Origin of the sequence: Candidatus Methylospira mobilis, assembly GCF_009498235.1 — a bacterium.
GTDB classification, from domain to species: domain Bacteria; phylum Pseudomonadota; class Gammaproteobacteria; order Methylococcales; family Methylococcaceae; genus Methylospira; species Methylospira mobilis.
Window position 1 is genome coordinate 3,968,704 of sequence record NZ_CP044205.1, and the last position, 56,861, is coordinate 4,025,564.

The window sequence follows — 56,861 nt, forward strand, 5'->3', positions numbered from 1 at the left end:
TATATGATGCCGGGCATGAACGGTTCCGTCGGCACGGTCGCCCACTTGCACGGCGCCAAGGTGCTGCCTGGTGCGGACGGTTGGCCGCTGACGCCGCTAAGCTTCCCCTGCAACCCCTACGGCTTTCCAACCTCAGCCACGTACCATTACCCCAACGATCAGCGCGCCTGCATGTTGTGGTTCCATGACCACGGCATGGACAACACCGGGCCGCAGGTCTATGCAGGCTTGGCCGGGCTGTATTTTGTTCGCGACGAATCCGACGCCTCCCTCTTCGATCTGATCGGCGGCGCTGCCCAGGAAATACCGCTGGTGATACAGGATCGCATGGTGGATTGCGACTACTGCTGCGTGGACTATCTGACCGGCAGGCCGGTAAACCCTGCGGACAAGACGTTCGATCGTCCGGAATTTCTCGGCGAAACCATCTTCGTTAACGGCCGCGCCTGGCCGCATCACGAACTGAGCCGGAAAGTCTATCGCCTGAGAGTGCTGAACGGCTCCAATGCCCGCACCTATGCGCTGGCGCTGATCGATCCCAATCCCTGGGCTTCCACCCCGATACCGTCGCAACCCGAAGTCTGGCACAGCGATTTACTAACGGTCATCGGCAACGACGGCGGTCTGCTCCCCGTCAGCAAAACGCTGGCGGCCACCGACTATATCCTGCTTGCGCCCGGCGAAAGACTGGACCTGCTGCTGGATTTGACCGGCGTCGACCCTGCCGTGACCGGCAAACTGCGGCTGGTGAATCTGGCGGTAAACAGCCTGCACAACGGCGACTGGCCGGAAGCGATCTTTCAAACCGAAAACGATATCAATACCTCGGCCAGCCCTGCCTACGTTGCGGCTTCGATTTTAAAACCCGTTCCCTCCGACGCGTACGACCGCACCCCGCTCGCATCGATAACCGGCATCAAACAAGCCAATATCCTGCAATTCTGTCTGAAAGACGACCCGAAGGTTAAGGCCGCCGCGCTGGACCGGGCCAAACTCGATCAAATTCTTCATGCGCATGCCGACGAGGACGGTTTTTTCTGGGACGGCAAGCTCCTGACCTTGCCGGCAGGCAAAACAGTCGCCCGCAACCGTCTGGTGCTGCTGATGAACAACACTTCGCAGCTAAACGGCGCCAGTCCCTACAGCGGAGTGGACTGGCAGGATACGCAGATATGGGAAATGCAGGCGACCGGCGGCGGCGCGCCCTTCGCCATACCTTTCTATGTGGATCTGACCAGCGCCAACCCGGCGCCCGGCAATCCGGTAGCCGGCCAGAATTACAAAGTGGCGCGCGCGACGTTTTTCGACCCGAAAACTGAAAACCAGACCATATCGCCGCAAAATCCGCATTATCCTGCATTGCAGCCCTCCTCTATCAAACCCGCCGCGGGCAGTTACGAACGCTGGTATGTCGCCAATATCGGCAACCAGCAACCGCTGAGCGCGGCAATCATTACCCAAGGCGGCCCGGCCGTACCGGATATGCATCCGTTTCATATGCATCTGGTCAACTTCGTAGTGCAACGGCGTTTTGTACTCAATCCGACCAGCAACGGCTTTGTGCCGGTCAGCCATGCCAACACCTTCGACAACGAAGCGCGGCACGACACGGTACGCATCCAGTCCAACGAGCTGCTTGAGCTGCTGGTGTACTTCCCGCCCGGTTATAGCGGCCGTTACCCTTATCACTGCCATCTGGTGGAGCATGAGGATATGGGCATGATGCTGCATTTCGAAGTGTCTTGAACCTGAGTGCGGTATTTTCGAAGCATGACGCGTTCTGTCGATCATTACCGTTTCTACTGACGACCCACAAAGCAAAAACGTACGTTATTATTGACGTACGTTGTTTTTGTCGTACCGTTAAATTACTCAAAGGAAAGTAAGGGTTATTTCATTGAGTTACGTGCTCCATTCAAGCCATTTCAGCCCAAAAGCGGTCGCCATGACACGCCCTGCCATTTCTTCTATAATGTATGTATATATTGAATAGCAAGGGTGGGCAACCCTGCACCGCACCCCGATGTATCTGCGGGACGGCCTGTATGAAAAGCTCAAGACGCGGTCGCGCAATGTCGGCGTGAGCATTTCCGGGCTCATACGCCGCTCCCAGGAAAAAGACATCCAGCAAGATGCTGTCGCGCTGACGCCAGAGCGTTTTTCGAACGCATCAATCCGCTGGAAAGCTTTGCCGGCATCGAACCGGAAAATTTCATTCGAGAACTGCGTAAAAACAGCCGACTACTCAGATCCGACAGCGATGATGCCTGAGCGGCTGATACTGGATACCGATATCGTTATCCATCTGCTAAAAAACAGCAGGAAACCGTTGCCCGTTGTGGACAAACAACCGTAAACACTACCCGATGGTAGATATTGCCTTATTCGAACCCGCATAACCGCCCCGCTAGACTCCGCCCGTAAATTGAGCCTCATACTTTGGACAAATCCGCATTAAACGAACTGGAACAGCAGCTAACCCACTGCATGCGCCGCGAGCAGCTTCGGCTGCGCAAAACCCTGGAAAGATTCAGCGTCGACCTCCGCAAAGGCAACAGCCTGGACGAAGCGCAATGGACATCGTTGCAAACGCGCGTTTCTGCCTCCGTCGAGCAATACGAAGCCCGCAAGCTCAGCATCCCGGCGCTGAACTACGCCGAAGAACTGCCGGTCAGCGAGCGCAAGGATGAAATTCTGGCGGCGGTGCGCGCGCATCAGGTGGTGATCGTCTGCGGCGAAACCGGTTCCGGCAAGACCACACAGTTGCCGAAGATATGCCTGGAAGCGGGACGCGGCCTGAGCGGTTACATCGGTCATACCCAGCCGCGCCGTATCGCCGCGCGCGCGGTGGCGTCGCGCATCGCCGACGAACTGAAACAGCCGCTGGGCGCAGGCGTGGGTTACAAGGTCCGCTTCAACGATCACACCCGCCCCGACAGCCTGATCAAGCTGATGACCGACGGCATCCTGCTCGCCGAAACCCAGCAGGACCGCTTTCTCGATCAATACGACACGCTGATTGTCGACGAGGCGCACGAACGCAGCCTGAACATCGACTTTCTGCTCGGCTATCTGCGCTGGCTGCTGCCGCGCCGTCCCGACTTGAAGGTAGTCGTGACCTCGGCCACCATCGACCCGCAACGCTTTTCGCGTCATTTCTTCGATGCGCCGATTATCGAGGTTTCCGGGCGCACCTATCCGGTCGATATCCGCTACCGTCCGGTGCAGACCGACGAGGAAGACGAAACCGAAGCGGTCGAACAGCGCGAAATTCTGTTCGCTGTGGACGAGCTGTACCGCGAAGCGCCGGGCGATATCCTGATCTTCCTGAGCGGCGAGCGCGAAATCCGCGAGACCGCCGAAGCCTTGCGCAAGCACCACCCCGCCGACACCGAGATTCTGCCGCTGTACTCGCGCCTCTCCGGCTCCGAGCAGGAGCGCGTATTCAAGCCCGGCAAAAAACGCCGCATCGTGCTCGCCACCAACGTCGCGGAAACTTCGCTGACGGTGCCGGGCATCCGCGCGGTGATCGACACCGGCTACGCGCGCATCAGCCGTTACAGCCACCGCAGCAAACTGCAGCGCCTGCCGATAGAACGCATTTCGCAAGCCTCGGCCAATCAGCGCTCGGGCCGCTGCGGGCGTCTGGGGCCGGGCATCTGCATCAGGCTGTACAGCGAAGAAGATTATCTGGCCCGCCCGGAATTCACCGACCCGGAAATACTCCGCACCAATCTGGCGGCGGTGATGCTGCAAATGAAGGCGCTGGGCCTGGGCGAGCTGTCCGATTTTCCGTTTATCGAGCCGCCGGACGAGCGCATGGTGCGCGACGCCGTCAAGACCCTGCAGGAAATCAACGCGATAGACGCCGGGCGCAAACTGACCGAACTCGGACGCAAGCTGTCGCGCCTTCCGGTCGACCCGCGTCTGGCGCGCATGCTGCTTGCTGCGTCGGAAGAAAACAGCCTGACCGAAGTGTCGATCATCGTCTCTGCGCTCAGTCTGCAAGACCCGCGCGAACGCCCCGCCGACCGCCAGCAGGCCGCCGATCAGAAACATGCCCGCTTCAAGGACGAGCGCTCGGACTTTTTAGGGCTGCTCAAGCTGTGGCAGGATTTCGAGAAGCAGAAACACGATCTGTCCAACAACAAGCTGCGCAAATATTGCCAGGACAGTTTCATCTCTTATCTGCGCATGCGCGAATGGGAGGAAATCCACCAGCAAATCCTGCAAGTCGCACGCGGCGAGCTGAGTCTGCGCTTTAACCAGGCGCCTTCGGAATATTTCGAAATTCATCGTCCGCTGCTGTGCGGTCTGCTCGGCAATATCGGTTTCCGTCAGGAACAAAACGAATATCTCGGCGCGCGCGGGCTGAAGTTCCAGATATTCCCCGGTTCGGCGTTGTTCAAGGCGCGCCCGAAATGGATCATGGCGGCGGAACAGGTGGAAACCTCGAAAGTCTACGGGCGCATGGTCGCCAAAATCGAGCCGGAATGGGTGGAAGCCTGTGCGCAGCATTTGCTGAAGCGCCATTATCACGATCCGCACTGGGAGAAAAAAGCCGCGCGCGTCGCGGTGTTCGAACGCACCACGCTGTACGGCCTGACGCTGGTTAACGGACGCCGCGTGCCGTATGAAAACATCGATCCGGTCGCGGCGCGCCAGCTGTTCATCCGCTCGGCGCTGGTGACCATGGATTACGACAGCCGTGCGCCGTTTTTCGTGCATAACCGGCAACTGCTGGAGGAAGCGGATTACCTGCAGCAAAAAGGCCGCCGCGTCGATTTGATGGCGGACGAGGAGGCGATTTATCAGTTCTACGATGAACGCATCCCGGCAGACATCAACAGCGGCGTGACCTTCGAATCGTGGCGACGCAAGATCGAAAAGAGCAATCCGCGCTTTTTATTTATGGCGCAGCAGGACATCGCGCGCAACGCGGAGCAAACGGTCAGCGATCGGGATTTTCCCGATCAATGCCAGGTGGGCGATATTCCCATCCGTCTCGAATACCGCTTCGAGCCCGGCAACGAGGACGACGGCGTTACCGCGCTGATTCCGCTGCATCAACTGAATCCGCTGACCCGCACATCGTTCGACTGGCTGGTACCCGGCCTGTTGGCGGAAAAAGTTGCGGCGCTGATCAAGAATCTGCCGAAAACCCTGCGCAAGCATTTCGTGCCGGTGCCGGATTATGCCGCGCAGGCACTGCAGCGCATCGACCCGAAAGAGCCTATTCTGACGCGCGCATTGGGAAAAGCGCTGCACGCGATAACCGGCGTGAACATACCGAACGACGCCTGGAGCGAGGAAGGTTTGACGCTGCATTTGCGCATGAATTACGCCGTACTCGATGAAAACAGCGTGGTCATCGACCGTTCACGCGATCTGGAACAGCTCAAATGCAAGCACGCCCAACTCGGCGTGCAAAGCTTCACCGCCATCGCCGCAGACGTGCTGTCGCTGAGCGGCTGCCGCAGTTGGGAATTCGGCGACATCGCGCCGCAGGTGCAAACCCAGCAGGTGCAAGGCTACCCGGCGCTGATCGACGAAGGCGAAACCGTAGGCCTGCGCATCTTCGACACCGCAGCCGCCGCGCGCGCCAGTCATGAGCAGGGATTGGTCAGGCTGTTCCGTCTGGCGATGAACAAGGAGCTGAAATACCTGCGCAAAAACCTGCCGTTCACGCCCGCGAGCGAACTGGCTTACCGGCAGCTTCCGGCGCATCCGTACCGCAAGGATGAAAACATACGCGAAGCCGATCTGCGCGACGACACGCTGGATCGCATCATGGCGACGCTGTTCGTGGAAGGCGCGGAGGATATCCGTAGCGAGAGCGCTTTCAACGCACGACTGGCGGAAGTACGCTCGGAGCTGGTGCCAACCGGCAACGCGGTAGCCGCCAGCATCGGCGACAATCTGACGCAATATGCGGCGCTGTCGGCGAAAATGAGCAAACTCCCCGTCGCCGCCAGCTCCGACATCCGGCAGCAATTATCGCTGTTGCTCTATCGCGGCTTTTTAACGCATACGCCTTACCGCGCGTTGAAGGAAATTCCGCGTTATCTGAAAGCCTTGGCGTTCAGGATGGAAAAAGCGCCGCAAGATCCGCAACGCGATCAGAAACTGTTGCAGGAACTGCTGCCCTATTGGAAGGCTTTTTGGGACAGAATCGCGCAAGGCAAGAAAACCACGCCGCCGGAGCGCGATGACTTCCGCTGGATGCTGGAAGAGTTCCGCGTTTCGCTGTTCGCGCAGTCGCTGAAAACCGCGTATCCGATTTCGGCCAAGCGGATCAAGGAGGCTTGGGAGAAGAGGTTGAAGGCTTGATGGATAAACACCGCGCGCAGGGACGGAAAAGTGAAGCGCTCAGCGGATTGCATTCTTGTACTATTGGGGCGTATAAACGCATAAATCACAATTTTAACGAAGACAAACAACCATGAGCACCATCCGCTGGAATGTCTCCGTCTCCGCCGAGACCGATCAATCGCTACGCCTGTTTCTTGCCAATCAGGGCGGCGGCAAAGGCGATCTCTCCCGTTTCATAGAAGAAGCCGTACAGGCCCATATACTGGAGTTGACCGCCGAACAGGCCAAGACCGCCAACGCCAAATTCAGCGAAGCCGAGTTATCCGACATGGTGGATGAAGCCCTGCAATGGGCTAAACAGCACTGATGCGCGTGGTACTCGATACCAACATTCTGTTAAGCGCGCTGATTTCACCTCATGGAGAGCTCCCGACGTTATTGACCGCGCTTGGCGCGCCGCGCCGTTTCGAAGTTGTCTCGTCACAACTACAGCTGGATGAAATCCGCCGCGCCAGCCGCTACCCCAAGCTGCAGGCGGTACTTCAGCCCTCTAAAGTCGGCGTCATGGTCAATAACCTGTAGCGCGCCATCATACTGAAAAACCTGATCATCACCGATGAAGCAGATGCCCCTGACGACTCTTTTAAAAGACACGGCGAGTTTGCTGGTCGAAGCTAAACGGTGCAGTCTGCTGTACGATCTGCGGGGAGCTTTGCTGGACTAGCGATACGCGGGTTCATCTCTCCGACGCCGTTATCGAGGCGGCCTGTCAGGCTGTGGAGCATCATTGGATCGATCAGCTTACTCTGCCGCATTGATCGCAACGCGTTCAGCTTATAACCGCTTCGTCATTAAACGACGCTTGTGGTCGTGGTAGCCTGTCCGTGCATAAAGCGCTGTTGCCCCCTGCTGTTATCGGCTTCCGATTCGAGCCGCACAGCCGATAAAGAAGTAATCCGTCTCAACTTGGCTGTATCACTGTAATGGAACAATCGCAACGGACGATTGCAAACCGTTATACGCCCGTCCGGCTTCGCTCCTGTTGTTGCAATAACGCCGGAAGCAATGATCGAATGCGCTCAATACCTGCGTTGATTGCCAGGCTTGCGGCACCCTCTCCATATGCCATGCCTTGCAGATAAACAAATTGTATTGATTTGAGGCCAACCGTCTGCAATGCACAACGCAAATAGTCGCTGAGGAAATCCGCTTGACTGGCCCGTTCACCCTGATGAAAGCCGCCGGATGTGACCACAACAAAAACCGGACGATCGTTTAGCCTTCCAATTTTTCCGGTCGGCGTAGCATCAAAGGTACGGTTAATCCGCAATACATAGTCGATCCAGGCTTTCAGCGCGGCTGGAACCGTAAAGTTATGTATCGGCGTGGCAATGATCAGCAAGTCGCAGGACTCCAGTTCACCAATCAGGATTTCGGATAACTCAAATGCCGGACTATCGTCAGCGGCTCGATCCTGCACAGCTGTGGCGTATGCCGCCGAAGGCAAGATCATTTCCGGCGCAGACAACAGTCGGTGTACGGCTTCGGCAGTTGGCCACAGGACATGAATTTGCGCCAATAGAAATTCCACGACCGACCAACCGGAGCTTGCGTATACATGCGGACTGCCGTTCACAACTAAAATCCTAGGCATTGTTTACTCCATTGAGGCTTTCTACAAAGCGCATGCCTTTGGCTAATAAGCCTTGCCGATAATAAAACCGCTGGGCATAAGGCATGTACAAACCGGTATCGAGCACCAAATTTGCACAATCAACCGTCAGCGCATATTTTCTGACATATTCGATCAGGCTTTTTCCGATACCACCGTTTTGGCTGGATGGTTCAACCACAAGATCATCCACATACAAAAATTTGCCATACAGCAGGTTTTCGCCCAGACGAAACCCAATCAGGCCCTGCCATTGCCGGTCATGTCGGAATCCCGCCAAACGATAACCGGCTTGAGCTTGCCGCTGCACCCGGGCCGCAAATGCCGCCGCATCCGGCAAATGGGGGCGAAGTATGCTCATCAGTTGGTAAACCGCTACGATGTCATCGTTTTCAATAATCTCGTCAATAGATTGCATCATTGGATTCCTCCTGCCTGATTTCCGGCGGCGTTCTCGATGCAATCATCAACCGGTTCCAGGCATTCATTTCGGCCACTGCAAGCGTCAGGTCGGATAATTCGTTTTCACTGAATTGCACTTTAGCCAACCGATAGACGGACTCCGGCACTTCGGCATCCCTTAGCGCCGTGACCGCCTCTGCCCAAGCCAAAGCAGCAAGTTCCCGCTCGGAAAACACATTGGCTTCCTTCCAGGCCGCCACCAGATGGATCTTGACGATGGATATGCCGTTCTGTTGCGCCAATGGCGCATGCATATTGATGCAATAAGCGCAGCCGTTGATTTGTGAGATGCGCAACCGTATCAGTTCGAGCAAGCCGTGGTCGAGCCCGCAATCCTGAACGTATTGATGTAAACCGTACATGGCCTGATAGCCACTGGTTTGATAGCTGAAGCGTTTGGTCATTTGCAACTCCTGTGTTGTTTATATGGCGAGCTGGATGCTATTATCACCAATGAAATGGTTTAACAAAAATACCAATAAGTTAAAAAACAACCAGACCAATTTACTGTAAGCAGGTCATGAGACAAGCAGAACAGCTTGAACTTTCCATTGCAACGAAACCGGCACAATGCTCGATCAAAGATTGGGTTTACAGCGAGATACGCCTGGCCATTTTGAGTGGCCGTTTGAAACCCAGGGCCAGACTGCCCACTACCCGGGATTTTGCCAAACACTACGGTGTTTCTCGCAGCATGGTGGTTTTGGGTTATGAACAATTATTGGCGGAAGGCTATATTGAGTCCCATACCGGCAAAGGCACGTTTGTCTCAGCCAAATTGCCGGATAATCTGGATAGCGCACCTGCTCCACAAAACCGCGCCGCAGTTTCGCTAAAAGGCCGGTTATCCAGAATGGGCAAGGTATTGGCGGACAGCCCGTTTTTTTATGGTGCTGAAGAACCGGCTCCCGTTCCGTTCAAACCCAACCAGCCGGACTACGGGCACTTTCCATTGAGCATCTGGAACCGCATTGTCTCGAAACGTGCAAATGCCTTGCGTCCTCGCAGCATGGGTTATGCAGATCCGGCCGGTTATCTGCCGTTGCGTGCTTCGATTGCGGAACATCTGCGTTATACGCAGCGTATTCGTTGCACGGCGGAGCAAGTGGTCATTACCAACAGCGCCCAGCAAGCTTTGGATTTGTGTATACGTTTGCTGCTCGATCCGGGCGATACGGTGTGGATGGAAGACCCCGGTTATCCCGGCGCGAAAGCCTTGTTTTCAGCAGTTGGCGCCCAGGTGATTGCCGTACCTGTTGACGCAAACGGCATGGACATCCAGGCGCCAATCCAAATGGTTGCACATGCCAAGCTGGCCTATGTGACTTCCGCCCATCAATCGCCAATTGGTCCTGCACTGAGTCTGGAACGGAGAATAGCACTGCTGGAATGGGCCGAGCAGCATCAAGCGACCATTCTGGAAGACGATTATGACGGTGAATTCAGGTTTAACAGTACGCCGGTTGCGCCGATCAAAAGTCTCGATTCCACCGACCGGGTGATCTACATGGGTACCTTCAGCAAACTGCTGTTTCCCAGTATCCGTTTAGCGTATGTGCTGTTACCGGAATGGCTGCAAAAACCGTTTGCGTCGGCAATGAGCCTGACCTGCCGCCATGTCGGTCTGGAAGCCCAAACCGTGCTGTGCGAATTTATTGCCGAAGGCCACTACGCCAGACATTTGCGCCGCATGAAGCTGATCTATCAAGAACGCGCCGAAGCGTTTACATCTGCCTGCGATGAGCAGCTTGATGGGTTGCTCGACGTTTGCCCCATATCCACCGGACTCGATGCCTGCGCCTTTCTGCCGGAAAATTTCGATGATGTCGAGGTATCCTGGCGCTTGAAACAATGCGGCATCGAAGCGCGTCCATTATCGTTTTACGGCATCGAGCGCAAGCCACGCAATGGGTTAGTGTTGGGGTTTTCAGCATTCACGCCGGAACAGATTGTCAGCGGTGTTCAGCAGATGAGTAAAATCCTTGCGGAATATCAGGGCTCCAGTTCAGCGTTTCGAAACGAAGCTCCCACAAGAAACATTTCGACCGCCCGGCCGATCATATGCTGAATCTGTGTTGGCGTTAATACGGGCGGACTTTGCTGGTAGAGCCGCGCATCCGTTTCAGCCCTCAAAAGCGACAGGAACTGCAGAAGAGCAAATAAGTAGAGAATAGGATTCCACATTCCGTAGGCCGAGCCTAACTGTTTCCGTCTCTTTCGTTTGGCGGTGTCTCATTAGCCCTGCCTTAGTCAGTTGCTCCTGCCCTCCCTCATCAAACCGTGCATGCGCTATTAACGCACACGGCTTTCCGATGTTCTTCACACTGGGCATGCGCCGTTTTCCAGCCTGGAGCGGCGGCACCGGCGTTGACTAAGCGCGATGCAGTTCCTGGCGAATCGTATCCCTTATCACATCGGCCAAGGTCTGCCCTTCGGCAAACTGTCGTAGCGCCTCATTCATTAATGTTTGGTAATTGCCGCCGCTCTTTTCGGCGCGCGCCTTAAAGATGGCCAGCGTAACGTTATCAACCCGCATCGTGATGCGCGTCTTTCCGCCCTGTTCGGCTTGAAGTTGCGCCAGCGCCGGGACTTCAACGACCGGCTTGGCATCGCCGAAGTCCATGTCGGCATATTGGTTATAGAGCGGATCGGAATTGTTGTTCATAGCGTTTTCTTTGGGGTTGGTTGGCCTTCCATGCGGAAATCAAGCGGATGCTATCCTTGCGCAGCGTCCACACCACAATCAAAATGCGCCCTTTTGCGCCCATGCCCAGCGTTACAAAACGCTGCTCACCATCGGCACCCTATCCTCGCGCGTCAGCGCGTAAGGGTCGAGCAACACCGGCTTAGCCTCGTCAAAGGTAACGCCCTCATGATTGATCGGATTAGCGGCGGCTCTCTCGGGATCGAAGATTATATGCATGACGGCATAATATGCACGATTGTGCATATAGCCAAGCAATCAGGCATGTAATCCTCAGTGTCTAGCCGGCGTAATCTGACCGCTGGTGTAGGCTGATTGGAAGTATTTAAAACCATGGTCGTAAAAAATGAATCGGAAACGGGTGTTTGTCTAATGTTGTAAACTAGGGCTACGAGGTACACTTCCATAGCTATGATCACATTCGACACATTGACGTTTGTTAAAAAGCTGGAATCATCCGGCGTAGATGCCAAACAGGCAGAAAGCCATTGCCGAAGCGTTTCGCGATGTGCAATCTGAAGCTGATCCACTCACCAAAAAAGATTTGCAGATTGAACACGCACCCATCAGGTCCGATTTAACCATCGTGAAATGGATGATGGGATTCATATTCGCCGCAGAGGTTATGCCATGGATATTCAAGCTGTTTGCATGACAAACCGCGTTTACCGACTCCGCACGCCCAATGCGCGGTCACAAGAAGCATAGAGTCTAGTTAAACCGCTTCGTCATTAAACGACGCTTGTGGTCATGGTAGCCTGTCCGCGCATAAAGCGCTGTTGCCCTGCTGTTATCGGCTTCCGATTCGAGCCGCACAGCCTTCATACCCAGACTGCCGCATAGTTTTTCCACCTGCTCAAGTACTTGGGAACCGGCTCTTTTTTGCCTGCTCGAAGGTTCGATAAACAACTCATCGACAAATGCGATGACGCCATCGAACTCAAGGCTGAAGCAAAAAGCGATCAAGACATACCCGATCGCATTTCCGTTATTCTTAACGATCAACAAACGCCCCCGCGATTCGTCCTGGATAAAATGCATCAGGGCATCGGTTTTCTGCGCTTCGTGATAGGGATACCCGAAATGATGATAAAACTGCCGGACCAAGGGTAACAGGACCGGTATGTCTTGTTGTTTGGCCGATTCCAGCAGGATCTGAAAACCGGGATTGGGATGTGTCACGCGATACTCCTTCACTGCAAGCTAAAGCCTGGTTCGAATATGCAAAATGTGGCTTGGCATTTTTTGGGGGGCATGTCATTTTACAGAACGCGGCCTGTTGGTTTTTGTATTTCTGACACCCTTAAATAAGTATATACTTTTCGTATATCATACAAAGGAGGCATACCATGGCATACGCACGCGTGTTTCAATCGGGCAATAGTCAGGCAGTCCGCTTACCTAAGGAATTTCGTTTTAAAACAGGCAAGGTGGAGATTTTTCGGCGCGGCAACGAAATTGTACTGCGTGAACAGGCCGACAATGCGCTGGCGATTTTCGAAGCGTTGAGCAGTCTGCCGGACGACTTTCTTGAGCAGGGTCGCGGAGATATGCCGCCGCAGCATAGAGATAGCTTCTGATGGCGGTGCGTTATCTGCTGGACACCAATATTTGTATTTACATCGCCAAACACAACCCTCCGCAGGTGCGGGAACGTTTTGCCCTTCACGCGGCAGATGAGTTGGCTATGTCGGTGATTACCCTGGGCGAGCTGCGTTTCGGCGCAGAAAAGAGCCAGTATCGCGAACGCGCGCTGGGGGTGATCAGCCAGTTGGCTGCGATGATGCAAATTGCGGAGCTGACGGAAACCGTAGCGGAACACTATGGACAGATTAGGACTGCTTTGCAACGCAACGGGCAAATCATCGGCAACAACGACTTGTGGCTGGCTGCACATGCCCGCGCCGAGGGATGGATTTTGGTCACCCATAATGAGCGGGAATTTACGCGTGTCGATGGTTTAAAGGTCGAGAACTGGAGCGTTTGATTCGATTATTTTTTTCAGTGCGTCTCGGTTTGTGGATATTGGGGGTATTATTTCAACAGACCTTATACTACGGCTGTTTGTACTTATTCGGCCTTGGGTCTGCGGGTAAGGCTGTCGAGACACGCCGTGAATCCATCCCTGGAGGCTCGACTGCGACATCCCTGCCGCAGACGGTCTCGCCAACCTTACCCGCAGCCCTTTTCGTGGCGTCACTTTCGGTAGTACTTTCAGCTATAAAAAGTGAAGCAACGGGCGTCTTGGATCAATTTATTCTGACCCTATTCGCTTCCTCTTTAGTAAGCGCGTAACGCTACCATCTATTCCAGCGATGCCGGCTGCTGTTCAATATCCGCAACAGCAAACGGCAGCAACTCGTCTATACGGCTGTTGGGCCAGACAGGGAGTTTTTCCAGCGTGTCTTTTAATCATTACGCCGGGCGGATTAAGCCCATTGAGTTTGGCGGTGCCCAGTAAAGTTTGTATTGCAGAGACGCGTTGACCGCCGCGCTCGGAACCGGCGAACAGATGCTAGTTTTTATATAGACGGGTCGGCTGGGCGCTTACTCTTATTTAAGTTCCGCCTTATCATCAAGCAGCGCCATCACGTCACTATCGGAATTATTGGGCGCCGCCTACCTCCCATCGTGTGTGTGGCTAAGGTTTCCCAAAGCCCTTACAAACACCGAAGTGAGTGCAGAAACCTACGGAGGCAGGCGACATAAACTAGTTGTAAGAGAAAATATACTCTTTTTTCTCTAAGCTATTTTTTAAATATTCTGGGTCTCTCCAGCTAACAATAAAATCTTCATTAAGCGCTATTCGGCTTTGCGTATCCACATTGAATTGTACTGGATTTTGTTTGCTATCAAAGGTAATTTTTTTAACGTTTTCTATCATATTTTTTCTCACTGCCCCATCAATGTATGGGCAAGCCAGATAATCAAAGTAGAACATAAAGTATTCAGAAGCTATAAACATATCGTCGCTTTTCAACAAGTAATCATCAGCTGCTTTAACCAGATCATCTCGTAGTTGCTCATACCCGGGCTTCTTCTTTATATATAGCATGAATGTTATCCAACGAAAATAGAAATCATTGGTTTCTGAATGCTTCTCCAAGCTACCAAAATACTCTTTCAGTTTATTCTCCGGCAGTTGATATTTTGATGGTAGCATTGTCAAAATAGTCAAGAGGTTTAATGTCTCAAGCCCAATCATGTCATTCGCATGATTAATAACTATATTTATTGCTTGCTTAACATGGTTGAAAATTTTATTGTGAATTATTTCTTTATGGCTTTCCGACCAATCCGAAGTTCTTTCAAGCAGATCGTGAATTAATCGCGCCAATCTATCTGTTGGCCTTATCCGAATATCCATTGCATGAACAAAAAACAGCACATCCAAATCAACTAACAGCCAATTTAAATGAAACTCTTCTTTTGTATCAATTTCTGCTACCTTTGACAAGTACATAAGCATTCGCTTTGTAATTGCACTAAACAGATAGTTTGAAATTGAGCTGTACTCAACTTTATGATTAGCCAAAGCCATTTTGATTTCAGATATTGTCTTATTGGCTTTAGAGCTTGGCTTTGTTAACTGAGCAATGGATTCTAAATCTGTGTCTTTTTCATTATAACGTGAACTGTAGTATTCACCAATAGCATGGCTTAATGCGTGTTTAGCCAAGGATATCTCAGTTGCAAAAGGCCTTGAAGCTATTGTTGTTTTTGCTTCATTCAAATACATCTTATATTCCAATAGACATGATTTCAGGGCTTTTATGAAAACTGTTTTCACTTCTTCAGAGCGAAAGAAAACAAAATAATCATCGACATAGCGCCTAAAGTCATAGTCTTTCGAAATATGACGGTTTTTCTGACTCATTTTCTCGACCAGGTTTAAATCGATTTTCTGTAAAATAATTTCTGCAAAAATCCGACTTACTTCAGGCCCTACGATAATACCGTTAGTCTCACGATAATTTGTGAGTTGCATTAAGCTGTCGAATTCCCCATCAAAACTTCCCTTTGATTTAGCTTTTGCCAATCGCTTATTTTTTACAGCCCAACCAATTGAATGCGTATAGATACTGGGAAAGCACTTGGATACATCAACCTGAAGCATGCTGTGAAACTGCTTTTCCAGTTTGTGATACTCATAAGACTCGAAAAAACGATATAGAAAAGGATACTTTTTGTATTTAAAATAGGAGCTTGAAACAATTCGTTCTTCGTCTGCGCTTTCAACACCATCAGTTAGCTTTGATCCTTCTTGGGTTTTACCATAGAAGTTGGTTGATTTTCTATAAGGGTGTCTTAAAGAGTATTTTGATTTTGTACAGTAATATTCGATTAGATCATCGTATTCATTATAAAAATCACAAACTTTCAACTGAGCTACCGGGTGCATGATTGATATTGCGCGTGACGTATTTTTACCGCCTCGACATACAAGGTAGTCCAAAGGAATATAGACTCCAGTTTTACTTTCAAAATCTAGAGCCGAAATAGCCTTATACGCATTAGCATGCGCTGGCGTACTAAACCGTTGATACATTGTGAAATTAGAGAACCATAAAGGTAGTTCATAGGGAAGAACATCGGTTAGCAACGTTCTTAACTTGTCATTAGTATCGACTTTAATAATGTCAGACATTTTGCCAAACCTGCATTATTTGAGCTGTTTGCTTCTTGCTAAATTTCCCTATATTCCGTTTTCTTGCATTTCCATACATTGATATTTTCTTGATTTTATCTTTCTCTTGTTGGTTGAGTCCAAATCGAGGGTTGGCCAATTGTTGACAGAGAAAAGCATCAAGAGATTTTAAACACTCAAAGCCATCAGTCACATACTGATAGTTATGAGCAATGCCTGCTAACAAATCTCCGTTCTTACCCTTGCGTACTATTTTCAGCATACAAAGATATTCAAGCCTTCTTTTTAGAAGGGATATATTGTTTTTCTTTTTATGATCACAAAAACTGATTGCTATTCGAGATTTAATTTTATTTAACTTCGACCGAGAGATTTTCAAAGTTACTTTGTTTGGCTTATTATTTTCAGGTGCCACCTTGATCGCATAGCCTAAGTAATCAAACTCTGCTGAGTTTGAAGGCTTGCTATAGTACTTGCCGGGATTTATATTGAGACTGATCCCCATTTCATTCATGAGGCCTTCAACATAAGTTTGTACGCCACTTTCCTTACCTGCTGGCGTTAGAATAATAACATCATCAACATATCTTGCGCTATATATCACATCAGGGTATGATGCCACCTTATTATCTAACGATTCTAAATAAAGCTCTGCAAGTGTTGGACTTATTGACAACCCTCTCGGCAAACCATGCATATCATGATTACTCGAAAGATCACTATAAATTCCGTTAAGTAACTTGATACATTCAGGGGCGAGAATCATATCATCTTCGAACCTATTGATGAGATATTCAAATCTTATGGATTCATAGCAATCTTTGACATCTAGTCGAAGGACGTGATAGTTGCCAGCGTCTTTTAGTAGCGTTATTAGCTGTCTGACTATTCGATTACGATCTGACTGCCTAACTTTATAAATTCGTCGAACAAACCGATCGAGCAGCTTGATTGCAAAATAATCTTCCATATTCGCCGCGATAAAAACTGGCTTGCTCTTTACTGTCCTTGTCTCTAGTGATGATAAGGCATTGTTATATGACTTCCAGTACTGAACTGTGTGATCTACGGCTGTTTCGACATCACCATAAACAGACAATAAATCCCATTGCCAAACGTCTGATGATGTAAGTGCTTTAGAAAGTTGTTCTCTATCAAAAACCTGTTTCAGCATTGGTTCAGTCTATCACTTAGAGTTGGCACCAAGGGTAATATCCGCCTAAAATCCTTATAGTTTTACTTGATTACCCATAAGCTGCAATAGCAACCAAGGAACAAATAGGGTCTAGATAAGTTGCACCTATCATTTTCGACCAAAAGGGCTGGACGCCAGCCGTTTTCCAGTAAGTTAATCAGCTCGGTTAGCTACGCACCGTATTCCGGCAAAGCCAGAGCGCCAGCGCATCAAAATGAAAAGCACCTTTTTCATATAAACCAGCGATGAACGCGTAAGTTTCCTCGGCGCTCGCGGTGAATGTCACACCGTTAACAGCCAGGAAGGTATACATTACCGCAAAAGCAGTTCGCTTGTTGCCGTCCAAAAAGGGATGGTTTTGAGCCAGGCTCTCCCAAAGCGCGGCCGCCTCTTCAATCAGGTCGGCGTGATCCGGTTTGGGGGCGATATAAAGCGGCTTCCAGCAGTCCGGCATCACGAATACCGGCGGTGCCGCCATAGCGCTCGATTTGGTCTTCATGAATAGCGAGAACTTCCGATAACGTCAGGTAATCGGTCATTGCGCGAGCTTCTGATAAAGGTCGCTGTATTTCGCATGGCTTTCCAGGTAAGCCGCCATGACATCTGGACGGGGACGCGCCTGCTTTCGTTTTTCCAGCAGATCAGCCAATGCTTCATCCACAAGCGCTTGAAGCTGCCGCCCCTCTTGTTCTGCCAAGGCGCGTACCGCTGCCAGAATTTCTCTATTGACTTGTGTGGCAAATTTTTCACGGACTTGAGACATGACGCCTTCCCTTATGGTTTTCCAGCCGCCAACCTATCATGATAAATCATGAAACATCAAGACAAATACATGGGATAACTTCCGGGAGATTTTCCTGGCGATATCCTTATTAATCAACGGCACCTAAGCTGCTTGTTGATTTTGTTCGTGCAGCAGTTCAAGCAGAAATTCCGGCGCTAGATCTGGCTCGTTGGCCCAGGCAACGGTTTTCATGACGGGGTGTTGATAGGCGGTTGCAAATAGCGCCTTATCTTTCAATGGCTCAAACATTTCGCCCCACAGTTCTTGTCCCAGATCGCAAATAGGGTCAGGTCTAGATAAGTTGCATCTATCATTTTCGACCAAAAGGGATAGACGCCAGCCGTTTTCCAGTAAGCTAATCAAGTTCGGTTATCTACGGAAGCAAGGGGTCTTGTTATTTGCTGCATGACATAGAAGAAACATTGTCATCCTTTCTCGACGCCATTTAATCCCAATGCAAGTATTGCCGTATCGCGTGTCAGCAGCGTCAACCCTTCATTCTGCGCTTGTGCGATGAGCAGCCGATCAAAGGGATCGGCATGTACGCAAGTCAGGTAGCGCACGGCTTCTATGTGGCGCGGCAGGACTGGCAGCAGGATAAAGCCCTGTGCTTCAAGTTGTTCGGTTATATCGCCTTGGGGCAAGGGTAGTTTGCCTTTGGTATTTTTCAGCACCATCTCCCATATGCTGAGGGTGCTCACGACGATTTCAGCCTTAGTGATGGTATTTTGTGTGGATGTTCCGAGACAAACATCTGCTGTCATCCACCAGTAGATCAGATGTGTATCAAGAAGGTATCGCGTCATGGGTATTCACTGCCGGTGATCTCGGCGGCAATGGCTGCATTGGTAGCAGGCGAATCCCAATCGGGATCAGCTTTGGGTAACGCCGACCACGCACCAGGCTTGCGTCTGACATCCTGCTTCTCAACTTTTACCAGCCTGACAACCGGAATCCCGTTGTTGGCAATTACCACGTCCTCGCCAGCCAGTGCTGCTTGTACCAGTTGCGATAGCTGGCTTTGAGCATCGAGTATATTGCATTGCATGGGTTGCTCCTGAAAAAACAAGGGGTCAAAAAAAACAAGGGGTCATGTCTAGATAAGTTGCATCTATCTTTTTCGACCGACCTAAAGGGTCAGACTCCTTTGATTCGCTGATAGTGTCGCAAACAAACGTCGCATCTTCAGTTCAATGCCTTTATCATAACCCATCACGCTCCGTTATTCGTCAGCAGCCACAACCCTCATTATCCATTAGCGCGCTTCGCTCTCCACGATAACTTCCGGTAGATTATTTCTTGCGACATCCTTATTAATCAACGGCTCCTAAACCGCTTGTTGATTTTGTTCATGCAGCAGCTCAAGCAACAATTCCGGCGCCGGATCTGCCTCGTTGGCCCAGGCGACGGTTTTCATGACAGGATGTTGATAGGCGGTTGCAAATAGCGCCTTATCTTTCAGTGGTTCAAACATTTCGCCCACAGTTCTTGTCCCAGATCGATTTGACCGGATTCGCCATTGTTGAAGACGAGCCAAAGCTGATATTCGCCAGGATATTTGACTTCAGTAGTATGCAGAATCATGTCGGCTACTCCAGGGGCTCAATTGTATTCAAGGGTTTGCACTGTTGCGCCAATGCCCAATCTTCAAACAACTCATCGTGATGAATCACCAGCCATTCAAACACAAGAGATAAGGCTCGCTTCGGCAGGCTACCGTTCAAGACTTTTCCATTAAGACTTACCAGGGCTCCATGATCGCCATAACAGGCGTGAATATGCGGCGGGTTATGGTCGCGCCAGTTCATATAAATGATGATGCCAAAAAATGCGCCAATTCCGGCATTACTCCGACTGCGCTTGCCGTAGAAGTCGGCATTGCAGCGGCAACGGCAGCAATTCGCGCAACCGTTTGCTGATGGCCTGTTCGTGGCGTTGCCAGACGATGCCGAGATAAATAATCGCCAGACCGATGAGGGTGAGGGCGAATGGAAACATCAGGCTGTCCTTGAAAACATCGTAAGCCAGATGACCGAAATAGCCCGTAGCGCCCAGCCCGCCGAAAACCGCGAAAACACGGCGGGATATCATCGCGCCGACGCCTATCATCAGCAGATTGATGCATAGGTAAATGAATTTGTTGCGTTCGCTGTCCGAATCCATCAGCGATAAACCGCCCCAGAACGCAATGACGCCAAACAGGTAAAGCCAGAACGCATAGTCCTTGCCGCTACGGTTGCGAATATCCACCCAGAAAGAAAGCAGCAGCATGCCCAACCCAAACCACAGAGAAACCCATTGCCGCAGCTTCCAGTCCGGGTCATCTTCGCCGAACAGCAGCGGCGTGAAATCCATGCTCATGTACCAGAGCGTGACCGCAATCGGCATCATCAGAAACGGTAAACGGTAACGCCATAGCATCAGGATTCCGCTGGCGAGCGTTGCCAGCTCCATGAAGACCCAGCGCCAGTCGATATGGGTGTTGTATTCGCGGAAAACCCGCCCGTCCGCCCACCAGCCCAGCGCATGCTGAAGACCATAAACCGCGAGCGGCGTCAGTACGACCACAAAAGTCGCGGTAATACCGGCGGGGATCGGCAGGCGTTTGCGTTTCAGAAAGAATTCGGTGAGTGCGAGTCCGGCTGCGGCATAGGCCAATGCAATCGACAACAAGCCCCAGCCGCCGAAACTTTCCCAGCCCAGCGTCATGAACAGACTCATCGCGCCGATGGCGATCAGGCCGCCGAGGTAGTAAAGCACATGCGTGAAGTTAAATCCCGGCGTATCCTGTGCGCGCGCTTGCAGAAACTCCCAAAGCCGTTCTGCCTGCTGCGTGCTGATGAGTCCGCGTTCCGCCGCCTGTTTGAGATCGCTACGAAACAATTCCATGATACCCCCCGAAATAGTAACTATTGGTTTTTATGGCTACGACCCTGAATGCAAAATTGATGTTTTAGCCTGGCCGGAAACGAACGGCAATACGCGGCCCGAACAGGTTGATACACAGTCCGCCTATCACCAGCACGGCGGCGATGAGCTTCCAGGACTGCAGCGGTTCGTCCAGCACCAGCGTCGACGCAGTAAATCCGAATACCGGCACCAGCAAAGTGAACGGGGCTACGGTCGATGCGGGATAACGGCTTAACAGCCAGCTCCATGCCGCAAACCCGAGCAGGGTTACCGGGTAGACGATGTATCCGATTGCGCCAACGGTCAGCCAGGAAATATGCGTAAAGACTTCGATGCGCCAGCTATCCGGCTCCATAAGCGAAGACAGCAGCAACAGCGGCGGCCAGGCAATGAGGCTGCTCCAGACCACCAGCGCCAGCATGTCGATTTTGCCGAACTGCTTCGACATCAGGTTGCCGATTCCCCACAGCGCAGCCGCCGCGACGATCAGAATCAAACCGTAGGCCGAAACTTCGCCGCCGATATTGGCGGCAACGAAGCCGATTCCCGAAAATGCAACCAATGCCCCCCCGATCTGCCAAACCGATGGCCGTTCCGCCAGAAACACCACCGCCAGCAAGACGGTAAAGAATACCTGAATCTGCAGTAGCAGCGACGCCAGACCTGCCGTGGTACCGGCATGCATGCCGGAAAACAGTAGCGCGAACTGAAGCGCGAACATGATCAAGCCGAACTTGATAATCATGTAGAAAGGAACCGGGGGGCGCTTGATGAAAAAGATGGCCGGAAACGCGGCCAGGAAAAACCGCAGCGCGCAAAGCAGTATCGGCGGAATTTCTTTAAGCCCCACTTTGATGACAACAAAGTTGATCCCCCAAATGGCGACCACCAGTAGCGCCAACGCCATGTGATGTAGACGCATTATCACTCCTGCGATTTGAAGTTCCGCCGCCGGTAGGCCGCGCTCAATGAACCAGCTTGGCGAAATCCTGGAATAGCCCGTTTTAAACGCGAATGCCGCCGAATGACGCTTGCGGCGCTTCATCAATACACATCAACAGGGCCAAACGCTAATACGGGGTGTTTCTAATTTAATTTCTTATCAGGATATGACCTTATTGATTCCTATTTGTTTCAAAAAAACCTCACCATTGCAGAAATACCTACGTGTCTTCAGTTTAATGAAACCTGCTTTCGTGTGGTTCTTCGTAACTCCTGTGGCGTACGCCCAAAAACGTTTAGACAACTGCGGCACATTTTTTCCGCGGTGCCGAAACCAACATCTTTGGCAATTTTTTCAAGAGACTCTGAAGTCTCTTCAATTTTCGGGCGGGCAACATCCAGTCTTAGGCGTTCAATGGCTTTAGCCGGCGTTACTCCCGTTGCCTTTAAAAAATTACGATTGAATTGGCGCAAGCTCAAGCAGGCAACGTCGGCCAGTTGATTCACGGATAACGGCTCACCCAAATGCTCACGCGCGTAACACATCACATCCCTGATACGTCCGGACGGCGGCGTCATGTCCAACATGGCAGAATACTGGGACTGACCGCCCAGTCTGCGATGGTACACGACCATCTCTCTTGCAATATTTTTAGCCAAATCCGCGCCAAAATCATTCTCTATCAGCGTCAAAGCCAGATCTATACCGGCTGTCATGCCGGCAGATGTCCAAATATTGCCGTCCTTGATAAATATTCGATCCACATCGACCTGAACCATGGGATATTGAGTCTGTAGCAGACCCGCATAGCGCCAGTGCGTCGTCACTCGTTTGCCATTCAGCAATCCGGCTGCCGCCAGAAGAAATGTGCCGGTACAGACACTACCTACTCGATTGGCGGTATGACGAGAATTTTCGGCAAACAATTCTTTAGTGTCCGCGTCCAATTCAACAAGGTGAGCCGTAGGTCCTCCCACCACGAGTATCGTTCCAGCGCTTTCGTAACCTTCGGTCAACTTGCATGATTCGATGCTCAAGCCCGCCCTTGCTGTGATTGGTCCTCCTGTTGCAGATACCACATTGATGCCATAACCCGCGCCAGACAACTCATTTGCCAGGTTGAATGCGGCGCATGGACCGGTTAAGTCTAGCGATTCGAATTCCGGATATACGAAGAAAATAATTTTTCGTTTCATCTTTGCGTTATGCCGCGAACATCATCGTTTCCATGAGCCGTAGAAACGATGACGCCGCTTTTATATGTCGTTATGCGGATACCCGCTGTTGATAGGCCGATATGGCTCCCAGACTGTAATCCTGGATAATATCAGCTATCAAACCTTCATAGAGACCGGCAATATCTTTGCCTACATTCTGAACCGTTCCTGGACCAAGCGGCGGATGCGGATCGTATTCGATGACCAGATTGGCCAATTGGGCGGATTTACGGCCCAAAGCGATATCTGCAACCATCAATGCGGCCTCAAAACTGCCAATGCTCGGCCTGGCCGTATACAAATTACCGTCGACCGCGACGCCACCTGTGGTCACCACTTCGGCGGCGCCCAGTTTTGTCAAAAGCGGGAGCGAATTGAGGCTAGTCGTTACCCGCTTGCCTTTCAATAGTCCGGCTGCGCCAAGTAAAACCACACCGTTACAAACGCCAATCACGTATTTGGCTTTGCGGCCTTTTTCCGCCACAAAAGCAATTACCTCGGGGTCATTTACCGTTTCAGGCGCCAACATCGGGACAGCGAATACGTCCAACTCATCCGGGCAATCGGCAAACGTTGTCGTTGGCTTGGTCCACCAAGCCGGGAACCCTTCCACCAAATCCAGCGACTTCCATATCAGATGGATTTCAACTCCAGGACAAAAGCCAAAGACCGCATGAACACCCACCATATCCATCGGCAGAAATCCAGGACCAACAAGAATGCCGACTCGGAACAGCGGCGTTCCCGGTGGAGAGATACCCTGCGCAAAACTTTCATAAGATTGCAGTTTATTAGAAGTGGTATTTTGAACCATGATTTATATCCTCCGAATTTTAGGAATATGGGTGAAATTTACCCATCCACATGGTTACAAATTACATTCCTTCCTAAAGGACATTAAAGCCGCAAATCAGGACATGTTAAGATGAGCAGGCATCTCCGGAACACCGCATCGGGATTGCCGCTTCAAAACCATCTCCTGTGCGCCAGCCGCCATAATTGCAGCAATGCGCTGTTTATGACCACGTAAATACGATGCAAAACCCGCTCAGTTCTCGGCGCCATGGCATTTACCTGTCTACTGGCAGGACGGTATTACGAATCACTACCATCCGTTGCCTGTTGACGGCAGGAGTGCATTCCGCTTGAAGCCGGCCAAGATTGCTCAGACAGGGTGCGCTTTCTTCAACAGTGTTATTGTGGCTTTGCAAGTCAGCGCTCCCGTGCCTGCTCTCGCACCCTGGGAAAACGGCGCAGCCCAAGCCTGCCAGTATCGTTATTAATTTCGCCATGAGCAAGCTCCGTCCATAAGACTGGCGATAGATTATCGATTGCAACCGGCACACTACATGTACAATTTATAATTCAATTATAAAAACTGTACAGGTCAAAACACCATGCCAGTTACGCCGCATATACTCACGCTGAACCCGCTCGATCCGGTCCCGCTGGTGGAACAAATCGTTTCCGGCATCAAGCGCCTTATCGAAGAGCGCGTATTGCGCGTTGGGACGCGGTTACCCTCCATACGTAATTTCGCCGTTCTCCACAGTGTCAGCCGTTTCACCGTGGTGGATGCTTATGACCGGCTGGTGGCTTTGGGTTATCTGGCTTCGCGCCGTGGCTCCGGTTTTTATGTCGCGACCAGGCAGCAGATTGAAATACCGGCTTCAGGCGCTTGCCGGCTGGAACAGGCCGACGATGTGCTATGGCTGCTGCACAACACGTTTCAGCAGATGCCGGGGGCGGTGAGGCCGGGTTGCGGCTGGTTGCCTGGCGACTGGCTGGACGGCGGCGTTATTCAGAAAAGCCTGCATGAACTGTCCCGGAAATCCGGCGAGTATCTGACCGGTTATGGAGACGTCAGCGGCTATCTGCCGCTACGCCAGCAGCTGCTGCAAAAACGCCTTTCCGATATCGGCATCGGCGCGGAACCGGGCCAGATCATCATGACCAACGGCGCAACACACGGCCTCGATCTGACAGCGCGCTTGCTGCTCCGTCCGGGCGACGCGGTTTTGGTGGACGACCCCGGCTATTACACGCTGTTCGGGTATCTGAAAAGCCGGGGCGCGACCTTGCACGGCATAGCGCGCAATGTCGACGGCCCCGATGTAGGGCAGATGGAGCAATTAATCCGGGAATTTCATCCCAAGCTGTTTTTCACCAACACCGTGCTGCATAACCCTACCGGCACCAGCACCAGCCTCGCGGTGGCGCATCAAATCCTGCAACTGGCGGAAAAACACGGGATGTACCTGGTGGAGGACGATGTTTACGGCGATTTCAATCCCAGCCTGGCTCCGCGACTGGCAACGCTGGATCAGCTCAAACGCGTGATTTATGTCAGCAGTTTTTCCAAGACCATTTCCGCCGGCCTGCGCGTCGGGTTCGTCGCCTGCGGCAAGGAACTTGCGGCCAGACTGCTGGATCTGAAGCTTCTGTCCGGTCTCACCAGTTCGGAAATCAACCAGCGCGTCATGCACCAGATTTTGCTGGAAGGCCGTTACCGCAAACACATCGAGCGGGTACGCTCGCGTCTGCAGGAAAAGCGCGGACAGGTTATTGTGAAATTGGAACAGTGCGGTTTGCAGTTGCACGCGGAACCCGGTGGCGGCATGTTTGTCTGGGCGCGCTTACCGGAAGGGCGCAACGCCGCCGAAATCGCCAGTCTGGCCGCGCGCGCAAACATCATGCTGGCGCCGGGCAACCTGTTCCGGCCTTACCAGGAACCCTCGCCCTGGCTGCGTTTTAACGTGGCGCATTGCGAAGACGAGCGCATTTTCGATTTTCTGGCACCGCATGTAGGCAAATAACGCAAAAGTCGCAGTGCCTGCGGGACCAATCAAACGGCGCGATATTCGCAATAGATTGCGCCATTCAAGCTGTTTACGCTAAGGAAACGCTGATTAAGTCCTTCGACCGGCTCAGGACGAACGGCAGCTTATTGTTTTCATTCATGGGCGTAGCGCCGCGAATACGGCTGGAGTGCTTGTCGAACCATGAACGAAAACGCTTTATTCAGCGTTTCCCCAGGGAGCCTTACCGCACTCATCCTAACCCTAAAACGGGTCTCCTTATCCTTCAAAAATGCCGCTGTTATTCCAATTGACGGCAGCGCTCATTTCCGCCTCTTCAACATCAGGCAGGTTTTCATAAACCTGTTCTACCGTCGTATTTTGCGTCAATGCGGCAATCACTATCGGCAGCGGATCGGCCCATATTCCGGAAATATCCCTTTCCATAACGGGCAAAACCGGGAAAGCCAGTTTTTCAACGGGCGGGATAAACTCGGCAGCCACCCCCGGTTTATTGCCGCGCGCATCGCTCCGATACCAGCCGTATTGCTCAAGGTACACTGCGTTCAGGCCATGCAGGCAATAAGGCGGTCCCTCCGCGGCTACCGCCAGCCGCTGGTAGCACAGCCCCGCAGGAATACCATTGGCTCTCAACAGAGCGGCCAGCAAATGGCTTTTTGCATAGCAATAGCCTGTGCCATGCAGCAAAACCTCCGAAGCCTTACAGGTAACCGGATTCATCCGGTAGTCCCAACTGTGCTTGATGCAATCGCGGACAAATTCAAAACAGCGTCTGGCTACCGCCTCATCGCCCGACACGCCATCGGCCAATTCTGCCGCCTTCGCCATCAGCAACGGATGGCGCCAGTCGATGTACTCGCTGTCCGCCAGGTAAGCCCTCATTGCAGTTCCTTCAATATCTGCCGCAGCAAGCCCAGTCCTTCGTCCACCTCCGCCGAAACGCTATTCAGCGCGGGCATAAAGCGTAGACAATGTGGCCGGGGGGCGTTCAGCAGCAATCCCTTTTCTCTGGCTGCGGTGACTATTTCCGGTCCGGCGTTACTGCCAAGCTCCAGTGCGAGCAAAGCGCCTTTCCTGCGCACTTCGCCCAGATCAAATTCCTTCGATATCGCGGACAGTCCTTCGGCCAGTTGCGTACCAACTTTACGGCTTGCTTCCAGGAATCCATCGGATAACAAAGTTCGCATCACCGCCACGCCGGCAGAAACGGCCAGCGGATTCCCGCCAAACGTTCCGCCCTGGTCTCCGTAATCGAAGCAGGAGCATGACCGCCTGGCCAGCAACGCCGAGATTGGCACGCCGCCGCCCAATCCCTTACCCAGCGTCATGATGTCCGGTTCGACGCCGTATTGTTCATGGGCGAACAGCGTACCGGTACGACCGCACCCCGTTTGTACTTCATCGACAATCAGCAACAGCTCGTTGTCGTCGCAAAGCTGCCTCAATGCTTTAAGGAATTCTGCATTGACCGGTATGACGCCCGCCTCGCCCTGTATAGGTTCCAGCATGACGGCCACAGTCTGCGAATTGACGAGCGCTGTGACCGAGTTGATGTCATTCAGCGTTGCTTTCGGAAAACCGTTGACCTGCGGAGCAAAGATTGTGTCCCATCCGACTTTTCCGCTCGCCGACATGGTCGCCAGCGTGCGCCCGTGAAAACTGTTGGCGAAGGTGATGATCTCGAAAGCACCGCTTTTGTATTTCTGCCCCCACTTTCTTGCCAGCTTGATTGCGCCCTCATTGGCTTCTGCGCCGGAGCTGCCAAAAAACACCTGATCGAAGCAGCTGTTCGAAATCAAAAGCCCGGCGAGTTCAAGCGCAGGCGCGTTGTAAAAAGCCGGCCCAACGTTAAGCAACCGTGAAGCCTGGGTACTCAGCGCCTGCACAATCACCTCGGGAGCATGACCCAGACAGTTCACCGCCCATCCCTGCACCCAGTCCAGATAGCGGCGATTGTTTTGATCAAACAAATAGGCCCCTTCTCCTCGTATGAACACGATGTCCGGGCGTGGCGTAGTCGCCATCAAACAATCCTTGGTATGCGCAAGTTCTGTACTCATCGGCTCTCTCTATTTTTTCAGCGAAAAAAAAAGGCCACGGGGGTTAGCCGTGGCCTTGTTGGGAAACTTTCTAAATCAGTCCGGCGGATTCGCCAGTCTTCCGATTGAAATATCGCAAACGCAGCACGGCATGCCCGAGTCGTGTCGGGCATCGGCGCTACGTCGCATATTTCTGGAAAAAGTATTCATGTGCTGGATGATGATTGCGATGGCCTGTTTTGTCAAGCGGTCGTGGAGCGGGCGAGGAGGGCCGGCGTTCGCTTCGCGATTTGCACGGTAACGTCAACGGCGACATCGCGCCTGCCATTTTGTCTTAACATGCGATAGTTAAACAGTGGGTACTTCATTGATGGCGTCCACTATTGACAACCCAGATCACCCATGCCTATGCTCGATCCCACTTACAAAGTCGTCCATACAAATTCAGGGCGACCATACAAAACACGGATTTTCCATGCGTAATTTACTGACTGTCCTGACGATGCTGCTAGTCTCCTGTACAGGTATTCCGCAAGGTATAACACCAGTCCAGGACTTCGAACTGAATCGCTATCTGGGAACCTGGTATGAGATTGCTCGTCTGGATCATAGTTTCGAACGCGGCTTGACCGATATTCGCGCCGGATATAGTTTACGCGATGATGGTGGCGTTAAAGTGCTTAATAGTGGTTACAATCCGACGAAAAAAAGCAGGGATACAGCAGAAGGCAAAGCCTACTTTGTCGGCAAAAGCGATCTTGGCCGTTTACAGGTTTCATTTTTCGGTCCATTTTATGGTGCCTACAACATCATCGCACTGGATAAACAAGACTATCGCTGGGCAATGATTTGTGGTCCTAACCGAGATTATCTATGGATATTGTCGCGTACACCTATCCTGGATGAATCAATCTTACAAACCTTGATCAGTGAGGCCAAAGCGCTGGGGTTCAGCACTGAGCAATTGATTTTGGACAGCCATTCCTGATACTTAATGTCGAACAAGCACTCTCGGAACAATCTCCGGAAGCCAAGAGCATAGGGCTTGCTTTTGCCATCATTATGTAAGAGAGCTTTGAAAAAGCTTCCGGCGGCGCTACACCTATTCACCAGTCGGTTGAGTTATGCTCATCCACCGCCAAACAGAGCGCCGCATAGATGTTTGCTGCCGCACATACTTCGGAAAACGCAACTTGTTCGTCGGGCGTATGCGCAGCTTCCAGCGCGCCGGGGCCGAGTATGATCGGTTTGGCGCCGGCAGCGAAAAACAGATTGCCGTCCGAATGCGAGCGAAAACCGTCCAGACGCAGCTGCAGCCCCAGCGATTCATAAATAGCCGGCAAACTGCGCGCCAAATCGTTTTCGACGCCAAGACTGTATCCCGGCGCTGCAAAATCGAATTCGACCTGCAAGTCCAGGCCGGGAATGGCGCTATCGGCTGTAGACGCAATGCGCATCATTGCTTCCTGAAGCTGGGCGGGGTCTTTTTCCGGCTGCAGATGCAAGTCTATCCAGGTCTCGCAACGATCGGGCACCACAAACCCGGCGCGCGACGAACTCATCTCCCTGATAGAGTAGACGATCTCCGATTTTTCGTTTTCCAATAGCGGATTGTTCCAGATGTGCAGCAAGACGCGCAGCATCGATTCGACCGCATTGTGTCCGAATTCGGGCAGTGAGGAATGGCTGCGGCGTCCGGTCGTCACCAGATGCGCTTCGAGATAGCCGAAATGCGCAAAACAAGCCGTCAAACCGGTCGGTTCGCCGATCACGGCCCATGACGGCGGACCGTAGGCCTCCAGAAACGCAACGCTGCCGTCGCCGTTCTCTTCTTCTCCCACGACCAGCAACAACCCTATCGACGGACGCTCCGCCGGCGGCAGCGCCTCGGCTATGGCCAACCAGGCTTCGAGCATGGCGGCACAGCCGCCTTTCATGTCGGCGCTGCCGAGACCGTGCACGATATCGCCATCCTCTCTCGGCTCGTACCGATCCAGATCCCAGGCGCGGACGGTATCGACATGTCCGATCAGGTAGAGACGCGGGGTATCGCTACCCATGGTCGCATGCAGGTTATAGCGGTCTTCTTCGACCGGCTGACGTTCCACGCTGAACCCGGCCTCGATCAGGCGCGCCTCCAGATACAGTTGAATATCTTCTTCCTTCCCTGACGGCGAATAGATGGCCAGCATTTCGAGGAACGTCTTTCTCAGCCGCTCGGCGTCTATGGCCTGCCGAACTTTTTCGAAGCGCTGGTTCATGTTTTTTTCCTTGCAGTCGTTTTCTTTTTTCTGCGCGTAAGATTCAGCGTCATATACACATGCTCGCGGATATTGCCGAATCCCTGCTTATGAAAAAAGCGGATGGCGGCCTTGTTGTCAGCCGAGGTATCGATCATGATGATGCGCACGCCCTGCTCACGCATGCGGCGCTTGATTTCCTTGAACAGTTCGCTGCCTACTCCGCTTTGCTGTATATCTCTGCGCACGCCCATCCACACCAGGTATCCGTATTTCCACGATGAATGATGCTTCTCCACCGTGGTTCCCATCGCAAAGCCAAGCGTTGTTCCGCCGGCTTCCGCCACCAGACACAGTTCGGTATCGGAATTGTACAGCGTCGTCACCTCGTATTCGTCCCAGGTGCGGTACAGACTTTGGGAATAGTCGGCAGTGAAAATCTGTTCGCCGATATGAAAAACCATGGGGAAATCGTCTATCGTCATTTCCCGAATGCGGATGGTTTTCTCATCCTTTTTGATTTCCGGCGGGTTAAGATCGGGACTTTTTGCTTTAATGATATCTTCTTGCATATGCCTAGATAATAGGTCGGTGCGATAGCCTGCGTAAGTTTACCACTATAGCTCCTTATGCGTTCGCGGCCAGGAATTGCAAGAGGCGGGTTCGCACCCACAAAAAACGGAATTGAAAGTAAACCATCCCGTGTTATGCTTCGGCTACACACCCGCCGAAAGGAGCCGCCCATGTCTCTGCGCCTGACCGCAGCCGCAACCAGCTTGATTCTTGCTTTGCCTGCCGCAGCCGAATCGACCAGCACGCTACAGGATCAGCAAAGCGTCGCGGTCACCATTTATAACGAAAACCTCGCACTGGTGAAGGATCAGCGCAAAATCGGCATCGCCGGCGGACACGGTACGCTGGCGTTCCGCGATGTCAGCGCGCAAATCCGGCCGGAAACCGCGCTGCTGAGAAGTCTCTCCAGTCCCGGCAAGCTCGCCGTAATCGAACAGAATTTCGACTTCGACCTGTTGACGCCGCAAAAACTGCTCGACAAGTATGTCGGCAAGACCGTTACCGTCGTCCGCACCAACCCTTCCACCGGTGCGGATAGCAGCGAATCCGCACAGGTACTGGCAACCAACAACGGCGTGGTGATGAAAATCGGCGACCGCATTGAAACCGGCATGCCGGGGCGTATAACCTACCCCGATGTTCCAGCCAACCTGCGCGAGCGGCCCACGCTGGTAATGACGCTCAACAATAGCGGCGCGGCGCAGCAGGAAGTGGAGCTGTCCTATCTCACCGGAGGTCTGGGATGGAAAGCCGATTACGTTGCCGAACTTAACGCCGGCGATGACAAGCTGGATATTTCCGCCTGGGTTACGCTGACCAACACCAGCGGCGCCGCCTACCAAAACGCGCGCCTGCAACTAGTGGCCGGCGATGTAAACCGCGTGCAAGACGAAATCGCCCCGCCGCACGTCATGGCCAAGATGGCAATGGCGGCTCTCGCCCCCGCTCAGCGCATGGCCGAAGAATCGCTGCTCGAATATCATCTTTACACGCTGGACCGTCCGACCACCATTGCCGAAAATCAAACCAAGCAGGTCGCGCTGCTGTCGGCAACCGGCATCCCCGCGCGCAAGGAATTGCTGTTGCGCGGTTTGGATTACTACTATCAGAGCAGCTACGGCGACCTCGGCCAAAAACTCAAGGCCGGCGTCTTTATCGAGTTCGACAATAAGGAAAGCGCGCAGCTCGGCATGCCGCTGCCCAAGGGCATTATCCGCGTTTACAAGAAAGACGCTGCCGGCAGCGCCCAGTTCGTCGGCGAAGACCGCATCGACCACACGCCCAAAAATGAAAAAGTCCGACTCAAACTGGGCGAATCATTCGACGTCACCGCCGACAAAAAACAGACCGACTTCAAAAAACTTCCCGACCCGGCGAAGGGCAGCGCTTTATACGAAAGCGCTTACGAGATCGTGCTGAAAAACGCCAGGAAGGAAGCCGTCGTCATCACAGTGCAGGAACCCATCCCCGCCGACTGGAAAATACTCAAGGAATCCCAGCCGCATACCAAAGCCGCAAGCAATACCGCCGTGTGGAAAGTCAATATTCCGGCTGAAGGCCAAACGACACTGGCTTATTCCGTACAGGTGAAATACTGAGCTGGTTTCGCAACCGCGTTATTATGCGATCAATTATAGATACAGGCAGACAGCACACCTGCACAGAACCAAACACGACAGAGGTTTTGCGGCGAAACGACTTTTCGATCGAGGTTGTCGTCAGCGACACCGAGCGTTCGGCCCGATCATCGTTGTTTTCCGGTGCCAGGACCTCGTCGGATTTCAGCGACTTGACGAGCGAAGCCGAATAGCCCGGAACAAGTCGTACGGAAGCGCGCAAATTCACATTTTCTGCGCGAAAGCGGTTGCGTTCATTCTCAATACGCGGCATGTTAGTCGACATTCAGCTCAGACTGATTTAATAACTCGATAACAGCGCCATCACCTTAAGGAACCCTCAATGCCGATCCCTCGTATTTCCTCGTTGCCCGACAAAGCGCTGGAAAAAATCATCTCACGCAAATTGCTGGATTTGTTCATTCGAGTCGGTTTGATCGGCTTTCTGGTGGTTTACTGCTACCAGATTTTCAGGCCATTTATCGGTTTAATGCTGTGGGCGTTGATTCTGGCGGTGGCGTTGTATCCACTGCATGCATTGATAGCTCGCAAAATGGGCGGCAGACAAAACCTTGCCGCAACAACTTTGGTTCTGGTCATATTGCTGGGCGTGCTGGTTCCCGCCACGCTATTGGCTATTTCATTCGCCGATTCTACGAACGCGCTGGTGAAGGAAGTGCAAAATGGAACGATCAGGATACCCGCGCCTGTCGCTTCGGTCGCGCAATGGCCGATGATCGGCGAACAGGTATATGCATTCTGGTCTACGGCATATACGGATATCGGTAGCGTAATCGCCAAACTCGAGCCCAAAATCGGCGCGGTCACCAAACAAATTCTGGCTTATGCGGCAAGCGCCGGAGTCGCGGTTTTAATGTTTCTGGTTTCATTGATACTGGCAGGCGTGCTGATGGCGCATGCATCGTCCAGCCATGCAGCGGCCATAGCGATCGCCAAACGGATGACCGGACCGGAAAAAGGCGGCGAGTTCGTCGAGCTATCGACCGCGACTATTCGCGCGGTAGCTCAGGGCGTGATTGGCATCGCCTGTATCCAGGCTCTGCTACTGGGAGCGGGTTTTATGGTCGCCGGTGTTCCCGCCGCCGGTATCCTGGCATTACTGGTGCTGCTGATAAGTATCGTGCAAATTCCTGCGATGTTGATTACGGCTCCCGTCATCGTTTATGTGTTTTATACTCAGGAATCCACCACGGTAGCGGTCATTTTTACAGTGTATAGCTTGATCGCGGGATCGGTTGACAACGTACTTAAACCCTTGATGCTGGGACGCGGCGTCAACGCGCCAATGCCCGTTATTTTATTAGGCGCGCTGGGTGGCATGGCGGGTGGTGGAATTATCGGCCTGTTTTTGGGAGCGGTGATGCTGACGCTGGGCTATCAACTGTTTATGGCTTGGGTGCATGGCGATAACGAACAGGAAAACATGAAGACCATTACCGAAGACTGAGAGCGTAGCCGAAGTTTCGCGAAGCAAGGAAGGATCGCAAACAACCGACACACGGCACAGATGTCGGTTACGAATTGCAAAGTACGCTACTGGCGAGTGATCCGAGCGGCGCGCCGCTGGCGGCCCCGGTTCAGAATGGGGTCACCGGTGAAAGGGTATGGCGAACGCGAGTGCCGGATTGACAGGGCGACGGTCAGACGCATCCGGACGAACTGACGGAACGGATCACATGGTTGGAAAACCAGGGATTCAGTCGGCCATTGGTGCATCTAATTGACCGGGAAGCGGATTCGGCTGGCCATTGGCGGCAATGGAACACAGCCGGGCAAAGATGGCGGGTACGGATCAGGGGCGAATAAAAAGTTCACTTTGAAAATCGGGCCCATAGCGTTGCGGAGGCAGCCCGGCAGCTGGTGTTCGAGCAGGTGCGTGGAGTGGATTGCAAAGGTCGGACGGGGGAACAATGGCTGGCCAGTGCCGAAGGGGTTGTCACCCGTCCCGCCCGCCCCAAAGGAAAAGACGCCCAAGGCCAACGGGTAACGGGTAACGGGTAACTGTAACGACCCGCAATCGAAAACACATGAACCCGCAATCAGCGCATCGGCAAACCCAGATTAAGTGAGAATGAAAATAGCGCTCGACCCACATTATTTGAGAATGAGCCCGCAATCAACCGCACCGACCTGCAATCAACCGCGACCAACCCACATTATTTGAGAATGACCGCTGCACCCAAAAACGGCAGGCGGCGCTCAAATTCCTCCCTGACGCCAGTCAAGAAAACGAGGGTTTTCCTTACTGTTTCCGGCAACCATACAGATCATCGTAAAACAGCCCAAAACCAGTAAATAAATTCGGTAAGGAATACAACTTTAATTTATACTTCCTTCACACGAGTTTATTTACAACTCAGCCATGCCGCCCCGCCCTTTTTTCCATCACCGACGCATGAGTAGTGTAATGCTTATTGGTTATGCCAGGATTTCTACTGATGATCAGAACCTTGACCTGCAGCACGACGCGCTCACGCAGGCCGGCTGTTCCAAACAGTATGAAGACAAGGAAAGTGGGGCCAAGGCGGAGCGCCCCGGTCTGCTGACCGCTCTGGATGTGCTGCGTGACGGCGACACGCTGGTGGTCTGGCGGTTGGATCGGCTGGGGCGCTCCCTCAAAGACCTGATTGCCTTGGTCGAGAAGCTTGAGAAGCGCGGGGTTGCACTCAAAAGCCTGCAGGAAAATATCGACACCGGCAGTAGCGGCGGTAAACTGGTGTTTCATCTGTTTGGCGCGCTGGCTGAATTCGAGCGCAACCTGATCCGCGAACGCACCCAGGCAGGACTGTCAGCCGCCAGGGCGAGAGGACGAACCGGCGGACGTCCTAAGGCGCTGGATTCCAATAAGCGGCAACTCGCCATTCGCCTTTACCATGAACGCCAGCACAGTATTGATGAGCTCTGCCGGATGATGGGCATCTCAAAACCAACGCTGTATAGCTATTTGGCGGAAGCCGATGCCGACGCCATTCACGCGGCATAAGCAAATACCCATTGATTCCCTGCTGCAATTGCGGCAGCGGCTTGATCGTTTACCCCGCAAGAGTTCCGAGCGCGCGAATCAAATCGCTGCTGTCGCCACACTGTACGGTGTTTCGATTGCGACGGTCTACCGGGCATTAACCGAATTCAACAGACCACACGCAGCGCACCGTGCCGACCACGGTAAGCCGCGCATACTGCAAGCGTCTGAACTGGAGCGCTACTGCGAGTTGGTTGCCGCACTTAAATTGCGCACGACGAATAAGAACGGTCGGCATCTGTCCACCCGGCGTGCTATTGGGCTGTTAGAGGACTACGGCGTTGAGACCGCATTGGGTTTGGTGCGAGCACCCAAAGGACTACTGACACGCACGACTGTAAACCGGTACCTGTCCTTGTGGCATCTGGATCAGCCACGCCTGACGCGCGAGCCTGCCGCCGTGCGTTTCCAGGCCGAATGCAGCAACGATTGTTGGCAGTTCGATATGTCGCCTTCCGATCTCAAGCATATCGACAAGCCTGAATGGGTTGATCCTTCGAAGGGCCAGCCGACGCTCATGCTGTTTAGCGTGGTGGATGACCGTAGCGGCGTGAACTATCAGGAATACCGCTGCGTCTATGGTGAGGATGCAGAATCCGCTTTGCGCTTCCTGTTCAACGCAATGGCGCCGAAAGCCGATGCGGCGTTTCCCTTTCAAGGGATGCCAAAAATGATTTATTTAGACAATGGCCCGGTCGCCAAGAGCCGGGTATTCCAGAACGTCATGCTGGCACTGGGCATTGAGTGGCAAACGCATATGCCGGCAGGGAAAGACGGCAGGCGTACCACGGCTCGATCAAAAGGCAAAGTTGAGCGCGCCTTTCGCACCCTCAAGGAAGCCTATGAGACGCTGTATCACTTCCACAAGCCGGAAACCGAGCGGCAGGCCAACGAGTGGCTGTTGCGTCATCTGATCCATATCCATAATGCGCGCCGGCATCGCTCCGAACCCCACACGCTGATGGACGACTGGCTGAAGAATCTGCCGTCGGAAGGCGTGCGCGAGATGTGCGCCTGGGAACAGTTCTGCCGTTTCGCCCGCGAGCCGGAACGGCGCAAGGTCGGCATCGACGCCCGCCTCAGCGTTGGCGGCACCGAGTATGAAGTAGAGCCAGACATGGCGGGCGAGCGTGTGGTGTTACTGTGGGGCTTGTTCGACGACGAGCTGTATGTCGAGTTCAAAGGTGAACGCTTCGGCCCTTATCATCCCGTGTCCGGCCCGATCCCGCTACACCGGTACCGCAGCTTCAAACGGGGCAAAGCAGATGAACGCGCCGATCATATCCGCGCCCTGGCCGATCAGCTGGGTCTGCCTATCGCCGCACTGTCTGGCAACGATGTGAGACTTTCACCGCCGACGGCAGCTGCGGCAGCGCCGATACCGAAACAGCCTTTTAATGCCGAAGCACATGAGTATCACTTTCCCAGCGTCATTGCGGCCAAACTCGCCATCGCTGACGATCTCGCGCAACCGTTGGCGAAGCTACCACCAGAAGATCGGTCATTTATCGACCAGGTGCTGAGCGAAACGCTCGTGCGCCGTATCGTGCTGGAGCGCGTGCGCGATTACTTTCGACGCAACAAGAAAAAGGGAGACAAACCATGCGGGTTGACGTGATGAAACATTACGGCCTGACGGTGCCATTGAATCAGGCAGGCTACTACGAAACCAGTCATAACCAGCAGTTAATGAGCGATATTCGCGGCGCTATCCTCGATGGTCGGCTGGTGGCTTTGTCCGGCGTGATCGGCATCGGCAAGACCGTCATGCTGGAGCGTATTCGGCAGGCGCTGGAAGAGGAAAAGCACGTCATCGTGTCGCAGTCCTTTGCCATCGACAAGCGCGCCATCAAACTATCGACCCTGGTTACGGCGCTGTTCTACGACCTGTCTGGCGATAAACAAATGCGTGTGCCGACCGACATCGAGACCCGTGACAGGCAGTTGCACGAACTGATAAAAAAACGAAAACGCCCCGTCGCCCTGTTCATTGATGAAGCACACGACCTGAACACCTACACTTTGACCAGCTTGAAACGCCTGATTGAGCTTGCGCGGAGTGGCGGTGGCGGCGGTCGACTGTCGGTGGTACTCGCCGGCCACCCCAAACTGAGGAACGATCTACGTCGGCCCACGATGGAGGAAATTGGTCACCGCACCACACTCTTCTCCCTGGACGGCATCACCGGCAGCCAGCGCGAATATATCTATTGGCTGCTTGAAACGTGCACTGAAGGCCAGGTAGAAGCGGAGTCCATCCTATCTGAAGACGCGATCTACCTACTGTCCAGCAAGTTGCGCACGCCGTTACAGATAGAGGACTACCTGACTCAAGCCTTGACTGCAGGTTACCAAACCGGCGAAAGGCCTGTCTCCGTTGAGATCGTCAATACCGTATTGACGCGTCATTCAGACGATATTGAAGCGACACTGACGCGCAACGGCTACCGTATCAAGGATCTGGCGGAGCAGTTCGACGTCAAGCCGGCAGAAATCAGGGCGCTGTTCACCCAGACACTCGATCCAGTACGCACGAGTGAGTTGCGTGAAAAGATGTTGAAGGCAGGGCTGCCAATATGATGGATAATCGCACGCCGAATGATGTTAAAAAAACCCTCGTTTTCTTGACTGGCGTCAGGGAGGAATTTGAGCGCCGCCTGCCGTTTTTGGGTGCAGCGGTCATTCTCAAATAATGTGGGTTGGTCGCGGTTGATTGCAGGTCGGTGCGGTTGATTGCGGGCTCATTCTCAAATAATGTGGGTCGAGCGCTATTTTCATTCTCACTTAATCTGGGTTTGCCGATGCGCTGATTGCGGGTTCATGTGTTTTCGATTGCGGGTCGTTACAGGTAACAGCCATTCCGGGCCACCCCTTAGCCGCCCGCTGGGTGGTTGGCCGGATACGGGACCAGGAAGGCAAGCTCCTCGCGGAATGGTATCTGCCGACCAACGTGGAGTTATCTGTTCCGGCAGAGCGGATTACCTTGTGATACAACTATCGCCGGCAGATAGAATCGTTCTTCAAACTGCTCAAGGCAGCGGGCATCAGTTGGAATGCTGGAACAGGAAACCGGTGAACAGACGGTGCGCACGCGGGAGTTTTGGTGCGTTTATCGGGACGGCAAACGAAGCGAACGCGCCCGATCACCGCGCCCGCTTTGTTGGATGGTGTCTGTTCAAGCGCTTCAGCCTGTTGGACGTCTTGAATGAATATTCCATTGAGGAATTGCAAGCTTTCGCCGACTTTGCCTTTCCTCGAAGGTTTGAAACTCCAGGAAAGGCGAAGGGAGATGTGTAGATACGCATGCCCGGAGGAAGAGAGGATTTTCATTTTTATGGAAGAAACGAGAGGCGCAACTTTAACGCTTGGGTGCGACCATCGCGAATATTGCACCGTGCGGATCAAGGCATTGGGCTATCCAGCGGCCGCCGGGGACTTGCATCGGCCCATTGACGATATTGCCACCGGCTTGACCGACTCGCGCGACGGCGTCGTCGATGGCGTCGACATTGACGTAAAAAAGCCAGAAAGGCTGAGGCGTTTGCGGCATTTTGGTCATCATGCCGCCCGCCGGTTCGCCGCCCATTGAAAAAAGCTGATAAACGCCCATCGGCCCCATATCGATAGCCTCGGCCTTGGTCCATCCGAAAAGGCCAGAGTAAAAGGCAAAGGCGCTTTCCCCATCGCCCGCATGCAACTCGTGCCAGCCGATATGGCCGGATGTAGCGGGCGCTACGGGTTCCCCCGCCTTATCGCAAGTGTTGCTAAACAACATAAACACCGCGCCATGCGGATCGGCCACGACAGCGAAACGGCCAACGCCGGGAATGTCGTCGGGAGCCCGGCGTAGCGCGCCGCCGGCTGCCTGAACGCGCTCGGCATAGGCGTCGACATTGTCGACCAGAACATAGCCCGTCCAGCAGGGCGGAATGCCTTTTGCCGATACTTCTTCGGGTATAGCCATCAGACCGGCTATTTTTACCGCTCCGGCGGAGAAAATCGTATAAGGGCAATCGGCCATACCGGAATCTTCCGCATCCCAGCCGATTACCTGCCGGTAGAAAGATTCGGCGGCCTTGCAGTCGTTGGTCATCAACTCGTACCAGACGAATTTTGGTGTTATATTCGGCATAAACATTTACTCCTTGATTTAAAAGTCTAGGTAACTATTCAGCGAGTGTTTTTGAGTCCTGACCGAAGCCTATCGGAAGTGAGGCAAGCCAGCCGAGACAGGCTGCAAGTCAGCTCTCTGCGCCCATCCATGGGCGCAGAAGGTCTCGCCTGACTCACCTCACTTCCTTTCCAACGGGTATGTTGAATAGTTACAAGTTTAGTTTGTGTAAATCCGCCCCGGATATCAGTCATTATCAGTCTCCCCGTCGACATAAAACCAGCGATCCTGCTCGCGCACGAAATGGCTGATTTCATGCAGGCGATGCGCACGGCCGCCGCCGTTTTTGTAGCGCGCGACGAATTCCACCTCCGCACGATCCGGTTGCAGCGGGTTGCAATAATAACGCTTGACGTTCAATCCAAGCCAGCGGGTATGAATATCCGTTTCCTCCAGATGCAGCGCTGCCGGGCGCGTCGATACGTACCAGGTGGCCAGCAAATAATCTTCACGCCGCAGCGTATACGCGCTGTAACGCGAACGCATCAAACGCTCGGCATCGTCTGCATATTCGCCACCGTCGAGATAGCGCCCGCAGCAATCGGAGAATTTTTTACCCGAACCGCAAGGACAAGGAGATGAAGACAACGCTGACACTGCGCCGGACTTATTGTTGTATCAATTCGATTTTGTAGCCGTCAGGATCGCTCACGAAGGCAATCACCGTCGTGCCGTGCATCATCGGGCCGGCTTCACGGGTGACGGTTCCGCCCAATTCCTTTACGCGCGCGCAGGTCTCATAGGCATCGTCGACTCCGATCGCGATATGCCCGAATGCATTACCCAGATCATAGGATTCGACGTCCCAGTTATGCGTCAGCTCAATAACCGCGGCGCTTTGTTCATCCTCATAGCCGACAAAAGCCAGCGTGAATTTTCCGCCGGGGAAATCGTGCCACCGCAGCAATTTCATGCCCAGAACACGGGTATAGAAGTCGATGGAACGATCCAGGTTTCCAACACGTAGCATGGTGTGCAGTATTCGCATGTTTAGTATCCCTATCAATCAGTCGCTAAGTCAATCGGGCTTTAACCCAGTGGCGGCCCTTTAACCGGCACCGCCTCGGGCAGGCCGAATAATTCGCTCAATGCGATTTCGAACCCGTCCAGCGCATGTAATGGCAACACATCGTCAGCGGCATAAACTTCCGCTTCGCAGAAATGCTGCTGGTTGTCCAGCCGCCAAGCCTGAACATAGTTCGCCGATGGGTCGATAACCAGATATTCGCGCACTCCGGCGCGTTGATAAAGCGCTTTCTTCTCGCGCAAATCCCTGGCGGCGGTAGAGGGCGACAGCACCTCCACCACCAGATCGGGCGCTCCCTGAATGTTTTTTTCGGTGATTTTGGCCGGATCGCAAACGACGATAACGTCGGGCTGCACCACATCGCGTTCCGACAGGATGACATCCACCGGGGCGATAAACGGCTGACAGGGTTTGCCGCGCAGCTTTTCCTTCAAACGCACAAACATTTCTCCGGCGATATTTTGATGTATGATCGCGGGCGCCGGGCTCATGTTGTAAGCCACGCCGTCAATCAGTTCCCAGCGCTCGTCGTCGTTCCAGCTAAGATAGTCAGTTACGGTATAACGGTTATCGGACTGCCGCACAATAGCGTTCATGAACACCTCCCAAGGGGACTTGCATCGTTTCGAGCATCTTATTCCAAAGCCGCTTGATCCGCCAATAGGCTCAAACAACCGTTCTTTTCACCTTATCAATCATGCTATGGTATGAATACCCCGCGTCATCGGGAACGGGGAAAAACGAGGAGGATAGTATATGTCCGGTTTTTCGGTTTTCGCGTTTTTTCTAGTGGTGCTTGCCATCGTTCTGGTGGTGCAAAGCGTCAAATTCGTGCCGCAGGGCATGGAGTACACCTTGCTGCGATTCGGCAAATACACCAATACATTGAGTCCCGGACTCAATGTGATCGTCCCCGTCATTGATCAGGTAGGCGCGCGCATCAACATGATGGAACAGGTCATGGACGTGCCTTCGCAGGAAATCATCACCAAGGACAACGCGATGGTGCGCGTCGACGGGGTGATTTTCTTCCAGGTGGTGGACGCCGCGCGTGCGGCCTATGAAATTACCAACCTGCAAATCGCCATCAACCAGCTGACCATGACCAATATCCGCACCGTCATGGGTTCCATGGATCTGGACGAACTGCTGTCCAAGCGCGACGACATCAACACGCGCCTGCTCGGCGTGGTCGACGACGCCACCACGCCGTGGGGCATTAAAGTCACCCGTATCGAGATCAAGGATATACGCCCGCCGCAGGATCTGGTGGACTCGATGGGGCGGCAGATGAAGGCCGAGCGCGACAAGCGCGCGCTGATCCTGGAAGCGGAAGGCGCGCGTCAGGCGGCGATACTGCGCGCCGAAGGCGAAAAACAGGCCATCGTGCTCGACGCGGAAGGACGCAAGGAAGCGGCGTTCCGCGACGCGGAGGCGCGCGAACGCCTGGCGCAAGCCGAAGCGCAGGCCACGCTGTCGGTATCGAAAGCCATCGCCGAAGGCGATTTGCAGGCCATCAACTATTTCGTCGCGCAAAAATATGTGGAAGCGCTGAAAAATATCGGCTCCGCCCCGAACAGCAAACTGGTGCTGATGCCGCTGGAAGCCTCCAGCCTGATCGGCGCGCTGGGCGGCATCGGCGAACTGACCAAACAAACGTTCACCCCAAAATCATCGGAAAAAACCGGTCATGGCGCTTGAATGGGTTTATTGGCATTGGTTTGCTGTCGCGGCGCTGCTGCTGATTGTAGAGCTACTGGCTCCCGGCCTGTTTTTTCTATGGCTGTCGGTCGCGGCGGCGCTGACAGGGGTGGTATTGCTGCTGTTGCCGGATTTGAGCATCAGTCATCAACTGATAGGCTTTGCCCTGCTCGCCATCATCAACATCGGCTTGTTCCGCCGCATCTTCCAGCACTACCCGACACAAACCGACGAACCCCGGCTCAACCGGCGAGCAGAGCAATATATAGGACGCGTGTTCACTTTGGAAAAACCGATAGTCAACGGTCAGGGTAAACTGCGGGTGGACGATTCGTGGTGGAAAATTGAAGGTGTTGATTGTGCTGCTGGGGGAAAGGTCAAGGTTGTGGCGGCGGATGGGGTTATTTTGCGGGTAGGGCTAGAAAGATAAAGGTTTTCCTGATTAGTAACGATTCTTCAGTCAATTCGTATCGCATGGTCGTAGTCGTCATTCCGCCAGAGCCTGCCCCAGACTTGATCCGGAGGGACTGCCGGAATCCAGGCCTAATGGATGGCTCGGAGCTTGCCGTCCATGGCTCAGGACACCCGCTTCTTGGTGGGTATCCTGAGCATGTTGGTTCAGAAGAAGAATCCTGGTAATCAGGAAGAGTATTGACCACAAGCCCCAAAGAATATCTTCGCTCACCTCAATCCCGCCGCGCCCAATCCACCTATACCGAAGGCGCATAATTCAACAACCGCCGGTAACCGAACCACCAGTTTACGTGCAAATAACGCCTGACAGGCGTTTTAATCACCGATACGCACAGCGCGATGGAAAACAGGCACCACACGGCGGCATATTCGTTCGGGTTACTGGTCAGCACATCGGAAATCAACGGTCCGACCAGATAGTGAAAGCCGACAAAACGCCACGAGCCGTAAAGCAGCGGCAGGTAAAAGGCCGTAACTATGTAGGCGAATCCGTGCAGGCCGTAGCGGAATCCGACAGGATTGCCCGGGTAATCCGACATTAATCCGTTCAGCGGCAGTTGCCAGGCGATATGCCAGTCGCCCGACACCGAACAGGCCTGCTCGCCGCAGAAGCCCTCGAAACCGATGATACATTTCCCCGCCCAGGCCATCGGGTACATTTTGACCAGCATCGCTACTGCGCCGACTGCGCACAGCGCGTAAATATAAACCCCGATTTTCCGCTTCACCGCCTCGGGAATAAAATACATCGCCACCATGTTGACGAAAAACGGCTGAAATGCGATGTGCAGATATCCGAATAATGTCAGCATCTGATTGGGCGGCGCATCGCACAAATTGATATATACATAGGTAGCCGCCTGTAGCAGCTCCATGCAGACAAAATAGGTCAGCGGTATCCATAACTCTTTCGATTCGCCTCTCCAGGCGACATAGGCAGCAGTTCCAAAACCCGCCCCAGCCAGAACCGCCGACGCTTCACCACTCCAACACATACCCTCTCCTCCTCAGGATTGTTATTTGTGGCTATTCAATACAACCGAGGGTATCGTTCTGAAAAGAGGCCGGGGAGAGGTTGGCAAAACCGTGTTTTGTCAGAAATCCAAAACTCGAGCCTCCATGGCCTGCCCTGAGCGGAAGCCGAAGGGAACGGATAGGACGGATTTACAGCGTTTCTCGACAGCCTTACCCAGCCCGCCAATACCGGTAGCTGAATAGCTATTCTTTTTTTGTTATTAAACCAATATTTTTTCGGCGGCGATGCCCTCCATAACGGGCTCCGTGCACCCGCCGGTAAAGCTATACCACCCGCAGCAAACCGTCCGCCGGATCGTTCATCAACTCCCGCACACGCGCATGCTCCGATGCGCAGCACAACCAAACCTTGAACGACGCATGCTCAATAAATCGCGGAAATGCTTCATCGATCCAGCCGCGTTCGACCGGTACGCGCACCGGCAAACCGGATTTACCGATATCGTCGGCGAACGGCAAACGGGTGGATTTTACCAGCATTAAATGTTCGGCATGCAATTGACCCGCAAGCCATGCGGCCAGACTATCTGATGTAACTTGCCATGATACCGGCACGCCGGCCTGATTCAGCGCATCGGGATCTGGCAGCCACACTACAGCGCGATCATGAGGCGGCTGGAACCGGCCGGTTTTTTTAAATACCGGCAGCCCGGCCATATCGCCAAGCATGCGGCCATACTGCTGCATGGACAATATCGCCATATCGTGCGCGGCCTGCTCGCCAAACCCCCAGCGTTGCTGCATCACGCGCACGGTGTCCGCAAACGCGCCGCCGCCGGGTACGATAACCGCGTTGGCATGCGCCACCGCCTTCAGCCAGAACGGCAAAACCTCGGTGTTGAGCAGGCTCCCGCCCAGTTTAATAACCCACACGATCCGCCCAGGTATTTTCGGCCTGCAACTTGGTTAGCACTTCGATCATTGCCGCCGCCTTGTCGTAGCATTCCTGATACTCCTGCTCGGCATCCGAATCGGCGACGATGCCGCCCCCCGCCCAGAATCGTATCCGGTCGCTGGTATGCACCAGGGTGCGAATGGCGATATTGGTATCCATGTTGCCGTCGTGACCGATATAGCCGATCGCGCCGCAATAAACGCCCCGGCGATGAGGCTCCAGTTCCTCAATGATCTCCATCGCCCGGATCTTGGGCGCGCCGGTGATCGAGCCGCCGGGGAAACAGCCGCGCAGCAGACTCAGAGCATCCTGCTCCGGCGCAAGCCGCCCGCGTATCGTACTCACCAGATGATGTACTGTGGCATAGCTTTCGATGGCAAACAGCTCGGGTACATGCACCGAGCCGGGAATGCAGCTTTTGCCGATGTCGTTTCTGAGCAGATCGACTATCATCAGGTTTTCCGCCCGATCTTTTGCGCTTTTCAGCAATGCGTCCCTGCGCTTGTTGTCTTCCGCCATCTGGCTTGAGCGTGGACGCGTTCCCTTGATAGGGCGGGTTTCGACCTGACCGTTTTCGACGCGAATAAACCGTTCCGGCGACGAGCTCAACACGCGCGCCTGAGGATAGTTCAGAAAGGCGCTGAACGGCGCCGGGTTGATATGCCGCAAAACCTGATAAGCCGACCAGGCATTGCCTTCGCCAGTGGCGGTAAAATGCTGCGCAAGGTTGACCTGATAGCAATCGCCTTCATGAATATAGCGCTGAATCTTTGCAAACGCTTTCCGGTAATCGGCACGGGTCATGTTGCTGACAATATCTCCGGTAACATGAAAGTCGGTCTGCTTCCACGCCAACGTCTGTATCTGACTGAAGCTTTTCACCAGATGCGGCCAGCGTTTCGCCGTAGCCGCATCGCGACCTTGCCCCACCAGCCAGCTTTTGCGCTCGCGATGATCGACCACGACCGCCCAATCGTAAATGCCTACGACCATTTCCGGCACCGCCTCGCTGTCGCCTGCCGTCGACGGCAGGCGTTCCAGCCTGCGCGCCAGATCGTATCCGAAGTAACCGATGGCCCCGCCGCAGAACGGCAACCCGGAAATCGCGGGTACAATATCTCCCAACCGGTTTTTCACCAGCTGAAACGGATCGTCGGACAGCAGCGTTGTTTCGCCATGCGCCCTGACCTCGGTCAGATTGCCGCGCGTCACCAGCGTACACCACGGATCGGCTGCCAGAATGTCATATCGTCCCTGATTGCAATAAGGATAACCGCTGTCGATGAATACCGCCCAACTGCGATCGGCCCAAGGCATGAACAAGGCCGCGCTGTCGCGGAAATAAGGCAATTCGGTAATAAGAGGGAACGCTATTTTCACACTACCTGTCTCGCAAGGAAGGCGACCGCCAATGCCGGCGCGCAATCCGCTATTTGAAATTCGCCATCTCTCCTGTCCATGGCTACCAGCTCGTCGAAGTCCTTATAGGGGCGCCGCACTCGTTCCGCCACCTCCTTCACCAGAAAACGTCCGGCTCCGGCGCCTATGATCGGCATGTCCGCATCGGTCAATCCTCGCGAAAGCTGGCGCATGGCGGCGTCGGTCAGGCGCTGCAACTGTTTTTCCCTGAAATGGTACGCCAGACTCTCCCACGAAGACGGGTCGCTCATCGCCACATCCTGCCCGACCAAACGCGCGAGACGCCGGATACTGCCTTCCCGGGTTTTTTCTCCGGCATCGGCCGCCGGCACCTGATCGGTGTACTCCTGCAGCTCTCCGGTCAAACGATACACATCGGCGGTGCTGGCGAAATGTTCCGCCATCACGTTGACCCATTCCCCTTCGAAAATAACGCGTCTGGCGAAAGACATCAACGAAGTGCGCACGACGCCGGTATACACCAGCTCGTCATAACGCAAACGCTCATGATCGGTATAGCCTCTGACCCAAAGCTGCCGGTTGCCGATTAAAAACAAATCGCTGGAGGTGCTTCCGACGTCGATCAGCAGCGCTTCGGATACCAGCGCCGCGGCAAAGCGGGCGGTAGCCAGCCAGTTGGCGGAAGCAATGACGGGAAGATCCGCCGTCTGCACGACGGGCAACGGCAAAAAACCCTGCATGCCCGCGAACACGCACACGTAGTCCGGATCGCAATGAGCGGCCACCGTGCGCAGGATACTGGTCACGCCGGTATTGCGATCAGGAAACAGATCAACCATTTCGCCGCTCATGGTGAATACATGACGGCAATGCTTAACCGGCTTTATGGCCTGTATCATTTCTTCCAGCGCCTGATCCAGCTGACCCAGCCCCTGCCATAGCGGACATGCACGCTGCATGACCTCATGCACGCGATCACCCTGTAAGGCTACCGCCTTGACGTGGGCGCCGCCAATATCCCAACCAATCAAATCAATACTCACAGTAACGGCCCCTTATCCTTATTGAGATGCACTCGCCATATTTCATCGGTTCGACAAACAAACGGCGCTATTTTACCCGTTTGCAATAATTTCAATACCTGTTCAGCCGGATTAACGCCCGTAGCAGGCCTGATGCCTGCATACGAAGAAGTCAACCGCGGGTTAACCTCCAGTATCGACGGCCCGGTTGCCGTCATGATCAAATCGATACCGGCATACCCCCACAATCCCGGCATGGCGCGGGCTACGCGCTCCAGCAAATGCTGCCACGCGCCATCGCGGTCGTCATAAATGTTGACTTCACAGGCCGTTAATACGATGGGCGTCTGCGTTACGTCGATAACTTGCCGGTTCACGCTCAATAATAGAGCATCCCCATGACAAAATACCCCGGACAGACTGAGGCTTTCTCCACTTAACCAGGGTTGTACGAGAAAATCGGCAGGCAATAATAACGAATCAGGCAGTCCATCTGCAAAATACGACATGCCGTCACAGCCGGCTCCGTCGTCCGGCTTGACAATTACCGCCAGTCCGGGCGGACACACGGCTTCATGCAAGCGGCAGGTTTCCACTACCGGCAACCCATGCGTCCTCAAAACCCGGCAGGTTTCCAATTTACTGCTTGCCATGCTGACTGCGCTTGCTGAGCTGTTAAGCAAACGGCGGCAGCCGGCCTCCACGCTATGGCATAAACCGCTCAGTATCCCTGCGGTTTCCGGCGCTATCGGCCATACCGCGTCGCATTGCGCTGCATGAGACTGCCAGCAGGCGGAAAAATCGGTGCTTACGCCCACAGCAACAACCCGGATATCGCCGGCTATTCTCAGCGCGGGCAGACGGTCGTCGCGCAGTACCACCAGCTCCGTAACACCGTTTATATCCATCAGATCGCGGAGCAGGGCATGCAGCATCAGCTCCGCTTCCGCCGCCAGGCCGTCAGGCAGGGATTCCTGACGCATCCCGCCTCCGGTAACATATTCCAGTATGAGTATTTTCACTACAAGTAACAGGGTTGAATGCAATGCGTAGTTTAATTCATGGACGGCCGGGACCTCATCATTGAAAATCATACCAGTCATTGATCTGCTCGGCGGTCAGGTCGTGCACGCCGTCAAAGGACAACGCGCGCTTTACCAGCCGCTAAAAAGCACCTTGTGTTCCGGCTGCGAGCCGGTCGCAGTCGCAAACGCGCTACTCAGGCACACCCGCTCGGAAACGCTGTATATCGCCGATCTGGACGCTTTAACGGAAAACAAGCCGCAAACGCAGCTTATCCATACATTACGGACGGAGCTGCCCGGCGTCGAACTCTGGCTGGACAGCGGCTATCCACCCTCAGTGAAGGCCTGCCCCGGATTGAGACCGGTCATCGGCAGCGAATCGCTCGACAGCGATACATGGAAAAGGCTGCAGAGCAGCCCTGTCAAAAGCTGGATACTTTCGCTGGATTTTTTTAACGGCGCGCCGAAAGGCTATGCAGGCGTACAGGCGCAAGCCGAAGGCTGGCCCGACCACGTCATCGTCATGAGCCTCGACAACGTCGGCAGCTTTAATGGGCCGGACTGGCTGCAGCTGGAAAACATGCTGACACGTAAACCCCCGCATTGCAGCATCATTGCGGCGGGCGGCGTCAGACATCATGCCGATATTTCACGTCTGAGCCAAATGGGGATTTCCGCCGTTCTGGCCGCCAGCGCCTTGCATGCAGGCATCGAGCTGGCCGCATTGTAAAAAAAACAGGTTGAAAAAAATCAAGCCAGACTATTCAGTGAGTGCTTTTAAGTCATGACCGAAGCAGTCGGGTTGGGGCAAGCCAGTCGAGACACGCTACAAGTCCGTCCCGGAGCTCTATGCGCCCATCCATCGGCGCAGAGGTCTCGCCAGGCTCGGTTCACTTCCTCTCCCGCGGTTAGGTTGAATAGTTACAATCAAGCAACGAAGACCACGAAAAAAGTTTTAGCCTATCAACGCTCCGCCTACTTAGGCTTGCAGGTTTACTATTATCTACCAGCGCGTAAGATGCGATGGAAAGTAGCTGGGAGGTGGCACGATTATGACGGCGGGTCTCCACAGACCTTATCCCTACATCAAAGGCGGCCGGACAAATAGTCAGCTATATGCTGAAACTCTCTCCACAGCCGCACGTAGCCTGCGCGCGCGGATTATGAAAACGGAACGCGGCATTGATTCCTTCACGGGCGTAATCGACCTGCAAGCCGTCGAGATAGGGCAAGTGTTCCTCGTCGATGATGACTTTGACGCCGTGATATTCAAAAACCGTATCGTTTGCCGACAATACATCCGCATAATCCAGCACATAGGAATACCCGGAACACCCCGACTTGCGCACCCCCAGCCGCAGTCCCAACCCGCCGCCGCGTTTCGACAATTGTCTGGCGACCTGTTGCGCCGCCTGCTCAGTCAATGAAATTGACATGTTTCCACCCCCGACTACTTCCGAAAATCAGTTATCACCTGCTGCAGCACGTCAACAAACTGCTCCAGCTCCGCTTGCGTATTCTCTTTGCCCAAACTGACACGTACCGCTGTACGCGCCATTTCGGGATCAACGCCCATTGCCGTCAAAACCGCGCTTGGCTCGCCGCTGCTGCTGGAGCAGGCCGATCCGCTGGACAGAGCTACACCCTGCTTATCCATGGCCATCACCAGGGCGTCGCCCTCCACTCGCGCAACGCTGAACAAAACCGTATTTGGCAAACGCGGCGCCTGCCGTGCAAACACTGCTACCCCCGGAAAAGCTTCGAGCTTTTTCTCCAGAAAAACCCGGAGATCGTTTAGCCGCGAAAAATCTCCCAGTAAACCCTCCTGCGCCAGCTCAGCCGCTTTTCCAAAGCCGACTATTGCCGCTACGCTTTCCGTGCCGCCGCGCAGCCCGTTTTCCTGGCCGCCGCCATGCAATAACGGCTCAAATGAAACGGATTTTTTTGCGATTAAAGCACCGACGCCTTTAGGACCATAAAGCTTATGCGCTGAAACAGACAATAAATCGATCGGCGAACGCTTGAAATCGAAGGCCAGCTTGCCCAGCATTTGCACCGCATCGCAGTGCAGCAAACATCCGCTATCTGCGGCTATCTGTTGCAGCAAAGCCGTATCCGCCACCACGCCGGTCTCATTATTGGCGAGCATGACGGAAACAAAACGCAGGGAGTCGGGCAGCCGCGCCGGTCGGCATATTCGCCCTTCGCCATCAACCGGGAGTTCGTCGACTACCCAGCCGCGCCCTTTCAGAGAAAGCGCGGATTCGCGCACCGACGGATGTTCCGTGGCGCCGAACGCCATCGTCCCCAAGGGCAACTTCGCAGCCAAACCCTTGATCGCCAGATTATTGGACTCCGTTCCTCCGGAGGTAAAATAAACTTCGGACGGATCGGCCCCAGCCAAACGCGCAACCTGTTCTCGCGCGAGGTTTATCGCATCGCGGCTGATACGCCCCAAGCGGTAAAGTCCGGAAGCATTCCCGTAAAACCTGCCCAGATATGGCAGCATGGCATCGAGAACCCGCTTATCCAGCGGTGTCGTCGCATTGTGATCCAGATATATCATGATACTTGCAACATGTGCAGAAGGGTTGAATCAAGAACAAATAATACGCCAAACGCCTGCAACAACATGAAGTATTTTCTCCTGTCCATGAACGCGACAAGATGGCTTAACTCCATGGACAATACCATTAATTACGCTCAGCGAGGAAAAGCCGTTCGGCTACGCTCAGGAAAGCCTTGTCGAACCCTGAACGTCTTCCATCAAGTTTTTCCGCCTGTCCTTCGACAGGCCGAGGACCAACGGAAATCTCCTGCCTTAACGGCATTGGCCCATGAATGCGCTTAGTCTTATCCTAAAGGGTTCAACTCTGTTCCCAAGGCAAACCATGAAAACGCCAGCCACTGACCGTGCTGCGATGCTTCTGTGCATCCATTCCGCCTTCGAAGCCTTCGCCAACATTGGTCAAATCCTGAAATCCATCCGCCGCCAGCGCCTTGGCCGCCTCCAACGATCGCTGTCCGCTACGGCATAACAAAAAGACCGGCGTATTCGGCGATACCCCGCGCGACTTTATTTCGCGAACGAAATCGGGGTTCGGCGTCCAATCCGGCGCAATCTTCCACGGGATATTGATAGCGCCCGGAGGATGACCCACCATGGCGTACTCGATACGATCCCTGACATCGATAAACAAATGGCGAGGCGCCGCCTGCATCGCATTCCAGGCTTCCTGAGGCGCGAGCTCTTTTATGTCCGACATGAAAACTCCTTTACGTTATTTGTGACTTGATCCCTACCAACGCCGCTTCGTTACGCCACCCTAGCGACAAATCGCCGACAATACCGTCCTCGCGATAATAAAGTGGACGCAACGCTGAAAACAGCGAAATCAACTCTCCGGGCTTCAAAAGATAATCGGGATTACGAGGCCCTTCTTCAGCAAGCTTTTCCGTCGTATAGGTTTGGTAAAACAACAACCCGCCCGGCTTCAGAGCCGAAACAATCCGGGGAGCCAATGCCCTGCATAAAAAATGGCTGACGACAAGGACATCAAAGCTTTCCTGCGGCAAATCGCCGCACTCTACGTCGCATTGTCGAGTGTTGATTTCCAGACCCCGGCCGCACGCCTGTTTTTCGAGTGCATGCAGCGCAATATCGGAAATATCCCAGGCATGCGCAGCCAGCCCGCGTTCGGCCATCAACAGCGCATTTCCTCCCAAGCCGCACGCCAAATCCAGCGCCATTCCCGAGCCGGGCAGCAAATGCGTATTTTCCAGCAATACCCTGCTCGGCGCCAGAGAGCGGCTAAGGCCCCCACTATATATTGCATTCCACTTTTCCTGCAACGACACAGGCATCATCCCTCTTTCGACATTGATTCAATACAGATCACAAGTCAAGCTTCTTGTCCCTGAATTTGATGCCAAGGGCATTCAGTTTGCGATAGAGATGGGTGCGTTCCAGACCTATGGCATTTGAAAGGCGCGCCACGCTGCCGCCGAATTTATCCAGATGGTATTCCAGATAACCTTTCTCGAAACTGTCCCGCGCCTCCTTGATCGGCATTTCGTAGTAATCGGGCACGCGGCTGCGCGCGTCGCCCATCGCCGGTTGCTCACCCAATACCGCCTTGACTTCATCCAATGTAATTTCTGTCCCGCTACCCAGTATCAATAAACGCTGCACCAGATTTTTCAGTTCACGCAAATTTCCGCACCAAGCGTAATGGCGCAGATAGTTTTGCACCGGCACCGGAAATTTGCGGAATGGCAATTTTTCCCTGCTGACAAAATAATCCACGTAATAATTCAATAACTCGGGAACATCTTCACTGTGCTCGCGGAGCGCGGGTGTTTTCAGCGTCAAGCCGGAAAGAAGATAAAACAATTCCGGACGGAAACGCCCGGCTCGCATTTCATCGGCCAGCGGCTTGCGTGTTGAGGCAATCAACCGGAAATCAACCGGTATCGCACGCGTACCGCCGACACGGATAAAACTCTGCGTCTCCAACACGCTTAATAATCGCGATTGAGCGCCATCATCCATATCCGCCACCTCGTCGAGAAACAGGACGCCTCCATAAGCCTGTTCCAGCAAGCCGCGACTGACGACACCGTCGTCTTCTTTTCCGAACAACGCTATCGATGCTGACCCGTGCGCCAGCAAGCCGGTGCCGACATCGATAAAAGGCCCGTTGCGGCGCGACGACTGGGCGTGAATATAGCGGGCCAGCACTTCTTTGCCGCTACCCGGCTCCCCTACCAGCAGCAAGCCAGCGTCATGCTGAGCCAAACGCCGCGCCTGTTCTCTTAACCGCTCCATCGCCACGCTTCTGCCTATCGGCTCGACCACCGGCTCAACGCGGCGCAGCAGCCGGGTGTTTTCCTGCTTCAGGCGCGCATGCTCCATTGCGCGCTCGACCGTCAGCAGCAGCTTTGCCAGAGAAAGCGGCTTTTCGAGAAAATCGTATGCGCCCAAACGGGTGGCTTCGACCGCGGTTTCTATGGTTGCATGGCCGGACATCATGATCACCGGAAACGAAACATTACCCGCCGTCATCCAGTCGCTGAGCAAGGTAACCCCATCCTCATCAGGCATCCAGATATCAAGCAAAACCAGATCCGGCGTCCGGCTCTCACGAAACTGGCGCGCCATCGCGGCATTTTCCGCGACAGCTACCTCGTAACCCTCATCCGCCAGGATTTCACTCACCAACTGCCGGATATCCGGCTCGTCGTCCACAACCAGAACGTATGCCTCGGGCATGCAATATTCTCCATGAATCCTGTGACAGGAGCGAGCTTCAGCTCGCGGTTTACCGATTTTTCGCGAGCTGAAATCCGCACCTGCAGCAAGTTATACTCTTACGCGGCGGGCAACCTGATTATGAAACCCGCCCCGTCATGATACGCGGTGTCCAGCCATATGCTGCCGCCATGCTCTTCAATAATCTTTTTTACGATCGCCAGGCCGAGTCCCGTACCCTTGCTTTTGGTGGTAACGTAAGGCTCGAACAAGCGTTCCGCCTGCTCCTGCGGAACCCCCGGACCATTATCCCTCACAATCAACTCGACCATGTCGCCGTCTGCAATATGCCGAAGCGCAAGCAATAGTTTACAGCGCTGTTCCGAACCACAGGCTTCCATGGCATTTTTGAACATATTATGTAATACCTGCCGCATCGCGACCGGGTCCGAAAAAATATAAAACAACCCCGGATCCAGCTTGAAATCAAAATCGGCACCGCTCTGCCGCGGGTAAAGCGCAATCACTTCGCCAACCAATTGTGCGATATCCATGCGCTGCAGATTGATGGCGGCCGGCTTGGCGTATTCCGCAAAGGCATTAACCATGCTTTTCATCGCTTCGACCTGTTGCACTATCGTACGCGTGGAGCGCTCCAGCATCGCCGCATCCGCATCGCTGGTCAAGACCTTGGACAGCTTGTGCTGCAACCGTTCGGCGGAAAGCTGAATCGGCGTCAACGGATTCTTGATCTCGTGCGCCAGGCGCTGAGCGACTTCGCCCCATGCCGCGCGGCGCTGCGCCTGCATGAGCGCGGTCACATCATCGAAAACGACAACAGCGCCCTGCCATACATTTTCCTGATCGAATAATGGCGTCCCCCTGCACAACAGCTGTTGCCGGCCCCCGGCGCCGTCGAACTGCACATCGTCCTGCCAGGATTTTTTTCTGGATAAATGCTCGCCTATGGTTTCCAGCAATTCCATAAGATCCGGATACTCATCCGCCACAGCAGGCAGAAATTGGCCATGCAAAGACTCCAGATCTGCGTGCAATATGGTATCGGCAGCCTGATTGCTGGTTTGCAGGCGCATATCGCTGTCAAAGCTCATGATGCCGCTGGACAGATTGCCCAGCACCGTTTGCAGATAGGCGCGATGACGCTCCACTTCGAGCCGGGATGAATGCGCTTCATCCCTGGCGCGCGCAATCCTGGCCGTCATGATGTTAAACGATTCCACCAGAAACCCCAGCTCGTCGCGCGTATTCACCGGCAACTTCTGTTCGTAATGCCCCTCGGCGACAGCCTGCGTGCCTTCCGCCAGCCTGCGTAACGGCGCAACGATGCTGCGTATACTCAAAAACGCCGACCAGATCGCCGCCAGCAGACTCAGCAACAGGATCAGGGACAATGTCAACGCAAAACTGGTCTTCAGCGAACTGCGCAGATAGGTCAATTCACGATAATGTACGAATGCCCCTTCAACCGTTTCAGCCAGCTCGGATAAACGCGAAGAAACCGGGTGCAAAATCTGCACGTAGTATTCTTCACCGTCGCCGCGCACAAAAGCGACAGCGCGAATTCTTAACCTTCCGCCCGAAGAAGGCTCCAGTCCGACATACGGCTTGCCGGGTGCGATCTGGAATAATACACCTTCGCCGGGTAAATCCACGATGATATTCTGCGACTCGTAGCCCAGCGACAGCAGGACTTTGCCTTCGCGGGAAAACAATATCAGTTCGCTATCGTCATCCGAGCGGTCGTGCAATTCGTCCAATGTGATGGCAAGCATCGACTCGGGAATATTTTGCAGCGCATAGGCGGTTTGCTCTGTTTGTTTCAAAACCGTGCGCATGCGTTCATCCAGGGCGGCCTGCCCCAACTCCAGCGCATCTTCCATGGCATGGTCGATTCTGACATCAAACCAGCTATCTATACTCTGCTGCAAAAACTGCATTGAGTAATAAAAAACGATGGAAGACGGAGCCAATGCGAGCAGGATAAATAAAAACGTCATGCGCGCGGTCAGGCGCGAGCCGGCCACGCGTTTTTTGAGCTGCAGCAGCAGCCAGTAAATATTGACCCCTACCAGCAGCAGCAGCAGAAACGAACCCAGCGAGTTGATAAGCAGCAGTTTTGAATACATGCCGCCCAGGGCTGACGAATCCTGCGTCGCGGAACTCATCAGGTGCAGCGAAATAACCAGCACGACGAACAGCGCAATCAGCGATAAACCTAACGGGGGCTTCAGCCTTCGAATGTCCATGTATACCAGGGGCTGCTTAAATACCAGGCCGGAGAGAAATAGGCAATCGGACGCAACGGCAACGGCAAGGCCTCGATATCCAGCGTCACCGCAACACGGGCCTGATAATGCTCGCCATGAATCAATCTACCAGCTTTTTCCAGCACGATACTCAATTTGCTCATTTGCCGGACCAGAGAATTCAAACTGACAAAACTGCGTTTATCGCCGGTATCGAGCAAGGTCAATTGGTAGTTTTTAGTCAGCGAATAAAAGCGGATTTCAAAATTTTTTCGCTCCTGCAATATGTAGGCATCCCACGACCACGCATTTTCGCGCATGACATCGAGTTTGATAACAAGGGTAAGCGGAACGCCATGATCGAGCGCATCGATCACCGCATTACTGAAACCATAGTCGATATCGACATCAAGCTGATGCTGGCCTTGCCGTAACGGCAACTCGGCACGCATTATGCGGAAACCGGTATCGTCCGCACGAGCATGCGCCAGCATGCCAAAGGTGAGCATTAAGAAAATCAGACTTTGCCGTATTATTTTCAGTCCGTTCATCGCGTCAAACGAGCATAATAAAAACCGTCCATGCCATCCGCTCCGGTCAATATCTGCCTTCCACAGCTTACGGCCTCTCCCCAATCGGCCCGGATGGCGACCTCACTCGCTTCGGGATGCTCGTTGAGAAATGCGGACGTCTGACGCTCATTCTCGCTGCGCAGAATCGAACAGGTGGAATAGACCAGTATGCCCCCCGGTTTCAGCAGAGGCCATAATGCGCCGAGCATTTGACGTTGCACCTGGATCAGTTGGGGAATATCTTCCGGCTGTCTGAGCATTTTAATATCCGAATGCCGCCGTATCACGCCGGTTGCCGAGCAAGGCGCATCCAGCAGTATCCGATCAAACGGCTTTCCATCCCACCATGCCGCGGGATCCGACGCATCGCCTGCACGCGCCTGCGCGTCGAGACCGGCGCGCTGCAGATTCTGCTCCACGCGCCGTAAACGCTCGGGCGCATGATCAATCGCCAGCAGATCGATGTCCGGGCAGCTTTCGAGCAAATGCAGGGTTTTTCCGCCCGGAGCGGCGCAGGCATCCAGCACTCGCATGCCGGGCTCGACCGCCAGCAGGCTCGGAGCCAACTGAGCGGCCCCATCCTGCACGGAAACCCAGCCGGCGTCGAATCGCGGCAATTGCTCCACCGGGGCCGGTTGCGCCAGAATTATGGCGGACTCAACCCGCGCGCAAGCTTCCGCGGCAATGCCCGCTTCGCGTAGCAGCGCCAGATAAGCGTCGCGGCCCGTTTTCAGGCGGTTTACGCGTAGCGCCATCGGCGGCGGCTGGTTGGCTGCGTCCAGCACCACGGTGTATTGCTCCGGCCAATCGCGCTTGATCGCCTCAAGCAGCCAGTCCGGATGGGAATAAACCGCGGCGTAGCTG

The 56,861-nt window shown here is 53.8% G+C and carries 60 protein-coding genes and 1 pseudogene (2 of these 61 only partly in view); 19 read left to right on the plus strand and 42 right to left on the minus strand.

Going from position 1 to position 56,861, the window contains the following annotated elements; all coding sequences use genetic code 11:
• The 5 genes from F6R98_RS18050 to F6R98_RS18070 all read left to right on the plus strand — a co-directional run.
• A protein-coding gene (locus F6R98_RS18050; RefSeq protein ID WP_153250255.1) for a multicopper oxidase family protein crosses the window boundary here: on the plus strand, positions 1–1,746 show its 3' portion. Its footprint begins 342 nt before the window's first position; 1,746 of the gene's 2,088 nt are visible here — the last part of the coding sequence; its start codon lies beyond the left edge, outside the window; its stop codon occupies positions 1,744–1,746.
• Positions 1,747–2,023: 277 nt separating this feature from the next.
• Positions 2,024–2,356 (plus strand): hypothetical protein, encoded by a 333-nt coding sequence (locus F6R98_RS18055; protein ID WP_153250256.1) that lies wholly within the window; start codon positions 2,024–2,026, stop codon positions 2,354–2,356.
• An 83-nt stretch (positions 2,357–2,439) separates the two neighbouring features.
• Positions 2,440–6,330, plus strand: coding sequence for an ATP-dependent RNA helicase HrpA (gene hrpA / locus F6R98_RS18060; RefSeq protein WP_228124948.1), 3,891 nt, complete (start codon positions 2,440–2,442; stop codon positions 6,328–6,330).
• Between the two features lie 112 nt (positions 6,331–6,442).
• Positions 6,443–6,679 (plus strand): ribbon-helix-helix domain-containing protein, encoded by a 237-nt coding sequence (locus tag F6R98_RS18065; RefSeq protein WP_153250257.1) that lies wholly within the window; start codon positions 6,443–6,445, stop codon positions 6,677–6,679.
• A complete protein-coding gene (locus tag F6R98_RS18070) occupies positions 6,679–6,894 on the plus strand; it encodes a PIN domain-containing protein (RefSeq protein WP_228124949.1) in 216 nt (71 codons plus the stop codon). The genes F6R98_RS18065 and F6R98_RS18070 overlap by 1 nt, the downstream gene beginning before the upstream one ends.
• 433 nt (positions 6,895–7,327) lie before the next feature.
• Here the strand turns inward: F6R98_RS18070 and F6R98_RS18075 are convergent, their stop codons facing one another.
• Genes F6R98_RS18075 through F6R98_RS18085 form a run of 3 tightly spaced genes read right to left on the minus strand, consistent with a single transcriptional unit; the run spans position 7,328 to position 8,850 of the window.
• Positions 7,328–7,966, minus strand: coding sequence for an FMN-dependent NADH-azoreductase (locus tag F6R98_RS18075; RefSeq protein ID WP_153250258.1), 639 nt, complete (start codon positions 7,964–7,966; stop codon positions 7,328–7,330).
• Positions 7,959–8,447 (minus strand): GNAT family N-acetyltransferase, encoded by a 489-nt coding sequence (locus F6R98_RS18080; RefSeq protein ID WP_228124950.1) that lies wholly within the window; start codon positions 8,445–8,447, stop codon positions 7,959–7,961. The genes F6R98_RS18075 and F6R98_RS18080 overlap by 8 nt, the downstream gene beginning before the upstream one ends.
• Positions 8,389–8,850 (minus strand): carboxymuconolactone decarboxylase family protein, encoded by a 462-nt coding sequence (locus F6R98_RS18085; protein ID WP_153250259.1) that lies wholly within the window; start codon positions 8,848–8,850, stop codon positions 8,389–8,391. The genes F6R98_RS18080 and F6R98_RS18085 overlap by 59 nt, the downstream gene beginning before the upstream one ends.
• A gap of 116 nt (positions 8,851–8,966) precedes the next feature.
• Between F6R98_RS18085 and pdxR the strand changes: the two genes are divergently transcribed.
• Positions 8,967–10,514, plus strand: a complete 1,548-nt coding sequence (pdxR, locus tag F6R98_RS18090) for a MocR-like pyridoxine biosynthesis transcription factor PdxR (RefSeq protein ID WP_153250260.1) — start codon at positions 8,967–8,969, stop codon at positions 10,512–10,514.
• 303 nt (positions 10,515–10,817) lie between these two features.
• Here pdxR and F6R98_RS18100 read toward each other — a convergent pair whose 3' ends face one another.
• From F6R98_RS18100 to F6R98_RS22220, 3 genes are read right to left on the minus strand one after another with little or no spacing between them, the layout of a single operon-like run.
• Complete coding sequence (locus tag F6R98_RS18100) at positions 10,818–11,111, minus strand: BrnA antitoxin family protein (protein ID WP_153250262.1); 294 nt, start codon at positions 11,109–11,111, stop codon at positions 10,818–10,820.
• Complete coding sequence (locus F6R98_RS22900) at positions 11,083–11,214, minus strand: BrnT family toxin (RefSeq protein ID WP_407079257.1); 132 nt, start codon at positions 11,212–11,214, stop codon at positions 11,083–11,085. Before F6R98_RS22900 ends, F6R98_RS18100 begins: the two co-directional genes overlap by 29 nt.
• 8 nt (positions 11,215–11,222) lie before the next feature.
• Positions 11,223–11,369 (minus strand): BrnT family toxin, encoded by a 147-nt coding sequence (locus F6R98_RS22220; protein ID WP_228124951.1) that lies wholly within the window; start codon positions 11,367–11,369, stop codon positions 11,223–11,225.
• Positions 11,370–11,616: 247 nt separating this feature from the next.
• On the opposite strand from F6R98_RS22220, the gene F6R98_RS18110 reads away from it, so the two are divergent.
• Positions 11,617–11,805, plus strand: coding sequence for a hypothetical protein (locus tag F6R98_RS18110; protein WP_153250263.1), 189 nt, complete (start codon positions 11,617–11,619; stop codon positions 11,803–11,805).
• Between the two features lie 56 nt (positions 11,806–11,861).
• Here the strand turns inward: F6R98_RS18110 and F6R98_RS18115 are convergent, their stop codons facing one another.
• Positions 11,862–12,332 (minus strand): GNAT family N-acetyltransferase, encoded by a 471-nt coding sequence (locus tag F6R98_RS18115; RefSeq protein ID WP_153250264.1) that lies wholly within the window; start codon positions 12,330–12,332, stop codon positions 11,862–11,864.
• Between the two features lie 167 nt (positions 12,333–12,499).
• On the opposite strand from F6R98_RS18115, the gene F6R98_RS18120 reads away from it, so the two are divergent.
• Together F6R98_RS18120 and vapC are read left to right on the plus strand one after the other, a co-directional pair.
• Complete coding sequence (locus tag F6R98_RS18120; protein WP_153250265.1) at positions 12,500–12,730, plus strand: antitoxin; 231 nt, start codon at positions 12,500–12,502, stop codon at positions 12,728–12,730.
• Positions 12,730–13,137 carry a type II toxin-antitoxin system tRNA(fMet)-specific endonuclease VapC gene (vapC, locus tag F6R98_RS18125; protein ID WP_153250266.1) on the plus strand — a complete coding sequence of 136 codons (408 nt, stop codon included), beginning with the start codon at positions 12,730–12,732 and terminating at the stop codon, positions 13,135–13,137. The genes F6R98_RS18120 and vapC overlap by 1 nt, the downstream gene beginning before the upstream one ends.
• 317 nt (positions 13,138–13,454) lie before the next feature.
• Here vapC and F6R98_RS22225 read toward each other — a convergent pair.
• The 14 genes and pseudogenes from F6R98_RS22225 to F6R98_RS18190 all read right to left on the minus strand — a co-directional run.
• Positions 13,455–13,662, minus strand: a pseudogene (locus F6R98_RS22225) (transposase domain-containing protein); the annotation flags it as partial.
• A 198-nt stretch (positions 13,663–13,860) separates the two neighbouring features.
• Entirely contained in the window at positions 13,861–15,798 is a 1,938-nt protein-coding gene (drt3b, locus tag F6R98_RS18130) for an antiviral reverse transcriptase Drt3b (RefSeq protein ID WP_153250267.1), read from the minus strand.
• Positions 15,791–16,972 carry an antiviral reverse transcriptase Drt3a gene (gene drt3a, locus F6R98_RS18135; protein WP_153250268.1) on the minus strand — a complete coding sequence of 394 codons (1,182 nt, stop codon included), beginning with the start codon at positions 16,970–16,972 and terminating at the stop codon, positions 15,791–15,793. The genes drt3b and drt3a overlap by 8 nt, the downstream gene beginning before the upstream one ends.
• Before the next feature lie 187 nt (positions 16,973–17,159).
• Positions 17,160–17,471: a type II toxin-antitoxin system death-on-curing family toxin gene (locus tag F6R98_RS18140; protein WP_228124952.1), complete on the minus strand. Its 312-nt coding sequence runs from the start codon at positions 17,469–17,471 to the stop codon at positions 17,160–17,162.
• A gap of 57 nt (positions 17,472–17,528) precedes the next feature.
• Positions 17,529–17,756 (minus strand): GNAT family protein, encoded by a 228-nt coding sequence (locus F6R98_RS18145; protein ID WP_153250269.1) that lies wholly within the window; start codon positions 17,754–17,756, stop codon positions 17,529–17,531.
• A gap of 123 nt (positions 17,757–17,879) precedes the next feature.
• Complete coding sequence (locus tag F6R98_RS18150) at positions 17,880–18,140, minus strand: DUF2442 domain-containing protein (protein ID WP_153250270.1); 261 nt, start codon at positions 18,138–18,140, stop codon at positions 17,880–17,882.
• 62 nt (positions 18,141–18,202) lie between these two features.
• A complete protein-coding gene (locus tag F6R98_RS18155; protein WP_153250271.1) occupies positions 18,203–18,583 on the minus strand; it encodes a type II toxin-antitoxin system VapC family toxin in 381 nt (126 codons plus the stop codon).
• On the minus strand, positions 18,580–18,825 hold the full coding sequence (locus F6R98_RS18160) for a type II toxin-antitoxin system Phd/YefM family antitoxin (RefSeq protein WP_153250272.1): 246 nt from the start codon (positions 18,823–18,825) through the stop codon (positions 18,580–18,582). The genes F6R98_RS18155 and F6R98_RS18160 overlap by 4 nt, the downstream gene beginning before the upstream one ends.
• A 279-nt stretch (positions 18,826–19,104) precedes the next feature.
• Complete coding sequence (locus F6R98_RS18165; protein ID WP_194270009.1) at positions 19,105–19,260, minus strand: DUF2442 domain-containing protein; 156 nt, start codon at positions 19,258–19,260, stop codon at positions 19,105–19,107.
• 106 nt (positions 19,261–19,366) lie between these two features.
• Positions 19,367–19,732 carry a DUF4160 domain-containing protein gene (locus F6R98_RS18170; RefSeq protein ID WP_407079324.1) on the minus strand — a complete coding sequence of 122 codons (366 nt, stop codon included), beginning with the start codon at positions 19,730–19,732 and terminating at the stop codon, positions 19,367–19,369.
• Complete coding sequence (locus tag F6R98_RS18175; RefSeq protein WP_153250275.1) at positions 19,623–20,666, minus strand: DUF2157 domain-containing protein; 1,044 nt, start codon at positions 20,664–20,666, stop codon at positions 19,623–19,625. The genes F6R98_RS18170 and F6R98_RS18175 overlap by 110 nt, the downstream gene beginning before the upstream one ends.
• Positions 20,667–20,730: 64 nt before the next feature.
• Positions 20,731–21,609, minus strand: a complete 879-nt coding sequence (locus F6R98_RS18180) for an EamA family transporter (RefSeq protein WP_153250276.1) — start codon at positions 21,607–21,609, stop codon at positions 20,731–20,733.
• 251 nt (positions 21,610–21,860) lie between these two features.
• The gene (locus F6R98_RS18185; RefSeq protein WP_153250277.1) at positions 21,861–22,826 is read right to left on the minus strand and encodes a GlxA family transcriptional regulator; all 966 of its coding nucleotides are present in this window, start codon (positions 22,824–22,826) and stop codon (positions 21,861–21,863) included.
• A 70-nt stretch (positions 22,827–22,896) separates the two neighbouring features.
• Entirely contained in the window at positions 22,897–23,661 is a 765-nt protein-coding gene (locus tag F6R98_RS18190; RefSeq protein WP_153250278.1) for a DJ-1/PfpI family protein, read from the minus strand.
• Positions 23,662–24,244: 583 nt separating this feature from the next.
• Between F6R98_RS18190 and F6R98_RS18195 the strand changes: the two genes are divergently transcribed.
• Positions 24,245–25,663 (plus strand): aminotransferase-like domain-containing protein, encoded by a 1,419-nt coding sequence (locus F6R98_RS18195; RefSeq protein WP_153250279.1) that lies wholly within the window; start codon positions 24,245–24,247, stop codon positions 25,661–25,663.
• A gap of 261 nt (positions 25,664–25,924) precedes the next feature.
• Here the strand turns inward: F6R98_RS18195 and F6R98_RS18200 are convergent, their stop codons facing one another.
• Together F6R98_RS18200 and F6R98_RS18205 are read right to left on the minus strand one after the other, a co-directional pair.
• The gene (locus tag F6R98_RS18200; protein WP_153250280.1) at positions 25,925–26,548 is read right to left on the minus strand and encodes a transglutaminase-like domain-containing protein; all 624 of its coding nucleotides are present in this window, start codon (positions 26,546–26,548) and stop codon (positions 25,925–25,927) included.
• Complete coding sequence (locus F6R98_RS18205) at positions 26,545–27,726, minus strand: acetylornithine transaminase (protein ID WP_153250281.1); 1,182 nt, start codon at positions 27,724–27,726, stop codon at positions 26,545–26,547. The genes F6R98_RS18200 and F6R98_RS18205 overlap by 4 nt, the downstream gene beginning before the upstream one ends.
• Before the next feature lie 454 nt (positions 27,727–28,180).
• Here F6R98_RS18205 and F6R98_RS18210 point away from each other — a divergent pair, with 454 nt between their 5' ends.
• Positions 28,181–28,693 carry a lipocalin family protein gene (locus tag F6R98_RS18210; protein WP_153250282.1) on the plus strand — a complete coding sequence of 171 codons (513 nt, stop codon included), beginning with the start codon at positions 28,181–28,183 and terminating at the stop codon, positions 28,691–28,693.
• Positions 28,694–28,811: 118 nt separating this feature from the next.
• On the opposite strand, the gene F6R98_RS18215 is transcribed toward F6R98_RS18210, so the two are convergent.
• Both F6R98_RS18215 and F6R98_RS18220 read right to left on the minus strand, forming a co-directional pair.
• Positions 28,812–29,966 carry a M20 family metallopeptidase gene (locus tag F6R98_RS18215; RefSeq protein WP_153250283.1) on the minus strand — a complete coding sequence of 385 codons (1,155 nt, stop codon included), beginning with the start codon at positions 29,964–29,966 and terminating at the stop codon, positions 28,812–28,814.
• Positions 29,963–30,517 carry a GNAT family N-acetyltransferase gene (locus tag F6R98_RS18220; RefSeq protein ID WP_153250284.1) on the minus strand — a complete coding sequence of 185 codons (555 nt, stop codon included), beginning with the start codon at positions 30,515–30,517 and terminating at the stop codon, positions 29,963–29,965. The genes F6R98_RS18215 and F6R98_RS18220 overlap by 4 nt, the downstream gene beginning before the upstream one ends.
• Before the next feature lie 171 nt (positions 30,518–30,688).
• Here F6R98_RS18220 and F6R98_RS18225 point away from each other — a divergent pair, with 171 nt between their 5' ends.
• The 5 genes from F6R98_RS18225 to F6R98_RS18245 all read left to right on the plus strand — a co-directional run bounded on the left by F6R98_RS18225 (position 30,689) and on the right by F6R98_RS18245 (position 37,757).
• Positions 30,689–32,116, plus strand: coding sequence for a DUF4139 domain-containing protein (locus F6R98_RS18225; RefSeq protein WP_153250285.1), 1,428 nt, complete (start codon positions 30,689–30,691; stop codon positions 32,114–32,116).
• 361 nt (positions 32,117–32,477) lie between these two features.
• Entirely contained in the window at positions 32,478–33,602 is a 1,125-nt protein-coding gene (locus tag F6R98_RS18230; protein ID WP_153250286.1) for an AI-2E family transporter, read from the plus strand.
• Between the two features lie 960 nt (positions 33,603–34,562).
• Positions 34,563–35,138 (plus strand): recombinase family protein, encoded by a 576-nt coding sequence (locus F6R98_RS18235; protein WP_153247653.1) that lies wholly within the window; start codon positions 34,563–34,565, stop codon positions 35,136–35,138.
• 4 nt (positions 35,139–35,142) lie between these two features.
• Complete coding sequence (locus F6R98_RS18240) at positions 35,143–36,795, plus strand: IS481 family transposase (protein ID WP_228125217.1); 1,653 nt, start codon at positions 35,143–35,145, stop codon at positions 36,793–36,795.
• Positions 36,780–37,757 (plus strand): ExeA family protein, encoded by a 978-nt coding sequence (locus tag F6R98_RS18245; protein ID WP_153247651.1) that lies wholly within the window; start codon positions 36,780–36,782, stop codon positions 37,755–37,757. Before F6R98_RS18240 ends, F6R98_RS18245 begins: the two co-directional genes overlap by 16 nt.
• A gap of 778 nt (positions 37,758–38,535) precedes the next feature.
• On the opposite strand, the gene F6R98_RS18250 is transcribed toward F6R98_RS18245, so the two are convergent.
• The 4 genes from F6R98_RS18250 to F6R98_RS18265 form a co-directional block, all read right to left on the minus strand.
• A complete protein-coding gene (locus F6R98_RS18250; RefSeq protein WP_228124953.1) occupies positions 38,536–39,309 on the minus strand; it encodes a VOC family protein in 774 nt (257 codons plus the stop codon).
• A 225-nt stretch (positions 39,310–39,534) separates the two neighbouring features.
• A complete protein-coding gene (locus tag F6R98_RS18255) occupies positions 39,535–39,936 on the minus strand; it encodes a YchJ family protein (protein WP_153250287.1) in 402 nt (133 codons plus the stop codon).
• 19 nt (positions 39,937–39,955) lie between these two features.
• Entirely contained in the window at positions 39,956–40,336 is a 381-nt protein-coding gene (gloA, locus tag F6R98_RS18260; RefSeq protein ID WP_153250288.1) for a lactoylglutathione lyase, read from the minus strand.
• Between the two features lie 41 nt (positions 40,337–40,377).
• Positions 40,378–40,971, minus strand: coding sequence for a Uma2 family endonuclease (locus tag F6R98_RS18265; RefSeq protein ID WP_153250289.1), 594 nt, complete (start codon positions 40,969–40,971; stop codon positions 40,378–40,380).
• A gap of 160 nt (positions 40,972–41,131) precedes the next feature.
• Here F6R98_RS18265 and F6R98_RS18270 point away from each other — a divergent pair, with 160 nt between their 5' ends.
• Positions 41,132–42,076 (plus strand): SPFH domain-containing protein, encoded by a 945-nt coding sequence (locus tag F6R98_RS18270; RefSeq protein WP_153250290.1) that lies wholly within the window; start codon positions 41,132–41,134, stop codon positions 42,074–42,076.
• Complete coding sequence (locus F6R98_RS18275) at positions 42,066–42,506, plus strand: NfeD family protein (RefSeq protein WP_153250291.1); 441 nt, start codon at positions 42,066–42,068, stop codon at positions 42,504–42,506. Before F6R98_RS18270 ends, F6R98_RS18275 begins: the two co-directional genes overlap by 11 nt.
• A 280-nt stretch (positions 42,507–42,786) precedes the next feature.
• Here F6R98_RS18275 and F6R98_RS18280 read toward each other — a convergent pair whose 3' ends face one another.
• From F6R98_RS18280 to F6R98_RS18300, 5 genes are all read right to left on the minus strand, one after another.
• Positions 42,787–43,545, minus strand: a complete 759-nt coding sequence (locus tag F6R98_RS18280) for a DUF5765 domain-containing protein (RefSeq protein WP_153250292.1) — start codon at positions 43,543–43,545, stop codon at positions 42,787–42,789.
• 304 nt (positions 43,546–43,849) lie between these two features.
• The gene (locus F6R98_RS18285; RefSeq protein ID WP_153250293.1) at positions 43,850–44,458 is read right to left on the minus strand and encodes an amino acid kinase family protein; all 609 of its coding nucleotides are present in this window, start codon (positions 44,456–44,458) and stop codon (positions 43,850–43,852) included.
• The gene (gene pabB, locus F6R98_RS18290) at positions 44,445–45,797 is read right to left on the minus strand and encodes an aminodeoxychorismate synthase component I (protein ID WP_153251135.1); all 1,353 of its coding nucleotides are present in this window, start codon (positions 45,795–45,797) and stop codon (positions 44,445–44,447) included. The genes F6R98_RS18285 and pabB overlap by 14 nt, the downstream gene beginning before the upstream one ends.
• Before the next feature lie 59 nt (positions 45,798–45,856).
• Positions 45,857–46,903, minus strand: coding sequence for a hydantoinase/oxoprolinase family protein (locus F6R98_RS18295; RefSeq protein WP_153250294.1), 1,047 nt, complete (start codon positions 46,901–46,903; stop codon positions 45,857–45,859).
• Positions 46,900–47,904, minus strand: coding sequence for an ATP-grasp domain-containing protein (locus tag F6R98_RS18300; protein WP_194270011.1), 1,005 nt, complete (start codon positions 47,902–47,904; stop codon positions 46,900–46,902). Before F6R98_RS18300 ends, F6R98_RS18295 begins: the two co-directional genes overlap by 4 nt.
• A 61-nt stretch (positions 47,905–47,965) precedes the next feature.
• On the opposite strand from F6R98_RS18300, the gene F6R98_RS18305 reads away from it, so the two are divergent.
• A complete protein-coding gene (locus F6R98_RS18305; RefSeq protein WP_153250296.1) occupies positions 47,966–48,637 on the plus strand; it encodes a HisA/HisF-related TIM barrel protein in 672 nt (223 codons plus the stop codon).
• Between the two features lie 382 nt (positions 48,638–49,019).
• Here F6R98_RS18305 and F6R98_RS18310 read toward each other — a convergent pair whose 3' ends face one another.
• The 8 genes from F6R98_RS18310 to rsmB form a co-directional block, all read right to left on the minus strand.
• Positions 49,020–49,343 (minus strand): HesB/IscA family protein, encoded by a 324-nt coding sequence (locus F6R98_RS18310; protein ID WP_153250297.1) that lies wholly within the window; start codon positions 49,341–49,343, stop codon positions 49,020–49,022.
• Between the two features lie 14 nt (positions 49,344–49,357).
• Positions 49,358–50,473: a cysteine desulfurase family protein gene (locus F6R98_RS18315; protein WP_153250298.1), complete on the minus strand. Its 1,116-nt coding sequence runs from the start codon at positions 50,471–50,473 to the stop codon at positions 49,358–49,360.
• A gap of 301 nt (positions 50,474–50,774) precedes the next feature.
• A complete protein-coding gene (locus F6R98_RS18320; protein WP_153250299.1) occupies positions 50,775–51,173 on the minus strand; it encodes a rhodanese-like domain-containing protein in 399 nt (132 codons plus the stop codon).
• Positions 51,174–51,183: 10 nt separating this feature from the next.
• The gene (locus F6R98_RS18325; RefSeq protein ID WP_407079258.1) at positions 51,184–51,765 is read right to left on the minus strand and encodes a class I SAM-dependent methyltransferase; all 582 of its coding nucleotides are present in this window, start codon (positions 51,763–51,765) and stop codon (positions 51,184–51,186) included.
• Positions 51,766–51,802: 37 nt separating this feature from the next.
• Positions 51,803–53,179, minus strand: a complete 1,377-nt coding sequence (locus tag F6R98_RS18330; RefSeq protein ID WP_153250301.1) for a sigma-54-dependent transcriptional regulator — start codon at positions 53,177–53,179, stop codon at positions 51,803–51,805.
• Positions 53,180–53,277: 98 nt separating this feature from the next.
• The gene (locus F6R98_RS18335; protein ID WP_153250302.1) at positions 53,278–55,425 is read right to left on the minus strand and encodes a sensor histidine kinase; all 2,148 of its coding nucleotides are present in this window, start codon (positions 55,423–55,425) and stop codon (positions 53,278–53,280) included.
• Positions 55,407–55,976, minus strand: coding sequence for a DUF4390 domain-containing protein (locus tag F6R98_RS18340; protein ID WP_153250303.1), 570 nt, complete (start codon positions 55,974–55,976; stop codon positions 55,407–55,409). Before F6R98_RS18340 ends, F6R98_RS18335 begins: the two co-directional genes overlap by 19 nt.
• Positions 55,973–56,861, minus strand: partial view of a 16S rRNA (cytosine(967)-C(5))-methyltransferase RsmB gene (rsmB, locus tag F6R98_RS18345; protein WP_153250304.1) — the 3' portion only. Its footprint extends 392 nt past the window's final position; 889 of the gene's 1,281 nt are visible here — the last part of the coding sequence; the start codon falls outside the window, past its right edge — the gene reads right to left on this strand; it ends in the stop codon at positions 55,973–55,975. Before rsmB ends, F6R98_RS18340 begins: the two co-directional genes overlap by 4 nt.

Excerpts from the sequence above, each read along its gene's own strand:
- F6R98_RS18055 (WP_153250256.1), top strand. The coding sequence starts at position 2,024 with ATGTATCTGCGGGACGGCCTGTATGAAAAGCTCAAGACGCGGTCGCGC.
- F6R98_RS18065 (WP_153250257.1), top strand. The coding sequence starts at position 6,443 with ATGAGCACCATCCGCTGGAATGTCTCCGTCTCCGCCGAGACCGATCAA.
- F6R98_RS18070 (WP_228124949.1), top strand. The coding sequence starts at position 6,679 with ATGCGCGTGGTACTCGATACCAACATTCTGTTAAGCGCGCTGATTTCA.
- F6R98_RS18075 (WP_153250258.1), bottom strand. The coding sequence starts at position 7,966 with ATGCCTAGGATTTTAGTTGTGAACGGCAGTCCGCATGTATACGCAAGC.
- F6R98_RS18085 (WP_153250259.1), bottom strand. The coding sequence starts at position 8,850 with ATGACCAAACGCTTCAGCTATCAAACCAGTGGCTATCAGGCCATGTAC.
- pdxR (WP_153250260.1), top strand. The coding sequence starts at position 8,967 with ATGAGACAAGCAGAACAGCTTGAACTTTCCATTGCAACGAAACCGGCA.
- F6R98_RS18100 (WP_153250262.1), bottom strand. The coding sequence starts at position 11,111 with ATGAACAACAATTCCGATCCGCTCTATAACCAATATGCCGACATGGAC.
- F6R98_RS22900 (WP_407079257.1), bottom strand. The coding sequence starts at position 11,214 with ATGGGCGCAAAAGGGCGCATTTTGATTGTGGTGTGGACGCTGCGCAAG.
- F6R98_RS22220 (WP_228124951.1), bottom strand. The coding sequence starts at position 11,369 with ATGCATATAATCTTCGATCCCGAGAGAGCCGCCGCTAATCCGATCAAT.
- F6R98_RS18110 (WP_153250263.1), top strand. The coding sequence starts at position 11,617 with ATGCCAAACAGGCAGAAAGCCATTGCCGAAGCGTTTCGCGATGTGCAA.
- F6R98_RS18120 (WP_153250265.1), top strand. The coding sequence starts at position 12,500 with ATGGCATACGCACGCGTGTTTCAATCGGGCAATAGTCAGGCAGTCCGC.
- vapC (WP_153250266.1), top strand. The coding sequence starts at position 12,730 with ATGGCGGTGCGTTATCTGCTGGACACCAATATTTGTATTTACATCGCC.
- drt3b (WP_153250267.1), bottom strand. The coding sequence starts at position 15,798 with ATGTCTGACATTATTAAAGTCGATACTAATGACAAGTTAAGAACGTTG.
- drt3a (WP_153250268.1), bottom strand. The coding sequence starts at position 16,972 with ATGCTGAAACAGGTTTTTGATAGAGAACAACTTTCTAAAGCACTTACA.
- F6R98_RS18140 (WP_228124952.1), bottom strand. The coding sequence starts at position 17,471 with ATGGCGGCACCGCCGGTATTCGTGATGCCGGACTGCTGGAAGCCGCTT.
- F6R98_RS18145 (WP_153250269.1), bottom strand. The coding sequence starts at position 17,756 with ATGTCTCAAGTCCGTGAAAAATTTGCCACACAAGTCAATAGAGAAATT.
- F6R98_RS18155 (WP_153250271.1), bottom strand. The coding sequence starts at position 18,583 with ATGACGCGATACCTTCTTGATACACATCTGATCTACTGGTGGATGACA.
- F6R98_RS18160 (WP_153250272.1), bottom strand. The coding sequence starts at position 18,825 with ATGCAATGCAATATACTCGATGCTCAAAGCCAGCTATCGCAACTGGTA.
- F6R98_RS18175 (WP_153250275.1), bottom strand. The coding sequence starts at position 20,666 with ATGGAATTGTTTCGTAGCGATCTCAAACAGGCGGCGGAACGCGGACTC.
- F6R98_RS18180 (WP_153250276.1), bottom strand. The coding sequence starts at position 21,609 with ATGCGTCTACATCACATGGCGTTGGCGCTACTGGTGGTCGCCATTTGG.
- F6R98_RS18185 (WP_153250277.1), bottom strand. The coding sequence starts at position 22,826 with ATGAAACGAAAAATTATTTTCTTCGTATATCCGGAATTCGAATCGCTA.
- F6R98_RS18190 (WP_153250278.1), bottom strand. The coding sequence starts at position 23,661 with ATGGTTCAAAATACCACTTCTAATAAACTGCAATCTTATGAAAGTTTT.
- F6R98_RS18195 (WP_153250279.1), top strand. The coding sequence starts at position 24,245 with ATGCCAGTTACGCCGCATATACTCACGCTGAACCCGCTCGATCCGGTC.
- F6R98_RS18200 (WP_153250280.1), bottom strand. The coding sequence starts at position 26,548 with ATGAGGGCTTACCTGGCGGACAGCGAGTACATCGACTGGCGCCATCCG.
- F6R98_RS18205 (WP_153250281.1), bottom strand. The coding sequence starts at position 27,726 with ATGAGTACAGAACTTGCGCATACCAAGGATTGTTTGATGGCGACTACG.
- F6R98_RS18210 (WP_153250282.1), top strand. The coding sequence starts at position 28,181 with ATGCGTAATTTACTGACTGTCCTGACGATGCTGCTAGTCTCCTGTACA.
- F6R98_RS18215 (WP_153250283.1), bottom strand. The coding sequence starts at position 29,966 with ATGAACCAGCGCTTCGAAAAAGTTCGGCAGGCCATAGACGCCGAGCGG.
- F6R98_RS18220 (WP_153250284.1), bottom strand. The coding sequence starts at position 30,517 with ATGCAAGAAGATATCATTAAAGCAAAAAGTCCCGATCTTAACCCGCCG.
- F6R98_RS18225 (WP_153250285.1), top strand. The coding sequence starts at position 30,689 with ATGTCTCTGCGCCTGACCGCAGCCGCAACCAGCTTGATTCTTGCTTTG.
- F6R98_RS18230 (WP_153250286.1), top strand. The coding sequence starts at position 32,478 with ATGCCGATCCCTCGTATTTCCTCGTTGCCCGACAAAGCGCTGGAAAAA.
- F6R98_RS18235 (WP_153247653.1), top strand. The coding sequence starts at position 34,563 with ATGCTTATTGGTTATGCCAGGATTTCTACTGATGATCAGAACCTTGAC.
- F6R98_RS18245 (WP_153247651.1), top strand. The coding sequence starts at position 36,780 with ATGCGGGTTGACGTGATGAAACATTACGGCCTGACGGTGCCATTGAAT.
- F6R98_RS18250 (WP_228124953.1), bottom strand. The coding sequence starts at position 39,309 with ATGCCGAATATAACACCAAAATTCGTCTGGTACGAGTTGATGACCAAC.
- gloA (WP_153250288.1), bottom strand. The coding sequence starts at position 40,336 with ATGCGAATACTGCACACCATGCTACGTGTTGGAAACCTGGATCGTTCC.
- F6R98_RS18265 (WP_153250289.1), bottom strand. The coding sequence starts at position 40,971 with ATGAACGCTATTGTGCGGCAGTCCGATAACCGTTATACCGTAACTGAC.
- F6R98_RS18270 (WP_153250290.1), top strand. The coding sequence starts at position 41,132 with ATGTCCGGTTTTTCGGTTTTCGCGTTTTTTCTAGTGGTGCTTGCCATC.
- F6R98_RS18275 (WP_153250291.1), top strand. The coding sequence starts at position 42,066 with ATGGCGCTTGAATGGGTTTATTGGCATTGGTTTGCTGTCGCGGCGCTG.
- F6R98_RS18280 (WP_153250292.1), bottom strand. The coding sequence starts at position 43,545 with ATGTGTTGGAGTGGTGAAGCGTCGGCGGTTCTGGCTGGGGCGGGTTTT.
- pabB (WP_153251135.1), bottom strand. The coding sequence starts at position 45,797 with ATGCCTTGGGCCGATCGCAGTTGGGCGGTATTCATCGACAGCGGTTAT.
- F6R98_RS18310 (WP_153250297.1), bottom strand. The coding sequence starts at position 49,343 with ATGTCAATTTCATTGACTGAGCAGGCGGCGCAACAGGTCGCCAGACAA.
- F6R98_RS18315 (WP_153250298.1), bottom strand. The coding sequence starts at position 50,473 with ATGATATATCTGGATCACAATGCGACGACACCGCTGGATAAGCGGGTT.
- F6R98_RS18320 (WP_153250299.1), bottom strand. The coding sequence starts at position 51,173 with ATGTCGGACATAAAAGAGCTCGCGCCTCAGGAAGCCTGGAATGCGATG.
- F6R98_RS18330 (WP_153250301.1), bottom strand. The coding sequence starts at position 53,179 with ATGCCCGAGGCATACGTTCTGGTTGTGGACGACGAGCCGGATATCCGG.
- F6R98_RS18335 (WP_153250302.1), bottom strand. The coding sequence starts at position 55,425 with ATGGACATTCGAAGGCTGAAGCCCCCGTTAGGTTTATCGCTGATTGCG.
- F6R98_RS18340 (WP_153250303.1), bottom strand. The coding sequence starts at position 55,976 with ATGAACGGACTGAAAATAATACGGCAAAGTCTGATTTTCTTAATGCTC.